General features: G+C 69.9%; 49 protein-coding genes (2 of these 49 only partly in view). 27 read left to right on the plus strand and 22 right to left on the minus strand.

What is annotated here, in order from left to right; translation table 11 throughout:
- The 6 genes from pelA to ACIPQB_RS15105 form a co-directional block, all read right to left on the minus strand.
- Positions 1–1,210, minus strand: partial view of a pectate lyase gene (gene pelA / locus ACIPQB_RS15080; protein WP_446486062.1) — the 5' portion only. Its footprint begins 59 nt before the window's first position; only the first 1,210 of its 1,269 coding nucleotides appear in the window; its start codon is at positions 1,208–1,210; its stop codon lies beyond the left edge, outside the window.
- Positions 1,207–4,359, minus strand: coding sequence for a sugar-binding domain-containing protein (locus tag ACIPQB_RS15085; RefSeq protein WP_446486063.1), 3,153 nt, complete (start codon positions 4,357–4,359; stop codon positions 1,207–1,209). The genes pelA and ACIPQB_RS15085 overlap by 4 nt, the downstream gene beginning before the upstream one ends.
- The gene (locus ACIPQB_RS15090) at positions 4,356–5,318 is read right to left on the minus strand and encodes a pectinesterase family protein (protein WP_446486064.1); all 963 of its coding nucleotides are present in this window, start codon (positions 5,316–5,318) and stop codon (positions 4,356–4,358) included. Before ACIPQB_RS15090 ends, ACIPQB_RS15085 begins: the two co-directional genes overlap by 4 nt.
- A gap of 2 nt (positions 5,319–5,320) precedes the next feature.
- On the minus strand, positions 5,321–7,681 hold the full coding sequence (locus ACIPQB_RS15095) for a glycoside hydrolase family 95 protein (RefSeq protein ID WP_446486065.1): 2,361 nt from the start codon (positions 7,679–7,681) through the stop codon (positions 5,321–5,323).
- 18 nt (positions 7,682–7,699) lie between these two features.
- Positions 7,700–8,593: a rhamnogalacturonan acetylesterase gene (locus ACIPQB_RS15100; protein ID WP_446486066.1), complete on the minus strand. Its 894-nt coding sequence runs from the start codon at positions 8,591–8,593 to the stop codon at positions 7,700–7,702.
- A gap of 110 nt (positions 8,594–8,703) precedes the next feature.
- On the minus strand, positions 8,704–12,102 hold the full coding sequence (locus ACIPQB_RS15105; RefSeq protein ID WP_446486067.1) for a TonB-dependent receptor: 3,399 nt from the start codon (positions 12,100–12,102) through the stop codon (positions 8,704–8,706).
- A gap of 309 nt (positions 12,103–12,411) precedes the next feature.
- On the opposite strand from ACIPQB_RS15105, the gene ACIPQB_RS15110 reads away from it, so the two are divergent.
- The 3 genes from ACIPQB_RS15110 to ACIPQB_RS15120 are packed head-to-tail and all read left to right on the plus strand — an operon-like array spanning position 12,412 to position 17,114.
- On the plus strand, positions 12,412–13,041 hold the full coding sequence (locus tag ACIPQB_RS15110; RefSeq protein ID WP_446486068.1) for an RNA polymerase sigma factor: 630 nt from the start codon (positions 12,412–12,414) through the stop codon (positions 13,039–13,041).
- The gene (locus ACIPQB_RS15115; RefSeq protein ID WP_446486069.1) at positions 13,019–14,023 is read left to right on the plus strand and encodes a FecR family protein; all 1,005 of its coding nucleotides are present in this window, start codon (positions 13,019–13,021) and stop codon (positions 14,021–14,023) included. Before ACIPQB_RS15110 ends, ACIPQB_RS15115 begins: the two co-directional genes overlap by 23 nt.
- Positions 14,013–17,114 carry a TonB-dependent receptor gene (locus ACIPQB_RS15120; protein ID WP_446486070.1) on the plus strand — a complete coding sequence of 1,034 codons (3,102 nt, stop codon included), beginning with the start codon at positions 14,013–14,015 and terminating at the stop codon, positions 17,112–17,114. The genes ACIPQB_RS15115 and ACIPQB_RS15120 overlap by 11 nt, the downstream gene beginning before the upstream one ends.
- 91 nt (positions 17,115–17,205) lie before the next feature.
- On the opposite strand, the gene ACIPQB_RS15125 is transcribed toward ACIPQB_RS15120, so the two are convergent.
- The 4 genes from ACIPQB_RS15125 to ACIPQB_RS15140 form a co-directional block, all read right to left on the minus strand.
- Positions 17,206–18,729 (minus strand): FAD-dependent monooxygenase, encoded by a 1,524-nt coding sequence (locus ACIPQB_RS15125; protein ID WP_446486071.1) that lies wholly within the window; start codon positions 18,727–18,729, stop codon positions 17,206–17,208.
- 279 nt (positions 18,730–19,008) lie between these two features.
- Entirely contained in the window at positions 19,009–19,398 is a 390-nt protein-coding gene (locus ACIPQB_RS15130) for a MerC domain-containing protein (protein ID WP_446486072.1), read from the minus strand.
- A 227-nt stretch (positions 19,399–19,625) separates the two neighbouring features.
- On the minus strand, positions 19,626–21,311 hold the full coding sequence (gene acpA / locus ACIPQB_RS15135; protein ID WP_446486073.1) for an acid phosphatase: 1,686 nt from the start codon (positions 21,309–21,311) through the stop codon (positions 19,626–19,628).
- Positions 21,312–21,347: 36 nt separating this feature from the next.
- Complete coding sequence (locus tag ACIPQB_RS15140; RefSeq protein WP_446486074.1) at positions 21,348–23,582, minus strand: M1 family metallopeptidase; 2,235 nt, start codon at positions 23,580–23,582, stop codon at positions 21,348–21,350.
- Between the two features lie 463 nt (positions 23,583–24,045).
- On the opposite strand from ACIPQB_RS15140, the gene ACIPQB_RS15145 reads away from it, so the two are divergent.
- From ACIPQB_RS15145 to ACIPQB_RS15175, 7 genes are all read left to right on the plus strand, one after another.
- Positions 24,046–24,576 carry a DUF4402 domain-containing protein gene (locus ACIPQB_RS15145; protein ID WP_446486075.1) on the plus strand — a complete coding sequence of 177 codons (531 nt, stop codon included), beginning with the start codon at positions 24,046–24,048 and terminating at the stop codon, positions 24,574–24,576.
- A gap of 202 nt (positions 24,577–24,778) precedes the next feature.
- Positions 24,779–25,639 carry a hypothetical protein gene (locus ACIPQB_RS15150; protein WP_446486076.1) on the plus strand — a complete coding sequence of 287 codons (861 nt, stop codon included), beginning with the start codon at positions 24,779–24,781 and terminating at the stop codon, positions 25,637–25,639.
- Positions 25,636–28,374 carry a hypothetical protein gene (locus tag ACIPQB_RS15155; RefSeq protein WP_446486077.1) on the plus strand — a complete coding sequence of 913 codons (2,739 nt, stop codon included), beginning with the start codon at positions 25,636–25,638 and terminating at the stop codon, positions 28,372–28,374. The genes ACIPQB_RS15150 and ACIPQB_RS15155 overlap by 4 nt, the downstream gene beginning before the upstream one ends.
- A 251-nt stretch (positions 28,375–28,625) precedes the next feature.
- Positions 28,626–29,027 (plus strand): hypothetical protein, encoded by a 402-nt coding sequence (locus ACIPQB_RS15160; protein ID WP_446486078.1) that lies wholly within the window; start codon positions 28,626–28,628, stop codon positions 29,025–29,027.
- The gene (locus ACIPQB_RS15165; RefSeq protein WP_446486079.1) at positions 29,027–29,572 is read left to right on the plus strand and encodes a DUF4402 domain-containing protein; all 546 of its coding nucleotides are present in this window, start codon (positions 29,027–29,029) and stop codon (positions 29,570–29,572) included. The genes ACIPQB_RS15160 and ACIPQB_RS15165 overlap by 1 nt, the downstream gene beginning before the upstream one ends.
- A gap of 93 nt (positions 29,573–29,665) precedes the next feature.
- On the plus strand, positions 29,666–30,121 hold the full coding sequence (locus tag ACIPQB_RS15170; protein ID WP_446486080.1) for a DUF2231 domain-containing protein: 456 nt from the start codon (positions 29,666–29,668) through the stop codon (positions 30,119–30,121).
- On the plus strand, positions 30,118–31,428 hold the full coding sequence (locus tag ACIPQB_RS15175; RefSeq protein WP_446486081.1) for a PQQ-dependent sugar dehydrogenase: 1,311 nt from the start codon (positions 30,118–30,120) through the stop codon (positions 31,426–31,428). The genes ACIPQB_RS15170 and ACIPQB_RS15175 overlap by 4 nt, the downstream gene beginning before the upstream one ends.
- 10 nt (positions 31,429–31,438) lie before the next feature.
- Here the strand turns inward: ACIPQB_RS15175 and ACIPQB_RS15180 are convergent, their stop codons facing one another.
- Both ACIPQB_RS15180 and thiS read right to left on the minus strand, forming a co-directional pair.
- Entirely contained in the window at positions 31,439–32,263 is an 825-nt protein-coding gene (locus tag ACIPQB_RS15180) for a thiazole synthase (protein ID WP_446486082.1), read from the minus strand.
- Between the two features lie 46 nt (positions 32,264–32,309).
- Positions 32,310–32,510, minus strand: a complete 201-nt coding sequence (gene thiS / locus ACIPQB_RS15185; RefSeq protein WP_446486083.1) for a sulfur carrier protein ThiS — start codon at positions 32,508–32,510, stop codon at positions 32,310–32,312.
- Positions 32,511–32,589: 79 nt separating this feature from the next.
- Here thiS and ACIPQB_RS15190 point away from each other — a divergent pair, with 79 nt between their 5' ends.
- The 4 genes from ACIPQB_RS15190 (at position 32,590) to aat (ending at position 35,756) form a co-directional block, all read left to right on the plus strand.
- Positions 32,590–33,033 (plus strand): type II 3-dehydroquinate dehydratase, encoded by a 444-nt coding sequence (locus tag ACIPQB_RS15190; RefSeq protein ID WP_446486084.1) that lies wholly within the window; start codon positions 32,590–32,592, stop codon positions 33,031–33,033.
- 40 nt (positions 33,034–33,073) lie between these two features.
- Complete coding sequence (gene accB, locus ACIPQB_RS15195; protein ID WP_446486085.1) at positions 33,074–33,571, plus strand: acetyl-CoA carboxylase biotin carboxyl carrier protein; 498 nt, start codon at positions 33,074–33,076, stop codon at positions 33,569–33,571.
- A gap of 5 nt (positions 33,572–33,576) precedes the next feature.
- Positions 33,577–34,920, plus strand: a complete 1,344-nt coding sequence (gene accC, locus ACIPQB_RS15200) for an acetyl-CoA carboxylase biotin carboxylase subunit (protein WP_446486086.1) — start codon at positions 33,577–33,579, stop codon at positions 34,918–34,920.
- A 179-nt stretch (positions 34,921–35,099) separates the two neighbouring features.
- Complete coding sequence (aat, locus tag ACIPQB_RS15205; RefSeq protein WP_446486087.1) at positions 35,100–35,756, plus strand: leucyl/phenylalanyl-tRNA--protein transferase; 657 nt, start codon at positions 35,100–35,102, stop codon at positions 35,754–35,756.
- Here the strand turns inward: aat and ACIPQB_RS15210 are convergent.
- Together ACIPQB_RS15210 and ACIPQB_RS15215 are read right to left on the minus strand one after the other, a co-directional pair.
- Positions 35,693–36,325 (minus strand): DUF2155 domain-containing protein, encoded by a 633-nt coding sequence (locus ACIPQB_RS15210; RefSeq protein ID WP_446486088.1) that lies wholly within the window; start codon positions 36,323–36,325, stop codon positions 35,693–35,695. The two genes, aat and ACIPQB_RS15210, sit on opposite strands and share 64 nt — an antisense overlap.
- Before the next feature lies 1 nt (position 36,326).
- Positions 36,327–36,722, minus strand: a complete 396-nt coding sequence (locus ACIPQB_RS15215) for an NADH:ubiquinone oxidoreductase subunit NDUFA12 (protein WP_446486133.1) — start codon at positions 36,720–36,722, stop codon at positions 36,327–36,329.
- A 218-nt stretch (positions 36,723–36,940) separates the two neighbouring features.
- Here ACIPQB_RS15215 and ACIPQB_RS15220 point away from each other — a divergent pair, with 218 nt between their 5' ends.
- The 3 genes from ACIPQB_RS15220 to ACIPQB_RS15230 all read left to right on the plus strand — a co-directional run bounded on the left by ACIPQB_RS15220 (position 36,941) and on the right by ACIPQB_RS15230 (position 41,333).
- A complete protein-coding gene (locus ACIPQB_RS15220) occupies positions 36,941–39,715 on the plus strand; it encodes a TSCPD domain-containing protein (protein ID WP_446486089.1) in 2,775 nt (924 codons plus the stop codon).
- 70 nt (positions 39,716–39,785) lie between these two features.
- The gene (locus ACIPQB_RS15225) at positions 39,786–40,289 is read left to right on the plus strand and encodes a pentapeptide repeat-containing protein (protein WP_446486090.1); all 504 of its coding nucleotides are present in this window, start codon (positions 39,786–39,788) and stop codon (positions 40,287–40,289) included.
- Positions 40,290–40,388: 99 nt separating this feature from the next.
- Positions 40,389–41,333 carry a pentapeptide repeat-containing protein gene (locus ACIPQB_RS15230; protein WP_446486091.1) on the plus strand — a complete coding sequence of 315 codons (945 nt, stop codon included), beginning with the start codon at positions 40,389–40,391 and terminating at the stop codon, positions 41,331–41,333.
- A gap of 68 nt (positions 41,334–41,401) precedes the next feature.
- Here the strand turns inward: ACIPQB_RS15230 and aspS are convergent, their stop codons facing one another.
- On the minus strand, positions 41,402–43,207 hold the full coding sequence (gene aspS, locus ACIPQB_RS15235) for an aspartate--tRNA ligase (protein WP_446486092.1): 1,806 nt from the start codon (positions 43,205–43,207) through the stop codon (positions 41,402–41,404).
- 115 nt (positions 43,208–43,322) lie between these two features.
- On the minus strand, positions 43,323–43,667 hold the full coding sequence (locus ACIPQB_RS15240) for a copper-binding protein (protein ID WP_446486093.1): 345 nt from the start codon (positions 43,665–43,667) through the stop codon (positions 43,323–43,325).
- Positions 43,668–43,969: 302 nt separating this feature from the next.
- Between ACIPQB_RS15240 and mdoH the strand changes: the two genes are divergently transcribed.
- From mdoH to ACIPQB_RS15255, 3 genes are all read left to right on the plus strand, one after another.
- On the plus strand, positions 43,970–45,970 hold the full coding sequence (gene mdoH / locus ACIPQB_RS15245; protein ID WP_446486094.1) for a glucans biosynthesis glucosyltransferase MdoH: 2,001 nt from the start codon (positions 43,970–43,972) through the stop codon (positions 45,968–45,970).
- 92 nt (positions 45,971–46,062) lie between these two features.
- Positions 46,063–46,965: a cobalamin biosynthesis protein CbiG gene (locus ACIPQB_RS15250; RefSeq protein ID WP_446486095.1), complete on the plus strand. Its 903-nt coding sequence runs from the start codon at positions 46,063–46,065 to the stop codon at positions 46,963–46,965.
- Between the two features lie 351 nt (positions 46,966–47,316).
- Positions 47,317–47,883 (plus strand): hypothetical protein, encoded by a 567-nt coding sequence (locus ACIPQB_RS15255; RefSeq protein ID WP_446486096.1) that lies wholly within the window; start codon positions 47,317–47,319, stop codon positions 47,881–47,883.
- Positions 47,884–47,916: 33 nt separating this feature from the next.
- Here ACIPQB_RS15255 and ACIPQB_RS15260 read toward each other — a convergent pair whose 3' ends face one another.
- The gene (locus tag ACIPQB_RS15260; RefSeq protein WP_446486097.1) at positions 47,917–49,293 is read right to left on the minus strand and encodes an MATE family efflux transporter; all 1,377 of its coding nucleotides are present in this window, start codon (positions 49,291–49,293) and stop codon (positions 47,917–47,919) included.
- Positions 49,294–49,426: 133 nt separating this feature from the next.
- On the opposite strand from ACIPQB_RS15260, the gene ACIPQB_RS15265 reads away from it, so the two are divergent.
- A complete protein-coding gene (locus ACIPQB_RS15265) occupies positions 49,427–50,437 on the plus strand; it encodes an SDR family oxidoreductase (protein WP_446486098.1) in 1,011 nt (336 codons plus the stop codon).
- 13 nt (positions 50,438–50,450) lie between these two features.
- On the opposite strand, the gene ACIPQB_RS15270 is transcribed toward ACIPQB_RS15265, so the two are convergent.
- Positions 50,451–50,951 carry a hypothetical protein gene (locus ACIPQB_RS15270; protein ID WP_446486099.1) on the minus strand — a complete coding sequence of 167 codons (501 nt, stop codon included), beginning with the start codon at positions 50,949–50,951 and terminating at the stop codon, positions 50,451–50,453.
- Positions 50,952–51,080: 129 nt separating this feature from the next.
- On the opposite strand from ACIPQB_RS15270, the gene ACIPQB_RS15275 reads away from it, so the two are divergent.
- From ACIPQB_RS15275 to ACIPQB_RS15290, 4 genes are read left to right on the plus strand one after another with little or no spacing between them, the layout of a single operon-like run.
- Positions 51,081–51,437 carry a DUF6152 family protein gene (locus ACIPQB_RS15275; protein ID WP_446486100.1) on the plus strand — a complete coding sequence of 119 codons (357 nt, stop codon included), beginning with the start codon at positions 51,081–51,083 and terminating at the stop codon, positions 51,435–51,437.
- A complete protein-coding gene (locus ACIPQB_RS15280) occupies positions 51,438–51,911 on the plus strand; it encodes a DUF6644 family protein (protein ID WP_446486101.1) in 474 nt (157 codons plus the stop codon). It abuts the gene before it with no gap.
- Positions 51,912–51,938: 27 nt separating this feature from the next.
- Positions 51,939–52,334 (plus strand): VOC family protein, encoded by a 396-nt coding sequence (locus ACIPQB_RS15285; protein ID WP_446486102.1) that lies wholly within the window; start codon positions 51,939–51,941, stop codon positions 52,332–52,334.
- A gap of 3 nt (positions 52,335–52,337) precedes the next feature.
- On the plus strand, positions 52,338–53,369 hold the full coding sequence (locus tag ACIPQB_RS15290) for a ThuA domain-containing protein (protein WP_446486103.1): 1,032 nt from the start codon (positions 52,338–52,340) through the stop codon (positions 53,367–53,369).
- Position 53,370: 1 nt separating this feature from the next.
- On the opposite strand, the gene ACIPQB_RS15295 is transcribed toward ACIPQB_RS15290, so the two are convergent.
- Both ACIPQB_RS15295 and ACIPQB_RS15300 read right to left on the minus strand, forming a co-directional pair.
- Positions 53,371–53,931, minus strand: coding sequence for a DUF2239 family protein (locus ACIPQB_RS15295; protein ID WP_446486104.1), 561 nt, complete (start codon positions 53,929–53,931; stop codon positions 53,371–53,373).
- Positions 53,928–54,278: a GIY-YIG nuclease family protein gene (locus ACIPQB_RS15300; RefSeq protein ID WP_446486105.1), complete on the minus strand. Its 351-nt coding sequence runs from the start codon at positions 54,276–54,278 to the stop codon at positions 53,928–53,930. The genes ACIPQB_RS15295 and ACIPQB_RS15300 overlap by 4 nt, the downstream gene beginning before the upstream one ends.
- 113 nt (positions 54,279–54,391) lie before the next feature.
- Between ACIPQB_RS15300 and ACIPQB_RS15305 the strand changes: the two genes are divergently transcribed.
- Both ACIPQB_RS15305 and ACIPQB_RS15310 read left to right on the plus strand, forming a co-directional pair.
- Positions 54,392–54,718 (plus strand): hypothetical protein, encoded by a 327-nt coding sequence (locus ACIPQB_RS15305; protein WP_446486106.1) that lies wholly within the window; start codon positions 54,392–54,394, stop codon positions 54,716–54,718.
- A 4-nt stretch (positions 54,719–54,722) separates the two neighbouring features.
- Entirely contained in the window at positions 54,723–55,049 is a 327-nt protein-coding gene (locus tag ACIPQB_RS15310) for a hypothetical protein (protein ID WP_446486107.1), read from the plus strand.
- A gap of 5 nt (positions 55,050–55,054) precedes the next feature.
- Here the strand turns inward: ACIPQB_RS15310 and ACIPQB_RS15315 are convergent, their stop codons facing one another.
- Positions 55,055–55,501, minus strand: coding sequence for an NUDIX domain-containing protein (locus ACIPQB_RS15315; RefSeq protein ID WP_446486108.1), 447 nt, complete (start codon positions 55,499–55,501; stop codon positions 55,055–55,057).
- A 4-nt stretch (positions 55,502–55,505) separates the two neighbouring features.
- Positions 55,506–56,381, minus strand: partial view of a S1/P1 Nuclease gene (locus ACIPQB_RS15320; protein ID WP_446486109.1) — the 3' portion only. Its footprint extends 168 nt past the window's final position; 876 of the gene's 1,044 nt are visible here — the last part of the coding sequence; the start codon falls outside the window, past its right edge; it ends in the stop codon at positions 55,506–55,508.

Here is a 56,381-nt window from a genome sequence, read left to right on the forward strand (position 1 = left end):
CCTTGATCCCGGAGGTGTTGAACCAGGCATAGCCGTTCCGGCGTTCCAGGCTGATCTCGTTGACGTCGTCGTGAATGCTGAGGTCGCGATCGCCGAAGATCGGCCGGCCGGTCGCCACATCGTAGTAGCGCGACCACAAGGGTCCCGCGCCGGGCGCGTCGACCAGCCGCCGTCCCAGCGTCGGGTCGGCCTTGGTCCAGGCCTTGTCGTGGATCGCCGCCTTGGCGAACCAGGCCGCGCCGCCCGCGATGGCGCGCGACACCCGCGGCGAGGGGTTGGGCAGGCTCATCAGATAGATCAGGATCTCGGCGCTCTCGGCGCTGGCCAGGGCCGCCGGCTCGAAGTTGCGCGCCCCGACCGCCGCCAGGGTCGTGGCGTCATGCTGCTGCGACCAGGCGGCGGGCTCGCCATCGACGCTGATCTGGCTGGCCAGGATGCAATCGAGGGCCCGCGCCCAGGCCTGGGCGGCCCGCCGCCGCTGATCGGCGGTGACGAAGGCGTAGTCGCCCTGGCCCTCGGCCGCCAGGCCGACGAGCCGCGTGGCCGCCAGCATGGCGCCGTCATTATAGGTCACCGCGTCATGATAGCCGCCCTGCAGCGGCCAGACCTGGGGCCAGCCGCCATTGGGAAATTGGCTGGCCAGCAGATAATCCAGGCCGCGCGCGAAGCTTTGACGGTAGACCTGGCCCGATGATCCGTCCGGCGCCTGGGCGATCACTCGGGCCAGGAAGCGCATTTCCGTCACCGTCGCGTCGTTGTCCAGGGTGCCCATGAAGGCGGCGTCCTCGGTGAAGGCCTGGCCGCGAACCCGAACCGGCCCGGTGCGCGCCGCGTTCTTGCCCCAGCCGCCGGCCGGGGTCTGGAAGCTGACGATGACGTCGGCGATGCGCCGCGCCTCGGCCGAGGCGTACCAGGCCCGATCCCGGTCCAGCGGCATGGAGGCCGCCCCCGTGCCCTGCTTGCCCTTGGGCGGCAAGGCCGGCGCGGGACCCGCGCCCTGTTCGGCCGCGAGGCCGGCGACATCGGCGTCGTGGGCCGCCCGCGAGCGGGCCAAATAGGCTCGCCAGGCGGGCTGGACCGCGACAGGCAGGGCCGCGATCCGGCTCGCCGTCAGGGGTTCGGCCGGCACGGTGCGGCCCACGACGGCGCCCGTCGCGGGGCCGGCCAGGGCCAGGGCCAGTCCAAGAACGACCATCCAGCGGTGGGTCATGCTCTTCCCTCTCCTCTCATCGATCCGGTCGCCAGCCAGTCTACGGCGTTGGCCAGCCAGCGTTGTTGCAAGGGCCTGGCCATGTCAGGCAAACGGTGCACCAGCACGCGCCGCCCGCCCTGCCGGGCGATGAAGCTGGCCGCACCGTTGCGGCGGTCATGGTCGCGACTATAGGCGGCGATCACCTCAACCCCGGCGCCGTCCACCAACAGGCCGTTGGAGGCTTGCCCCTCCACCTGGTGCAGGATCCCCATTCCCATGTCGGCCGGGAGGCCGGCGAAGGTCGGATGGCTGCGGACATAGTTCCAGTTGCCCATCCACGGCGCGCGCAGCCCGCCGACCTGGCCGCCATAGGTGAAGAAGTCCAGGCGCGACAGCTGCCGGGCGACGCCCTCGGCCAGGCCGTCTTCCTGGACCATGGCCAGCAGGGGAACCCCGGCCGACACCGCCGCCAGAACCTCGGGCGGCAGTTCGCCCAGGACCGCCACAGGCTTGTCGCCCTTCTTGGGCTGGGCCTCCAGCCCGGTCTGCTCGCCGACCTGGCGGCGGGCGATCTCGTCGGTCTTCAGGCCCGAGGCGATGATGCCGTCGTAGCGGACGCCCGGCTTGAAATCCTCGAACACCGCGCCCGGCACGCCGGCCAGTTGGATGCGCAGGCTGCGGGCGATTCCCGAGACGCCGATGCGGCGGGTCTGGGCCGGCTTGCCCGCCGGACCCGTCACCCAGATCTCGCGGTCCGACACCACCTCGCCCAGGGTGACCCGGATGCGGTTCAGGCCCGCGCGCGCCAGCGGCGGCGTGCGCACCGCCTGGGCCACGAGGTAGCTGAAAGTGTCCGGCGACTGCGCCGGGACCGCCCAGCGGCCCAGGGTCTCGACCGCGCCGTCCGGGCCGACCAGGGCCAGGACCATCTCGCCAGTCACCGGCTTGCCGGTGTCGTTCAGCAGCCAAAGATCCAGCTCGGCGCTGTCGTCCACGGCATAGGCCCGGGCCCGGGCCTTGGCGATGACCAGAACCGGCCGCAAGCTCTGGCTCATCAGGTCCGGATCGGCCTTGAAACCGCGCAGATTGTCGACGATCCCCGAATGGTTCTCGATCGCCGTGCTCTCCCAGCCCGAGACGCAGGCGATATCGACGGCGTCGCCGATGCGGATGTTCTCCAGGTACTCGCGCCAGGCCTCGTAGGCCTTGCGGCCCACCGACAGGAACAGGCGTTCGCTGGTCGGAAAGGCCTTGTCGAAGCCCCAACGCTGCAGATAGCCGTTGGTCGCCGCGACGATGGCCCTGTGGTCGTCCAGGTCGTAGCTCTTGCCGCCCCCGGCCAGGATCTCGACCACCATGGCCGCATGGTTGTCGGCCACCGCGCAGCCCTCCATCTCGCCGAGCTCGACGATGAACGGCTTGCCGGTCTGGCGGTGGATGTAGTCGTCCGGCCCCTTGTAGAAGCGGTCGTACCACTGGTCGCCGGCGCCCTGATGGTTGTTCCACCAGCCGCCCCATTCGTCCTTGTCCGAGCGCCAGTAGCGGTCGTCATAGGGCAGGTACATGGCTTGGGAGGCGCCGCGCGCCACGAAGCCGTCGTTCAGCACCACCACCCGGCTGGGATCGAACTGGTGTATGACCTCCAGCACGGCCTGGACATCGGGATTGGCCAGATTCGCGCCCAATTCGTTCTGCAGGGTGTACTGCACCAGGGACGGGTGCGAGCGGAAGGCTCGGACCATCGCCTTGCACTTCTCGACCAGGAAGTCGCGGCTGAAGGCGTCGGCCTGCGACGGAGACTCGCCAGGCTTGAGATCGCGGCCGATGGCGTGGCGGCCGCCGCCGGGCTCCATCGCCCGCAGCAATCCCATCTCGTCCATGGCCGAGAACACCTCGGGCTTGCCGACATTGCGGTGGAAGTGCAGCGTGTTGAGGCCCAGGCTCCGCGCCGCCGCCACCTCGCGCCGCGCCAGTTGCGGCGTCGGCCACAGGCCGTTGAAGCCCCAATAGCCCCAGGAGATCGCCGAATAGAGCCGCACCCGCCGCCCGTTCAGGCGCAGCAGGGCGTCGGTCCTCAGGCCCTCGGGCGCAAACCAGCGGAAGCCGAAGCGCACCGCGCGCGTATCGACCGCGTCCCACCCCTGGGCCCAGCGGAAGACCAGCTGATAGAGGTCTGGCGTATCGAGGTCCCAGAGCCGCGCGTCCGGCGCATGGACCGTGAACCGGGCGCGCAGGCGATGGGCGTCCAGCTGCTCCAGCGCCTCCAGCCGCGCATCGGCGGCGACCGGCTGGCCGGTCTTATCGTCGACCAGGGCGACCGAGGCCTTGGTCTTCAAGCGCTCCAGGTCCTTCGCGGCCACCGGCTGGTCCAGCACGATCTCCATCAGCGCCGTCACCTTGCGCGGGTCGGGCGTGTTGAGCGCCCAGGCGTCGTCAATGCGGGCGTCGATCGGGTGGAGGCTGAGCCTCAGGCCGCGATCCAGCCCGCCAAAGCCGTGCGAGGCGAACAGCTTGGCCTGGCCCCACATCATGGTCGTGGAGTCGCGCCAGTCGAACCGGCCGCCGGGATTGGTGATGCGGATCGCCAGGCGATTGGCCTGGCCCGGCCGCATGGCGGCGGTCAGGTCGCAGTCGATCGGCAGCTCCGACATGATCGAATAGCCGACCAGTTGCTCGTTGAGGAACACCTCCGCCCGCAGCCGCGCCCCGCGCAGGTTCAGCATCACCCGCCGGCCCTTGGCCTCGGCGGGAATGTCGATCGTCCTGGTCCACCACGAGACGCCGCGATAGGCGCCGTTGCGGGGCACGTCGTCGTCCTCGGCATAGCGATATTCGTCGGCGGTGTAGGGCCTCGAACCCAGCTTGCCCCAGAAGTGCTGCTCGACCGTGGTCGGCAGGGTCACGATCACGGCGTCCGCCGAGGTCAGGACGCCCCAGCCGCCGGTCGGCGGGTTGACCGGCAGCCTGGACAGGTCGAAGCGGCCCGGCAGGTGGATGACGTCGTCGGTCCACGGTGCGGCGGTGTCGAGCCAGAGCCGCCAGCCGTCGTCGGCGATCGCCAGACTGGCGGGCTGGTCCAGGCGCGCGGCCTGGCCGGCGGCCGGCGCCAGGCCGGCGGCGGTGACGCCTGCAACGGTCGACAGGAACCCGCGGCGATCCAGGCTCATGGCCACCACCCGTCGGCGCCTCTGAGGAAGACCTCGCGCGACCAGGCCTTAGCCTGCGCCGCCGTCAGCTGACGGCTATGGGGATCGCGGGCCTGCGGATTGGCGCCCGCCCCTGTCGAGGCGAACTCGGCGAAGGTCGCCGTGGACAGGGTGTCGGTCTTGCCGGGCGTCCACTCGCGCCAGCCGGCCGGCTCCAGGGCCGCGTCGATCCGCGTGCGCAGGAACACGACCGTGGCGTAGGGCCGCCAGGCGCGGCCGAGCCAGACGTGCTCGGCGCCGGGATCGGCGGTGATCCTGCAGCGGTCGAAGACATAGGCGCTGTCCTGGTCGGGGCTGGCCTTGCTCTGGGCGGTCAGCATCGCCTCGCCATGGGCGATGGCGTGGACTTCGCAGCGATCGAAGAAGGCCTTGGCGTTGCCGAAGATGAAATCGATGTGGCCCTCGACATAGCAGTCGCGGAAGTACTGCCGGCTGGGCCGTTCCTTCTTGCTGGCAGCATAGAGCGTGTCCTGGGTGCCCAGCAGGCGCACGCGTTCGAGCACGGCGCGATCAGCGGTGATCGCCAAGGCCACGGCCTGGGACGGACGCGGGTCCTTCAGGTGATAGTCGTTCTGGATGGTCAGGTTGCGCGCGATGAAGCCGTCGCCCGACACCTTGACCGAGGCCGACTTGAAGGTGCCGCCGGCGGTGATCGCCCCATCGCTCCAGACCAGAACGACATCGCCCGGCGCCCTACCCTTGCCGATCAGGCGCACCCCGGGCTTTTGGATGTCGATCTTCTCGCGGTATTCGCCCGGCGCGATCTCGATGGCGCCGCCGTTCGCCGGCAGGGCGTCGACGGCGGCCTGGACCGTGGCGAAGGGCGCGCCCGCATGGGCGACCCTCAAGGCGGCGGCCCGCGCGTCCACGCCCGTGGTCAGGACCGCCAGGCCCAGGACCAGGCCGATCGTTCTGATCATGGTCACGCTCTCCGCAGCCCGCCGTCGCGCGCCGTCAGACGAACGCGCTGGCCCTTCTTGATGTCGAGATCGATCGCCGCGACGCCGTAGCGCACATGGTGGCGACCGTCGGCGGCGGCGGTCAACGTCGCCGTTTCCAGCCTGCCCCGCGCCCAGGTGACATCGACCCCGACCGCGCCGCGCGCCTTCAGGCCGGTGAGCCGGCCGGTGGGCCAGGCCGATGGCAGGGCCGGCAGCAGCACGATCTGGCCGTTGCGGCTTTGCAGGATCATCTCGGTCATGCCCGAGGTTCCGCCGAAATTGCCGTCGATCTGGAACGGCGGGTGGGCGTCGAACATGTTGGGATAGGTGCGCTCGGGGCCCAGCAGCAGCGACAGGATCTTGTGGGCGCGATCGCCGTCGCCCAGGCGCGACCACAGGTTCAGCCGCCAGGCGACGGCCCAGCCCGTCGAGATGTCGCCCCGGGTGTTCAGAGACACCTTGGCCGCCTGGGCCAGGGCCGGGGTGGTGTCGATGGCGATCTGGTCGCTGGGGAAGACGCCGTAGAGGTGGGAGACGTGCCGATGATGGATGTCGTTGGCGTCGGCGTCCCAGTCGTCCTGCCACTCCTGCAGCTGGCCGTCCTTGCCGATCCTGTAGGGCGCCAGGCGTTCGCGCGCGGCGGCCAGTTGCGCGCTGAGTTCGCCATCCACGCCCAGGATGGCGCAGGCCTGGATGCAGTGGCTGAACAGGTCGCGGATGATCGCCTGGTCCATGGTCGGGCCGGCGACCAGGGACGAGCCATGGCCGTGATTGTTCTCCGGCGAAATCGAGGGATTGGTGACCAGCTTGCCCGACTTGGGATCAACCACCAGGACGTCCAGAAAGAACAGGGCGGCGCCGCGCATCAGCGGATAGACCTCGGTCAGATAGGCGCGGTCGCGGCCATAGTCGTAATGGTCCCATAGATGCTTGCACAGCCAGGCCCCGCCCGTCGGCCAGACCCCGAACTTGGCGCCGTCGATCGGCGCGGAGGCGCGCCACAGATCGGTGTTGTGATGGACCACCCAGCCGCGGGCGCCATACATCACCTGGGCCGTGCGCGCCCCCGTGACCGACAGGTCGCGCACCATGGCGATCAGCGGCGCGACGCACTCGGCCAGGCCTGTCGGTTCGGCGGGCCAGTAGTTCATCTCGGTATTGATGTTGATCGTATATTTGCCGCCCCACGGCGGAAAGGTCTTGTCGTTCCAGATCCCCTGCAGGTTGGCTGGCTGGCCGCCGGGCCGCGAACAGGCGATCAGCAGATAGCGGCCGTACTGGTAGTAGAGGGCCGCCAGAGCCGGGTCGTCGCGCGTCTGCGAGGCCTTGATGCGTTCATCGGTCGGCTCCAGGGCGGCGCGCGTGGTCCCGAAGTCGACCTCGACCCGCCGAAAGAGCGCGCGATGGTCGGCCTGGTGATCGGCGAGCAAGGCCCGCCAGGGCTTGACCCCGACCTTGGCCAGCACTGCGCGGTTGATCGCCGCCGGGTCGCCGCCCGCGTCGTCGAAGCGGCGGTAGCTGGTGGCCGCGGCGATCAACAGGACGATCTCGTCGGCCCCCGCGACCGACAGCCCGCCCTGGCGCGCCGTCAGGGTTCCGCCCTTGCGGATCACCTGGACGCGGCACTCGAAGGCCAGGGCCGCGGCGACGCCGTTCTGGGCTTCGTTGGTCCCGGCCAGCACCAGGGTGTCGCCGCCCTCCACGCGTGAAGCCGGCTTGGACTTGAGCGGGCTGGCGAAGGAAAGATCCACCGAGACGGCCTTGGCCTTGTCGGCGCTCAGCCGGACGGCGATCACCCGGTCGGGATAGCTGCCCAGCACCTCGCGGCGGTGGCGCACGCCTCCCGCCGCAAAGCGCGTCGTGGCGATTGCACCGTCCAGATCCAGCTCGCGGACATAGTCGACGGGCGCGCCGTCCAGGCCCGGAAACACCAGGTTGAGGTCGCCGATCGTCTGATAGGACATCTGGCGCTTTGGAGCGCCCATGAACCGCGCGTCGGCTACCTCGGTGGCCTTGGCGTAGTCGCCGGCGTCGATCAGAGCCCGGATCTCAGGCAAGGCCTTGAGGGCTTCGGGATTGGCCGGATCATAGGGGCCGCCGGCCCAAAGCGTGTCCTCGTTCAGCGCCAGGCGCTCGGCGGCCACCCCGCCGAACACCATCGCGCCCATCCGCCCCGAGCCGATCGGCAGGGCCTCGACCCACGCCTGGGCGGGCTGGCGATACCAAAGGCGGGTCGGCGAGGCCTTGGGCGCGGCGGCGCGCGCCAAGCCGGACCCGCCGGTGGAAGCGCCCGCCGCCAGGGCCACGGCGCGGGCCAGGGTCGTTCTGCGTGTCAAAGCCATGGCAGGGCCTCTTGGAGATCAAGGGATCAGGAAGCGGCGCAAGGCCGGAACGGCCTTGGCCAGATCGGCCGTGACCAAGGCCGAGAAATAGTCGGCTCCCGCCTCGCCCAGGTGGGTGTAGTCGAACGACAGCTTGGCCTGGCCCATGGGCTCGACCGCCGCATTGTTCTGGATCGCGGCCTGACCGGATGTCGGCGAAGCCCCGCCTGGCGCGGCCGGCGCAGCCGGAGCGGCCTTGGCGGCGATGGTCGTGCCGGTGCGCGCGGCGGCCAGCACCTCTGCGGACGGCGGGCGCTGGGCGAACCGCGTGGCCTGCGCCGCGCCCATGGCCTGGACGGCCGCGAAGCTGTCGGCGTGCAGGTCGACCAGCGGCGCGCCGGTTTCGGCGGCCACCTTGCGGACCGCTTCGGCCCAGGGACCCAGGTCGTCGATCAGCACACCGTCCTTGAACTGCCGGCGGGTCAGCGGGGTGACCAGCACCGGTTTGCCGCCGGCCGCGCGCGCCTCCTCGACATAGCGCCTGAGATTGGCGGGAAACTCCGTAGCCAGGTCGGTCGAACGACCCGGCTTGCCTGGCTGGTCGTTATGGCCAAACTGGATCAGCACATAGGTGTCGTTGAAGCCGCCTGAGGCGATCTCCTTGAGAGCCAGATCCCACGACCCCTCGGTGCGGTAGTTGCCGCTGCTGCGACCGCCGCGCGCCAGATTGATGCAGGCGGCGAACGAGGTGACGTGCTTGCCGCAAAAGCTGGGGCCCCAGCCCCCCTGGACCGCGGTCGTGGAGTCGCCGACCAGGACGATCTTGACGGCGTTGAAGTGCACGGCGGACTCGGCGGCGGCGGGGGGGCCTACGGCGGCCAGCAGGGCGGCCGCGGCCAGGCCGGCGATCTGGCCCAAGGCGATCAGGCGCATGGAACTCCACCTTGAAAAACGAGGGATCACACGAACGGGCGAACAAGGGGGTGGGCGACGCCGGGGGGACAAACCCCGACGCCGCCCGGTGCTCCTCGGGAGGAGGCGCCTCAGAAGCTCATCCGCAGGCCGACGAAGAGCTGTCGGCCTGTCGAGCTGTATTGGGTGACCACCGGGTCGTCCGCATAGGCGAAGCGATTGGAGGTCTGGTTGGTTAGGTTCAGCGCCTCGATCGACAGCGCCATGCTGGCGTTGAACTTGTAGCTGAACGAGGCGTCGACATTGGTCGTGGCGTTGGAGCCCACGAAGTCGTTGACCAGCGGGGAGTCGCACACGCCCGGATCGCATGATCCCGAGGCGATCGGATACTGGGTGTAGTATTTGGCCCGATAGGCGGTGGAGACCCGGGCCGACCACTTGCCGGTGTCGTAGAAGACCGTGAAGTTGAAGGCGTCGGGCGAGGCGCCGGTGAACGGACCCTTGGCCACGATCCGCGGTCGCGCCGCCACGGTCGCGGTCGCCAGCGAGCCTGGATCGATGATGTAGTTCATCTGCGATTTCAGGTGGGTGTAGTTGGCCTGGACGCCGAACTTGTCCAGCCAGCCGGGCAAGAAGGTCAGGTTCTGCTGGTAGTTCAGCTCGATGCCGCGGATGTAACCGCCGGGCGCATCTCGGAACTGGCGGATGTCGTAGGGTTGGGTGTTGATGTAGATCAGGGCGGCTTGCTGGGAGGCCGAGGGCGAGCCGGTGGCCGGGATCTGGGTGGCCCGCAGCTGATCGATCGCCTCGGGCGTCAGGATGGTGGACAGCAGGCCCGAGCTGACCACCGTCTGCGGGAAGCTGCTGATCTCCTTGTCGAACACCGCCGCCGAGAACAGCGCCCCGGGCGCGAAGTACCATTCGAAGCTCAGGTCGTAGTTGGTGGCCCGGAACGGCTGGAGCTTGGGGTTGCCCAGGGTGATCGTGCCGCCCGTGGTCGCGCCGGCCGTGGTCGGGGTGCTGAAGGCGGTGACGCTGGGCGCCAGATTGCCCAGCAGCGGCCGGGCCATGACCTTGGCCGCGCCGATCCGCACCAACATGTTGTCGGCCACCTCGTAGGCGGCGTTCATCGAGGGCAGGACGTCCTTGTAGTGGTTGTCGGCCGACACCGGGCGGGCGGTGTTGGTCAGGCCGTTGGACTCCAGGTCGGTGACGGCGTAGCGCGTGCCCAGGTTGCCGCGCAGATCGCGGCCGAAGACCTGGGCGTTATAGTCGAACTGCACATAGCCGCCGGTATCGACCTCTTCGACGCCGTAGGTGTTGGACGGACTGGCCAGGGCCGAGGTCCGCCAGTCGCCCCACTTGTTGACGCAGTTGCAGTCAAAGCCGAGCAGGTCGATGAACTTCCGATTGTCTGGGGCGATGAAGCTGGTGAGGGTCCCGGCCGGCAGGTCGAGGTTCTTGCCGAACTGGATCAGCCGGCTGGTGGCCGCCACCGAGCTGTTGCTCTCCTTGAAGCTGGGATTGAGCGTCTCGCCGACGGTGCGCTGGAACTGGGCGGTGAAGAACGAATATTTGCGACGGCTGAGGCCGACCTTGACGGTCAGGCTGTCGTCGACCTCGTAGGACAGGTCCACCTTGCCGCCGTCATAACGGTTGTCGGCCACGCGGCGGTAGATGCGGATCGCCGAGTAGTTCTTGACGAAGTCCCAGTTGGCGGGATTGGCCGCGTCGAAGCCGAAGTCGAGCAGCGGCATGTCGCCATCGCCCCGAGCGTCGTAGATGAAGTCATTGTTGCCGGCCACGCCCTGGCCGGAGTCCAGGCGGTTGTACTCGGTCAACAAGCCGGTGCTCTTGTTCACCGAGCGTGAGCGGCCATAGAGGAACGAACCCTTCAGGCGGTCGCTGAAGTCATGGGCGATGTTGATCGAGCCCTGCTGGAAAAAGGTAGTGTAATACTGCTGGTCGTCGGCAGTGCGCATATCGACATTGCCCAGCTTCAGATAGTCGGCGTTGGCGCCGTCCGGGCTGAGGGCCGCGTCGATCAGCCGAACGCTCGGCCGGCCGATCATCCCGTCGCGCAGGCCCAGGCCGTAGGGGTTGCTCGCCGAGATCGGAATGTAACCCACTGAGTTGGGGTTGTTGTAGTAGTCGTAGGGCTCGAGGTTGTTGGGGTTGTAGCTATAGGCCATCCCCGGCGCGAGCGCGCCGCCGTTGACCTGCTCGCCGCAGTCGATGGCGTCCTGGATCGCGGTCGCCGCCCGCGCGGTGCAGGTGTTGTAGAGCGCGCGCTTGTTGGCCGTGCTCGTGGCGGCGCTGGCGGCGTTGTAGGTGGCGTTGGTGTTGTTGCGGTTGAGACCCACGGCGCTGACGCCGAAGTTCTCGGAGTTGTTGTAGAAGCGCGAATAGACGCCATCGATCGCCACCGTGGTGCGGCGATCGGGCGAGCGCCACTGCACCGAACCGGTCAGGCCCAAGCGGTCCTGCTCCAGCTGCTGCTGGTTGAGGGTCGGCAGGGCCGGGATGCGCACCAGCGAGCCGGGCGCGCCGGTCGTCAGGTTGCGCCCCTGAGGATTGTTGATCAGGGCGTAGGCCGCAGGGTTCGAACCGACCAGGGCCGCGCAGGCCGCCGGATTGGTGACGTTCTGCGTGACGATGGCGTTGCAGGCCGTGCCGATCGGGGCGGCGAAGCCTTGGCGCTGCAGGCCCGCGGTCTGGGTCGGGGTGGTGGCGAAGGTTGCGCCGCGATAGGCGTAGTCCGACTGGCCCGGCGAGCGGCCATAGCTGTCGATGGTGCTGTTGCGCTTGTTATAGGCGAACGAGCCCAGGGCCCCGAACTCCCCCCAATTGGTGTCCCAGCGATTGGACAGCAGGCCCGCGGCGCGCGGGTTCTGGTGCTTGCCGGCCTCGTAATAGGCGTCCTGCAGGGACAGGCCCACGCGCAGGCCCTTGAAGTCCAGGGGCCGGCCGGTGATCAGGTCGACGGTCGCGCCCAGCGAGCCTTCGTCGGTCTCGGCCGAAGCGGTCTTCTGGACGCGCAGCGAGCTGAAGAGCTCGGAGGCGAAGGTGTTGAAGTCAAAGCCCCGGCCGCGGTTGGGGCTGGTGCCGGAGTCGTTGGAGCCGGCGGTCGACAGGGCTTCGAGACCGTTGAGGCGTACACGGGTGAAGTCGCTGCCTAGGCCGCGGACGGTGATGGTGCGCCCCTCGCCGTTGTCGCGGTCGATCGACACGCCGGGCAGGCGCTGCAGGGATTCGGCCAGGTTGGCGTCGGGGAAGTCGGCGATGTCCTCGGCGTTGATGGCGTCGACCATCACGTTGGAGCGCCGCTTGAGATTGAGGGCGCTCTGGATCGAGGCGCGGTAGCCGGTGACGACGACTTCCTCGACCTGGCTGGCGTCGGCGGCGAGCGGGCTGGTCGCCTGCGCGTGGGCCGTCCCGGCCGAAAAGCTGGCGGCCAGGGCCGCAATCAGCGCCAGGCGCGAGGATTGCCGCAACAGCACGCAGGCGGGCGATTGAGTGGCGTTGAACATGGACATTTCCTCCCCGTCTCGTCCCGGCGGCTCGAGTCCGCCTTGTCGTCCCCGGTTAAATTGATACCGGTGTCATAAGCATAGACATGACGATTGCGGCGAGAAAAGAGGAAAAGTTAGCGGTATCACTCGCAATTTGAGATAATTTTGTCTCGCAAAACCAGCGCCTCGTAACGACGTTTCCGGCGGTCCGAAGCGCACAAATTCGATCCCTCCCCGGTCTTTTTTTTCGCATCCAGTTGATCGCGATCCCAATCGCTCGCACCCTCCGGTCGCTAAGAAACACGACCGACGTGGCGGGGAGCACCGGTGTCAGAGGCCAAGACGCCCAAGCTTCGAATCGTCCCGGACGACCACCGTCCGGCGCCGCCACGACCGCCCCCCTGGGGCGAGCGCGCCGCCTATTCGGCGATCTATGCGCGCGAGTGGCGCGACGTCTGCGCGTTCCTGCGGGCCCGGTTCGGTCCTGGTCCGCCCGATCCGGAGGATGTCGCCCAGCAGGCCTTCTTCAAGCTGGGCCAGCTGCAGGACATCGAACAGATCAGGAGCCCGCGCGGCTTCGTGTTCCGGGTGGCGATCAACCTGATGCTGGACGCCCGCCGCAGCCAGACGCGCGCCAACCGGACCCTGGACGCCTCCGCGCCGCTGCTGGCCGACGCGGGCCAGGACGAACCGGACCTGGAGCGTTCGCTGATCGCCAAGCAGCAGATGGCCCTGCTGGAGACGGTGATGACCGGCTTGCCCGAGCGCCATCGCCTCTACATGCTCGCCAACCGCCTGGAAGGGCAAAGCTTCGTGGCGATCGCCGAACGGTACGGCGTCTCCCCGTCCCTGGTGCGCAAGACGGTCGAGGAAGCCCTGGCCGTCTGCCAGCGCGCCCTGATCCATGGAACCGCCGATTATCGAGGACTGTCGCGTGAACGAACCCGTCGATCCTGACTCGGCCGTCGGCCGGACCGCCCGCGCCTGGGCCCTGGCGGTCGCCGGCGAGGACTTCCCGCCCGAACGTTCGGCGCAGCTGCGCGCCTGGCTGGACGCCGATCCCGCGCATCTGGACGCCTATGAGCACGCCGAAGCCACGCTGGACCTGCTCTCGCGCCTGCCCCTCTCCGTTCCGGTCGCCGCCCCGGGCGACGCCGCCCGCGCGGCTCACCCGCCTGTCCGGCTGCGCAAAGCTCCCGGCTGGCGCGTGGTCGGCCCAGGTCTGGCCGCCCTGGCCGCCTGCCTGGTCGCGGCGGTGATGCTGACCGCCCCGCCCGCCCCGTTCGAGACCGCGCCGGGCCAGACGCGCCAGATTGCGCTGAGGGACGGCAGCCATGTCAGCCTGGCGCCGGGCTCACGGCTGCGCGTCACCTCCCGCCTGGGCTCCCGGGCCTTGACGCTGGACCGTGGCGAGGCGTTTTTCGTGGTCGCCCACCGGAACGGCCGCCCCTTCACGGTCCAGGCCGGCGAGACGCGCGTCCAGGTGGTCGGCACGCGGTTCAATGTCCGCAAGGGCCAGTCGGTGCAGGTCCAGGTCGAACAGGGCGTGGTCCAGGTCCTGGCCGCCGGGACCGGCGGCGGGCGCCAGGTCACGCTGCGCGCGGGCCAGACGGCCCAGGCGCAGGGCGGGGTCCTGAGGGCCGGGGTCCTGGCGCGACCCGACCAGGCCGGCGGCTGGCGGCAGGGACGGCTGGCCTATGAGGACGTCGCCCTGTCAGAGGTCGTAGCCGATCTCAATCGCTATCGCGCGCGCCCCTTGAGCCTTGCCGCGGCGCCGCTCGGCCGCCTGAAGGTCACCGCCGCCTTCGACGTCGCCCAGGCCGACCGGTTCGTGGCGCAGCTGCCCCAAATCCTGCCCGTGCGCGTGTCGGCTGACGGCCATGGCGGCCAGGTGTTGGTCGCCGCCACGGCCCGGACGTCGGAGCCCCATGCTCCGTAGCCGGTCGGCCGGCCAGGCCCTGGCCGCGCTTGGCCTGGTCTTGGCGCCGGCCCTCGCCCATGCCGCGCCGACCGCCTCTCCCGCCATCGATCTTCCCGCCCAGTCCTTGGCCAACGCCCTGCTGTCGCTGTCGCGCCAGACCGGCGTCGTCATCCTGGCGCCCGGCGCCCTGGTGCGGGGCCGCGCCGCCCCCGCCGTGCACGGCCGCATGGCGCCGGCTCAGGCCGTGCGTCGTCTGCTGGCCGGCTCGGGCCTGGACCTGGCGGTCAGCGCCGACGGGGTGATCAGCATTCGGCCGGGCGCGGCGGCCTTCACCCCCGCGCCCAATCCCGCGACGCCCGCGACCTCGCCCGCCCTGGCCGAACCCGACGCCATCAGCCCGGTGCAGGTGATCGCCCACGACGCCCAAAGCCAAGCCCTGTGGCTCAAGCGCCTATCGGTCGAGAGCAGCGACATCCTGCTGGGCGAGGACCTTCACGGGGCGCCGGGCGCGAGCCTGGGCGGGGCGATGCAGCTGTTGCCCGGGACGGCAGTCAGCAACGACGGCGGCGAGGGCCGCCAGGTCAGCGTGCGCGGAGTCGCCAGCGAGTTCACGCGGGTGCGCATCAACGGCATGGAGACCTTGGCCACTTTCGGCGGCGCCAACGCCGGCGGCGGCACAAATCGCGGCCGGGCCTTCGACTTCAATGTCTTCGCCGCCGACCTCTTCAAGCAGATCCGGCTGCAAAAGACCGCCTCGGCCGATATCGACGAAGGCTCGCTGGGGGCGACGGTCGATCTGCAGACCCGCTCGCCCTTCGATGGTCCGCGCGTGCGGCTGCAGCTGAGCGCCGAGGCGGCCTACAATACCGGCCGCGGCAAGGGCAGTCCCCGGCTCACCGCGATCCTTCAGCGGCGCACCCACGACGATCGCTGGGGAATCCTGCTGTCGGCCGCCTATGCCGAGCGTGCGGTCTCCGATGTCGGCGCCAACGCCGGCCAATGGCAGACGGGCGACAACGTCTATCCCGGATTCGGCGCTAGCGCGCCGGGCGCGCCCGGCCTGGCGCAGCTGAACGCCGCCTTGCATCCACGCATTCCGCGGCTGGAGGTCTTCCAGAACGATCAGCGGCGGCTGGGGCTGACGGGCAGCCTGCAATGGCGTCCGTCCGACCGAACCCAGGCGGCCTTGGACGTCCTCTATTCGGAGCTGTCCTCGCAACGCCGCGAGGATCTTCTGGAAACCTTCACGTTGCGTACGGCGGGCGCTTGCGCCACCCCGCTCAACGGCGATTGCGGCCTGGCCGCCACCCGGGTGCGCCAGGCGACGATCATCAATCCACGGGCCGACCTGCCGGTGCTGATCGCCGGAGTCTTCGACAATGTCGACGTGCGCGCGGAATCCCGCCTGGACCAGTTGAAGACGATCTTTCGCCAGACGACGCTGTCGGTCGCCCATCAGGTCTCCGATCGCCTGCGCCTGAGGGCCCTGGCCGGCTACAGCCGCTCGGACTTCAGCAATCCCATGCAGCAGACCGTGCAGATGGACCAGTATGACGTCCAAGGCTTCACCTACGATTTTCGCGATCGCAAACATCCCCTCATCGGCTTTGGCTCGGCCGACCTGGCGAACGCCCCGCCGTGGACCCTGGCCGAACTGCGCTCCGAACCCAACTGGGTGGACAACAGCTTCAAGACCGCGGGCCTGGACCTTGACTGGACCTTGTCGCCGGCCCTGACCCTGTCGGGCGGGCTGCAGCACAAGGTCTATCGCACCCATGCCGCGGCATGGTCGCGGACCGACGGCTCGATCACCAACCTCAACGCCGACATCCCCGCCGCGTTCGCGGCGATCTCGCCCAGCGCTTGCATGCGGCGCGTCGGCTCGAGCGCCCTGTCAACGGCGGCGGGCACGCCCGAGGCTTGGCTGGGGCCGGACGTGTCCAAGGCTTTCGCGCTGTTCCAGGCCGCCTGCGCGGCGTCCGGCTGCGACGCCCTGACCCTGGGGCCTCAGCCCCTCTTGGGTCTCAACTACACGGTCGATGAGCAGGACACCGCCGGCTATCTGCAACTGGCGTTCAGCGCCGTCGCGCCCTGGTCGCCGCGCGGCGACATCGGCCTGCGCTACGCCCGAACCCGCCAGACCTCGCGCGGCTTCACCCTGCAGGCCGACGCCCCAGGGCTGATCGCCGCCAGCCGCGCCGCGCGCCGCTACGAGGATCTGCTGCCTTCGCTCAACTTGTTGGTCGAGCCGCGCCCGAACCTGTTGCTGCGGCTGTCGGCTGCGCGGGTGATGGCCCGGCCGGACCTTCGCAGCCTGCGCCCGGGGATCAGCGTCTCGGTCGGCGGCCTGCGCTCGGCGTCGGAAGGCGATCCCGGCCTGCCTCCCGCCCGCGCCGACACCCTGGATGCGGCGGCCGAGTGGTACTTCGCCCCCGGTGCGGCCCTGTCGGTCGCCCTCTTCCATAAATCGATCCGCTCCAGCGCCCAGACCACGGCCACCAGCCCCACGGTGTTCTCGGACAACCCATTCGGCCTGCCCGACGGCGTGGCGGCGGCCGCCTGCGGTCGGCTGCCAGGCTGCGCGCCGAACCTGCCGATCTGGCAGTTCGTGCAGCGAACCGACGCGGGCGGCGGAAAGCTCGACGGCGTGGAGCTGGCCCTTCAGGCCCCGCTTGAGGCGCTGAGTCCCGCACTGCGGGGCTGGACCCTGCGAGCGGCCCTGACCCGCACCCGCGCGCGCATGCGCTACTGGAGTCTCGACGGCGCGCCGCTGATCGCCCACGAAAACCTGGGCTCGCCCCGCACGGTCTCGATGGTGTCGGCAACCTATCAAAGAGCGAGCCTGGACCTGCGCGCCACGCTTTCACGGCGGGGACGCTACCTGACGGCCATCCCCGCCCCGACCGGCGGCGACGCCGACGGGGTCAATGCGGCCACGAGCCTTGACGCCTCGGCCCGCTATCGCCTGGCCCCGAACTGGTGGATGACGGCCGCCGGCTCCAACCTGCTCGACACCGCCCAGCGGCAGTTCTCCGACCGGACCGAACTTCCCAACTATCAGCACCACACCGGCCGCGAATTCCGGCTCGGGCTGGAGATGCGGTTCTAAGGCCAAGTCGAAGGTTCGCATTGAAATGGCGGCCTCGAGGTCTCCTCGCCCGGCTTCCAGGACGCCGACGAACTGGCCCACGCCTCACGGCTCACGGCTCGCCCATCCATCGCAAGGCGGCCTGAGACAGGCCCGCCTCATCGCCAACGGTCTGACTGGCCCAGGCGACGACGCCGTCCGGACGGACAAGCACGGCGCTTAGGCCCAGCCGATCCCGCGGCTCGCCGGCGACGTAGGACATCCGCCCTTGCCAGCGGTTCGCGATCGAGCGAAGCGGCGCGCCTGGGGCGAAGTCGAGCAGCAGGGCCTTCCCGTCGCGCAAACGTTCGCCCGTCCTGGGGCGATCCGAGAAAACGAAGTCAGGAACGCTGCGACCGACCAGCGGATGGCCCGCGCCGAGATCGTAGCGCTGTGACACGTTCCAGACCTTTTCGGCGAAATAGGTGGCGCCGTCGCCAGTGGCGATAAGGTCGCGGATGATAGCCGCCAGCGCACGGGTGCTCGGAGTGGGCCGCATCAGCGCGACCTGGGCGCGCGACCAGTCGAGGATGCGGGCGCCCTCCGGGTGGCGTTCGGCGGCATAGCTGTCGAGCAACGCCACGGGCGCCGTACCTCGGATGGCTGCGGCGAGCTTCCAGCCCAGGTTCATGGCGTCGCCAAGGCCCAGATTTAGCCCTTGGCCGCCGAGCGGCGAGTGGATATGCGCTGCGTCGCCCGCCAGCAGCACGCGCCCCCGGCGGTATTCCGACGCCTGGAAGGCGCGGTCGGTCCAGGTGGTCGCGAGGTCGAGAGCCTTCAGGTCAAGGTCGACGCCGGAAACCCGGCGCAGCACCGTTTGAACATGGTCCAGCGTCAATGGCTGGGTCCGGTGCGCGACGCCGCCGTCGAAATCGACCAGGGCGATCACGCCGGGCCGTGCGTAAGTGTACACGCCGGTAGCGGTGTAGGTTCGTCCCAGGACGAGCGCATCCGGATCGGCCAGCTCGGCCTTGATCGAATAGCCCGTGAACTCCGGGTCGGAGCCGACGAAGCCAAAGCCGCCGGCCTTGCGAACCACGCTGCGACCGCCGTCGCATCCGACCAGCCAGCGCGCGTGAAGGCTCTCGCCGCCGGCCTGGACGGTGACCCCATCGTCCGACTGCTCGAAGCCCTTGACCCCTGAGCCGCGCCGGATCTCGGCGCCCAGGGCGGTCGCCCGCTCGGCCAGGACGGCTTCAAGAGATTGCATCTCTACGGCTAGGTTGGCGCCTGCCGGGCTCGGTAGCTGATACGGCCAGCGCGCGGCGTCGACCTGCTCGTGGAAAAACTGGATGCCGGCGAAATGACCGACCGGACGGCGGGGCGTCTGCATCCAGTGAGCGCCGACAGACGGGTTGGAGCCTTGCGTCGCCTCGACGGCGTTCAAGAGGTCGCGACGGTCGAGGGCTTCGAGAGTCGGCGCCGACAGGCCCCGCATGCCGAACGGCGGTCCCTTCAACGGGGAGCGGGGATCTGCGGCCTGTTTGAGGACCACGACGGAAACGCCGGCAAGTCTGAGCTCACAGGCGAGAAAGAGCCCGACCGGGCCGGCGCCGGCGACGACGACGTCATGGGTGTAGGGATGGTGGATAGACATAGGCGCTCCTGGGTCGATGATGTTCGACCGGAGCGTTCCTCAAGCTGGAGACCGCGCGGACGAACGACGGGCGCTGGCAAAAGCGTCCAAAGTTCGTCGCGGAGATCCCAGGCGCGAAGCCAAAGACCAGAGCTTTCGTTACCGAAAGGACTTGGGCTGACCAGACCAAATCTGCCTTTTCCGACGCAGGCTTCATAGTGGAATAGCCATCGCGATTCAATCGCCGCCATGCGGCCCGTCAGCGCCCAAAACCTGCCGCCGCCACGGCCGACCTTCAGGTCATGGACAGGCGTGGTGAGCGCGGTGGCGCCGCCGCCAATTGAGGATGTGGGCCGTGGCCAGGATGACGCCGCCGACCACCGTCAGCGGACGCTCCCACTCGGCCGATGGGACCTCAAGAGCGCCGGCCAGCATCAGGCCTAGGCCCAACGCCGCCAGGGCGACGAGCGCCCAGGCATGAGGTCGAAGCGTCCGCCAGTCCACGAGCGCCGTCAGCGCGATCGGCGCTGCGGCGCAGATGAACGCCACATGCACCCATTCGGCGCGGGCCCACACGCCAAGGAACGGCAGGACCAAGGCCAGCACCGGCAACCCCAGGCAATGGACGAGGCAGAGGGCCGACAGGCTGATCGCCGAGGCGTCCATGGCGCGCGCCAGGGTCATTTTCATCGCGGGCCTTCCTTTCAACTGAAAATCATCGCCGCCGGGCCTTCGATGCGGGTGCGGTTCAGGGCCGCCCACGTCGCCAGCAGCCGGCAATAGACTTGCCTGTGCGCCTCGATCGCGATCCAGGCGCCAAACGTCGCCGCCTCCCGTTGAATGTTATATTATAACACTCGTAACCGGTCACGACGGCGACGGCAAGCCTCGATGTCAGGCCTTCAGATCGAGGACGGTCATAGGGCCAGGGCGGCCGTCAGGTCGCCCGGCGCGACGCCGCCCGCGGCGACCATGGCCTGGTCGCGGGCGACGACGCCTGGCAGCGGCTCGAGGCCGAAGCGGCGGTTGAGGAACCGCTGGATCGAGCCGGTGTCATAGAGGGTGTGGTCGACATGGCCCTTCCGGGCGTGGGGCGAGACGATCACGGTGGGAACGCGCGTGCCCGGTCCCCAGCGGTCGCCCCTGGGCGGCGCCACATGGTCCCACCAGCCGCCATTCTCGTCGAAGGTGACGATGACCAGCATCTTGTCCCACTGCGGTCCGTTTTTCAGGGCGTCGATCGCACGAGCAATGTGGCGGTCGCCCGCATCGACGTCCGAATAGCCCGCATGCATGTTGAGGTCGCCCTGCGGCTTGTAGAAGGTCACCGCCGGCAGCCGCCCGGCCGCGGCGTCGGCCAGGAACCGGTTGGTGCGCGGACTGTCGCCCAGGCCGGCGTCGCGCAGTCGCTTGGCCCGCTCGGCCGTGCCCGGCGCGAAGCTCCTGAAGTAGTTCAGCGGCTGGTGATGGGCCTGGAAGTTCGGCTTGGCGGGAAACAGGACCTCCTCGTCCTGGCCGCCGGCCAGGGCCGCGCTCCACGCGCCGGCGTACCAGGCCCAGTCGACGCCCTTGGCGCTCAGCCGGTCGCCGATCGTGGCGTGGACCTGCGGCACGAGGGTCGTCGGCTGGGACGGGTCGGCCAGGTCCGGATCGGTCTTGTCCTGGCTCCAACTGGGCGCATAGGCCGGGGCCATGGTGTTGACCGCCCAGAAGTCGGGGGTCAGCGTGCTGGGGCCAAAGCGCGGCCGCCCGTCCAGGGCGCTGGCGGGCGAGTCGACTAGGGGCTTAAGCCGCGCGCCCTTGGGATCGTCGCCCTCGACCTGGGCGATGACGGCCCCGGCCGGGCTGGCGGCGGCGTCCGGATAGAACGGCGGCTGGGCGGCGACCAGGTACTGGTGGTTCAGGAACGAGCCGCCGAACGCGCCCATGAAGAAGTTGTCGCAAAGCGTATATTGCTCGGCCAGCCGCCACAGGCGCAGGTTCACCGCTGCGTCGCCATAATGCCCCATGACCATCGCGCCGCTGTCGCCCCAGGCGACGAACTGGTCGTTGCGCCCGCCGTTGATCTGCATCTGGTTCTGGTAGAAGGCATGCAGCAGGTCGCGGGTGACCACCCCGTGCGGCAGGGGATCGCCCGCCTGGGTCTTCAGGGCGAACGGCGCGTTGGCCTGCGGCGGCAGGTCCGCCTCGGCGATGTGGTAGCGCCCGTGCTCGACCACCTGCTCGTGCGGGACCAGTCCGCCCCAGATCGGCGGCAGGCGGTCCAGCACCCGGCCGTCCCGATCACGTTGCCGCGCCCTTTCCGGCGGCAGGCCGGCCAGCGGCTCGCGCAGTCCCGGGAAGCCGGCGAACAGGTTGTTGAAGCTGCGGTTCTCGGCATAGATCACCACGACCGTGTCGATGACGCTGGCCAGGCGACGATCGATCTGGCGGGCCGAGGGGCGCTCCGGTCCGAAGACGGCGGCGTTGGCGTCCTTCACGCCAAGGGCCGCGCCGGCGACGCCGGCCAGGGCCACCGCCCCGAACAGGCGGCGACGGGATGGATCGGCGGGCCTGGACGCTCCGGCGCCCGCGCGATCGGGATCGCCGGGTTTGTCAGCCATGGGACTCTCCTGGTGTGCGGCGAGGACGCGCGGCGCTCAGCCCGCAGGCGCGCCTCGCACGCTGTTGTTGGTTCGGTCGCGATCGGGGATGCGGTGATCCGGGTCGATCACCGCCTCGATTGCGGGCGAGGCGGCGTCGATCGCGAACACGTGAGATCCCGACTGCATCCAGGTCTCGACCGGGATGCGGATGTCCCGCCGGCTTCCGTCCTGGAAGGTCACCCGCAGGGTGGCGGGCAACACCAGCTGGCCGCGGTTCTCGACGGTGACCCGCGCGCCCTTGGCCGGGTCGCTGTCCTGGACGAGGTCGCTCACGCCCATGTCGAGCGTCCAGTTGTTCATGTACCAGCCGCGCCAGAACCAGCTCAGGTCCTCGCCGCCGGCGCTCTCCATGGCCCGGAAAAAGTCGCTGGGCTTGGGGTGCTTGAACGCCCAGTCCGCGATGAACTTGCGGAAGGCCGGATCAAAGCGGTCCGGACCCAGGATGTCCTCGCGCAGCAGGGTCAGGCCGAACGCCGATTTGAAATAGGTGATCGGGTGGCGGTACTTTTCCTTGATGGTGTCGGCGCGCGACAGGATCGGCGGCGCGGCGGCGTCCTCCAGGACGGCGGCGATCTGGTCGGCCGGCGCCCCCCCGCCCGGCGCATATTCGGAATCGCGCTTGGGCCCGTAGACGCCGTTCTGGAAGGCGTCGGACTCGTAGACGTCGATGAAGGTGTTGAAGCCCTCGTCCATCCAGGCGTCGCGCCGCTCGTCGAAGCCGACGATCATCGGAAACCAAGTGTGGCCGATCTCGTGCGCCGAAATCCAAAACAGGGTCTTGCCGGCGTCGTCGACCCCGTCGAACACGATGCCCGGATACTCCATGCCGGTGGCCGGACCGGCCACGTTGATGGCGTTCGGATAGGGATAGGGATACCAGCGCGCCGAGAACTGCTCGACGGCGTGCTTGACGTATTCGGTCGAGCGGCTCCAGGCCCCCTCGCTGACGCTTTCGGGCGGATAGACCGACTGGGCCAGGGCGGTCTTGCCGCCCGGCAGGTTGATGCGGGCGGCGTCCCAGACGAAGCCGCGCGAGGCGGTGAAGGCCACGTCCCGGGTGTCGCTCATATGGAAGCGCCAGGTCCTGGTCGCCTTGGCCGGACCGGTCGCGGCGACCTCCTGCGGCGTGCGGATCACCACGGTCTTGTCGCTGGCGGCGGCCTGGGCCAGGCGTTGCTGCTGGGCGGCGCTCAGCACGTCCTTGGGATTGGTCAGGGCGCCGGAGCCCGCGACGATCATGTCGTCCGGCACGGTGACGGCGTAGTCGATGTCGCCGTATTCCAGGTAGAACTCGTTGGCCAGGTACGGCAGCGTGTCCCAGCCGCGCAGGTCGTCATAGACGGCCATGCGCGGATACCACTGGGCGATGTCGAAGATCTCGCCGGCGCTCGACGATCCCCAGGCGGTGCGGCCGCCGAACAGGCCGGGCACGGTGTAGTGGTAGCGGACCTTCAGCTTCAGCTGGCCGCCCGATTTCAGCGCCTTGGGCAGGGTGACGCGCATGCGGGTGTCGTCGACCAGGAACGGGACCGCGCCGACGCCCTCGATCTCGACCGCCTCGATCGCATAGCCGTCGGTGAAGGCGTCACGCGGTTCGCCGCCCTGCGAGGCGGCGCGGGAATCGGAGCGATAGATGTTCTGGTCCAATTGCAGCCACAGCATGTCCAGCGTGTCGGGGCTGCGATTGGCGTAGGTGATGGTCTCCTGGGCCGACAGGGTCTTGGCGGCCGGATCCAGCTTGGCGTCGATGCTGTAGTCGACCCTGTTCTGCCAATAGGCCGCGCCCGGCGCGCCGCCGGCGCTGCGCTGGGCGCTCGGCGGCGACGGGAGGCCCAGCGGCGCGAAGGTCTTGAGCGGAACATAGTCGTTAGCTCCCGGCGAGGGGGCCGCGACCTGGGCGTGGGCGAGCGGCGCAGCCGCCAGACTCGCGGCCAGGGCCAGGATGGAGACCCGGCTCAACGCTTGGCTCCCGACTTGGCTGAGCCGGCCATCCGCCTGGGCCGCGCCCGCGCCGAAGGCCAGCAGGCGGGCGGCGCCGGTCAGCAGGTTGCGCATCTTGGAAGTCCCCATGGCGGACGGCTCAGCCGCCCTGATCGAGGCGGAAGAACAGGCCCTTCTCGCCATCGTGGTCAAGGTCATGCGGCCCGAAAGGGTGATCATCCCGTCGGTCAGCTTGACGCCCCGGCGGCTGATCACCTCGACGACCTCGTTGGGCTCGCGGAAAGTCACGCTAAGGCGTTATGATATAACATACTACAATAGAACAAGCGGAAATTCGGAAACAACGACAAGAGCGTCGAAAGCGCGCTAGCGGCGGCGATGCGCGCTCTGGATGCCGAACTCGCTCACCCGGACCTGCTGACCAGGAATGACCGACGCACTTGGCAGCGCCCGTTCTCGCCAGCGCCCGCCCAGCAACAGACTGGCGCATCAGATTCCCGCACCAGGAGAATATCGCCTAATAGGAGAGATATCGAAGGATATGATTAACGTAGAAATAGTTAAAATGTAGCATTCAAGAGCCAACCTAGAGCGGCTAATTCGGAAATATACTGAATTATCGCGCCGAAATACCCACCTTTGGGTATTTAACAACAAGTTAATACGGGTAAATCATGAAATCCTCGGCGCGGGGTGCGGCGGGGTGGGCGAGGATTTTCCACGTTTGCAGGACCAGACTACGGAGACACAGATGAAGATGCTTGTCGGCGCCACCGCGGCGCTCGCCTTGACGGTGCTGGCCGTCCCGGCCTTTGCTCAGAGCACGGCTTCGGCGTCGGGCTCCGGCACGGCCACCATCATCCGCGGCCTTTCGGTGACCAACAACGCCAACCTGGCCTTCGGCACCATCGTGCGGCCGTCGGCTGGCGGCAATTCGGTGGGCGTCAGCACGGCCGGAGCCCGCTCGGTCACCGGCGGCGGCGATGCGGTCGCCCTGGGCTCGACCAGCGCCTCGGCCGCCCAGTTCACCGTGGCCGGTGAAGGCGGCCAGTCGATCTCTGTCGGCGTGCCGGCGTCCTTCAGCATGCTCAATGGCTCCGACAGCCTGCTGGTCACCACCAGCAACGACCTGGTCGGCTCGGCCAGCGCCCAGCTGCTGAGCGGATCGCTGGGCGGTTCGGGCTCGCTGGTCGTCAAGGTCGGCGGCTCCTTCCCGGTGACGACCACCACCGCCACGGGGACCTATACCGGCAGCTTCACGGTCAGCGCCAACTACAATTAACCTTCTGGAAACGTCGCACCGGAACTCGCGGTTTCAGGAAAGCCGCGAGTTTCCGTCTGCCCTTAACGTCAAGGTGAGACAATTCGCGCTGTTGCGCATCGTTGTGATTTCGCGAACGCTTCAGCCAAGAACCAAAATGACTTGAAACGGGGGGATGATGTTTTCGCGAAGACTGTTCGGTCTGGCCGCGATTTCGATGGCCATGGCGATAGCCGCCGGCGCACCATCCCTCGCGACGGCCCAGGTCGGGGCCGACCTCAGCATTTCCCCCAAGCGCGTGACCTTCGATGAGGCCGGTCGCAGCGCCACCGTCTACATCTTCAATCGCGGTTCCCAGGCGGCGACCTACAGCCTGGGCCTCGTCGATCGGGTCATGACCCCCGACGGCCAGATCCGCACGGTTGCGGAAGCCGCCGGCGCGCCGGACGGCGTTGCGGCCGGCGCCCGGCTGAAATCGGCGGCGGCGCTGCTGACCTTCGCCCCGCGGCGGGTCACCCTGAAGCCGGGGGAAAGCCAGACCGTCCGCATCCGGGTGCTGCGGCCCGCCGACCTGGCGGTCGGCGAATATCGCAGCCATCTGACCGTCACCGACGTGCCGCCCGAAACCGCCGGTCTCACCGCCGAGGAGGCGGCCGCTCCCGGGGCGGGCGAACTGGCCGTCCGGGTGGTCGCCCTGTTCAGCGTCAGCATTCCGGTCATCGTCCGCCAGGGGCCGGCGGACGTCCAGGCCGGGATCGACGCCGTCCGGTTCTCGGTCAAGGATTCGCCCGCTTCGGGCGCGGCCGGAGCGAAACGCACCGGCGTGCTGTCGGTCGACCTTGTCCGCCAGGGCGCCAGCTCGCTGTTCGGCGACGTCGAGATCCGCGCCGTCAAGGCCGGCAAGCCCGGCGAGGTCATTGGCGGGGCCAAGGGGGTCGCCGTCTATGGCGAGATCGACCGCCGCACCCTCGCCCTGCCCCTGACCCGAGTCCCGGCCAGCGGCGAGACCCTCAACATCGTCCTGCGCGACGACGACACCCGCGCGGGGACGGCCCTGGCCACGGCTGACTTCACGGTCCCATGAACCGCTGCGCTCCCGTGATCGTGGCGACGGCGCTGCTGGCGGCCGGCGGCGGCCGGGCCGCGACCCCGGCGCCGGCCGTGGTCGCCCCGGAGGCCGTCCCGCCCGGCGCAGAGCAGGCGCCGATCGTCGACCGGCCGCCGCTGTTCTCCCCCGACGACCTGCTGTTGTTCGAGGTGCATGTCGCCGACGAGACCCTCAGCGACGGTCTGGGCGCCTATTCTTCGCGGGCCGGGATATTCGTGCCGCTGGGCGAGCTGTCGCGGCTGCTGGACCTGGCCATCGTGGTCGATCCCTCGCGGCGACGAGCCGAGGGTTGGGTGGCCTCGGAGGACAACCGGTTCCGCCTCGACCTCGACAGCCGCCAGGCGCGGGCCGGCGGCCGGGATTTCAGCCTGGCCCCGACCGACGTCGCCTTCCAGGGCGACGAGATCTATGTCCGTCTCGACCTGCTGCAGCAGATCCTGCCGCTCGACGCCAAGGCCGACCTGGCCGACCTGACCCTGACCCTGACGCCGCGCATCGCGCTGCCGTTTCAGGACCGCCTGGCCCGCGAGCGTCGCCGCCTCGGGCCGGCCGGCGGTGCAGGCCAGGAGGCGGTCACCACCCTGGTCACCCCCTACGAGGCCTTCACCGCCCCGTCGATCGACCTCAATCTTTCCACCGGGGCCGGCAATCACCAGCCGCGCCGCACCGGCGTCTACGAGGTTCGGGCGGCCGGCGACCTCGCCTGGACCGGGCTGCAGGTCTTCGCCGGCTCCGACAGCGACTGGCGGCTCAACACCCTGCGTCTGCTGCTGACCCGCAAGGATCCCGACGGCAAGACCGCCGGGCCGTTCGGCGCCACCCTGGCCAGCGCCGGCGACACCTTCTCGCCGGCCCTGGCCCTGGGCGCGCGCAGCGTCGGCGGCCGCGGCGTGGCGATCACCTCCGCGCCGCTGGAGCAGCTCAACGTGTTCGACCGCGTCGACCTGCGCGGCGAACTGCCGCTGGGCTACCAGGTCGAGCTCTATGTCAACGAGGTGCTGCGCGCGGCGCAGTCGCAGCCGATCCAGGGCCGCTACGAGTTCCTCCAGGTCAGCCTGACCTACGGCCAGAACGTCGTGCGGCTGGTGTTCTACGGCCCGCACGGCGAGCGGCGCGAGGAGGTGCGGCGGGTCAATGTCGGCGGCGGCCAGTTGGCCAAAGGCCAGACCGTCTACAGATTCGGCGCCGTCCAGGAAGGCGCGCCGCTGTTCGACGTCGATGGCGCCGGCTTGGCGGGGGCGGTCGCCGGCCAGGGCCAGTGGCGGATCGCCGGCAGCCTGGCCCACGGGATCAGCGCCGCCACCACCCTGACGGCGGGCGTCTCGCAATATACGCCCCGGCCGGACGACACGCGGCGGGTCGCGACCCTGGGCGTGGCGACCTCGCTGGCCGGCTACGCGCTGCAACTGGACGCGGCCGGAGACGGCGGCGGCGGCGGGGCGGCGGCGGTCGGACTGGCCGGTCGCGCGGGCGACGTCTCGCTGGTCGTCCGCCACAGCGAATATGCCGGCGGCTTCATCGACGAGGTGCAGCCCGCCGCCCTGGGCGCCGCGATCGCCCTGCGCCGCAACACCAGCCTCTATGCCGACCTGGTGGCGCGGCTGGGCAAGGCCGACCTGCCGCTGTCCCTGCGGCTGGGCCGCGACCAGTTCGTCGACGGCGAACGGCGGGTCCAGGCCAGCGCCCGCCTGAGCCAGGTGCTGGGACGTTACCTGATCTCCTCGGCCTGGGACTATCAGCAGGTGTCCGGCGGCGCGAGCGCCGGCGCCGAGATGTTCACCGGCGCGCTCGACGCCTCGGTCCTGACCGGCGGAGCCTGGCAGGTGCGCGGCGGCCTGGCCTATGAACTGGCGCCGAGCGCCCGGCTGAAGGCCGCCGTGATCTCGGCCGACCGCCAGATCGCCGAGCGCAGCGCCCTGCACCTGAGCCTGGGCCACGCCTTCGAAGGCGGCCAGACCTCGCTCCAGGCCGCCCAGACCTGGCGCCTGCGGCCGATGGATCTGTCCCTGGCCGCCAGCTACACCACCGGAACCAACGACTTCCGCATCGGGCTGCAGATCAATCTGGGCCTGACCTTCGATCCCCTGCGCGGACGCTACCGGGCCCTGGGCCCGGGCGCCGCCTCGGGCGGGGCGGTGGCGGTCGAGTCGTTCATCGACACCAATGGCGACGGCCGCCGCCAGGCCGGGGAACAGGCCCTGCCCGGGGTCTCGATCCTCGGCGGCCGGCGGCCGGCGGTCACCGACGCCTCGGGCGAGGCGGTGGCCAGCGGCCTGGGCGACGGCGCCTGGGCCCAGGTCCAGATCGACGCCGATTCCGTCGACGATCCCTATCTGGCCATGCCGCCCCGCACCCTGCGGCTGACTCCGCGCCCCGGCCGGGTGGCGGTCGCGGCCTTTCCGCTGACCGTGACCGGCGAGGTCGAGCTGCATGTGCTGTTCCAGCGCCCCGGCCAGGCGGCGCGCGGGCTGTCGGCGGTCCAGGTCCAGCTGGTCGACGCGACCGGCCGGATCGCGGCCGAAGGACGCAGCGAATATGACGGGACCCTGGTCCTGGAAGGCCTGAGACCCGGCCCCTACGCCGTCCGCCTGGAGCCCGACCAGGCCCGGCGCCTCAGACTGGCCATGGCCGCGCCGGCCGGCCTGACGGTTCCGGCCACCGGCGGCTTCGCCGGCCGGGCGACGATCAACCTTGAACTAGGCGCCCCATGACCCGTTTTCCCGCCGCGACAAGAAAGCCCAGTCCAAGCCATTCCCGCCGCAATCCCGGCCAATACCCAGTGTTGGGGATTGAAGGACGGCTGTGTTTTCCGCAACTATTTCCCATGGCTGGGGCATTGCCAAAAACTTTACTGGGGCTTGGATTGGCGTTGATCTTCAGCGCCGGCGCGGCTCGGGCTGAAACGCTTTCGGTATCGGCGCCCGCAGCGCTGGGCGTGGGCAAGATCGTCGCGGATTCTTCGGTGTCCCGTTTCCATGTCGACGCCGCGACTGGGGCGGTCACCCGCGTCAGCGGCACGGCCATCCGGCTGACCGCCACCAACGCCGCCGTGCCGACGGTGACGATCACCTGCACTCAGTCGTCCGGCAACTGCAAGAAGACCTATACGGTGACGATCACCAACGGAACGACCACCTCCGGCCGCTCGACCAGCATTCCGACCTTCAACGTCTCCGACCTGGCGACCCAGGCCGGCGTGACCTTCTCGCCCGCGGCGCCCAGCCCGGCTTCGCCCCTGGTGTTCTCGATCGTCAGCACCAACAACAATTTCACCGCCACCTTCAAGCTGGCCTTTGATGCAACCTTCAATTCCAGCGCCACGACCGGTTCGACGGCCTGGAGCTACAGCGTGGCGGTGAACTGATGCGCGCGTCTTTTTCCCGTCCGGCCGCCTGGCGGGTCTGCGGCGCGATCGCCGCGGCGACCCTGATGGCCACCGCCGCCTACGCCGCCGAGCGCACCGTCGCCGGGACCGCGACGATCATCCGGACCATGAGCGTCTCGACCACCGCCCAGATGTCGTTCGGCCGGCTGCAGTACAACGGCGCCGGCCCGGCGACCGCTTCGGTCGTGGTGCGGGCCGCCCCGCCGATGGCGCGAGGCTCGACCGACGTCCAGCTGCTGCCCAATGGCGGCGAGACCCCGGCCATCCGGGTGATCACCGGCGAGCCGGGCCGGATCTACCGGGTGACGCCGCCGGGCTCGGCGACGGCCGCGCCGGGCGGACTGACGGTCACCGGCTTCACCCTGTGGTCGGCCAACAGCGGCGACATCACCGCCAGCCGGCTCGGCCAACTCGACGCCCAAGGCAAGGACACCATCCGCATCGGCGCGAGCCTGATGGTTCCCAAGGGCACCAAGAACGACACCTTCACCGCCAACACGCCGGTGACCATCACCTACGACTAGCTGACCGCGAGGTTCATCGTTCGACAATCACGGCGGAACCGTTCAGCGTCGTCCGGATTACGGGGTGACGCGCGGACATCCAAGACGGCGATCATGGCCAATCCCCGCTCCACCGCCAGCCTGTTCGGCCATCCCTTCCATGTGATGCTCGTGCCGATCCCCGTGACCTGCTTCGCGGGCACGCTGTTCACCGACATCGCCTACTGGAAGACGGCCAACATGCAGTGGGCCAACATGTCGGCCTGGCTGCTGACGGCCGGCCTGGTGGTCGCGGTCTTCGCCGTGCTGGCCGGGATCATCGACTTCCTGGGCGAGCGGCGCATCCGCGCGCTGAGATCGGCCTGGATCCACGCGATCGGCAACGCCCTGGCGCTGGTCCTGTCGATCTTCAACGCCTTCGTGCACAGCCGCGACGCCTATACGTCGGTGGTCCCCACCGGCCTGGTCCTGTCGGCCCTGGTGGTGCTGATCCTGCTGGTCACCGGCTGGAACGGCTGGACGATGGTCCATCGCCACCGGGTCGGCGTCCGTTCAGAGGGCGACCCATGAAGGCGCCACACCTCAGCCTCTGCGGCGCGGTCATTTTGAGCCTGGCCGCCTGCGGTCCCAAGCCGATCGATCCGCATCGCCAGATCGGGGCCGATCCCTTCCTGCCGCCAATTCACCAGTACCTTCTGCCGCCCATGCGGGTGCCGAAGATCACGCCCTGGGGCGAGGCTGCGCCCACCGCGGCGCCGGGCCTGACGATCAAGGCGCTCGCCCGCGACCTGAAGAATCCGCGCTCGCTCTACGTGCTGCCGAACGGCGACGTGCTGGTGGTGGAATCCGACGGTCCCAAGTCGCCGCCTCCGGCCCGCCCGAAAGAGTTCATCATGGACCTGATCGAGAAGCAGGCCCACTCCTCGACCAAGGCCGGAAACCGCATCGTGCTGCTGCGCGACGCCGACGGCGACGGCGTCCCCGAACTCCGGACGGTGTTCATCGACCACCTGAACTCGCCGTTCGGCGTGACCCTGGTCGGCGGCGACCTCTATGTCGCCAACACCGACGCGGTGCTGCGCTTCCCCTATCAGCCCGGCCAGACCCGGATCACCGCGCCCGGAGTCAAGCTCTGCGACCTGCCGGGCGGGCCGATCAACCACCACTGGACCAAGAGCCTGACCGCCAGCCCGGACGGGACCAAGCTCTATGCCGGCGTCGGCTCCAACAGCAACATCACCGAAAACGGCCTGCAGGCCGAGGTCGGTCGCGCCGCGATCTGGGAAATCGACCGGGCCACCGGCGCCCAGCGCCTGTTCGCCACCGGCCTGCGCAACCCCAACGGCCTGCAGTTCGAGCCGACGACCCAGGCGCTGTGGACCGTCGTCAACGAGCGCGACGAACTCGGCCCCGACCTCGTGCCCGACTATCTGACCTCGGTGAAGGACGGCGGCTTCTATGGCTGGCCCTACAGCTATTTCGGCCAGCACCTCGATCCGCGCGTCCACCCCCAGCGGCCGGACCTGGTCAAGACGGCGATCAGGCCCGACTACGCCCTGTCCTCGCACGTCGCGCCGCTGGGCCTGGTGTTCTACACCGGGACCAGCCTGCCGGCCGCCTATCGCGGCGGGGCCTTCGTCGGCGAGCACGGCAGCTGGAACCGCGGCGAATTGAACGGCTATCGGGTCGTCTATGTCCCGTTCGCCAACGGCCGCCCCTCGGGCATGGCCAGGGACGTGGTCACCGATTTCCTGGCCCCGGACGGCAAGGCCGTGCGCGGCCGCCCGGTCGGCCTGGCGGTCGACGGCCGCGGGGCGCTGCTGATCGCCGACGACGCCGGCGGCGTGGTCTGGCGGGTGACGGGCGCGGGCGGCTGACCGTCGGCTGTCAGATCAGCCCCGCCAGCGGCGAGCTGGGATCGGCGTAGAGCCGCTTCTGCATGCGGCCGGCCAGATAGGCCTCGCGGCCGGCGATCACCGCGTGCTTCATGGCCCGGGCCATGCGGATCGGGTCCTTGGCCTCGGCGATGGCGGTGTTCATCAGGATGGCGTCGCAGCCCAGCTCCATGCCGATCGCCGCGTCCGAGGCGGTGCCGACCCCGGCGTCGACCAGCACCGGCACCTTGGCGTTCTCGACGATGATCCGCAGATTGACCCGGTTCTGGATGCCCAGGCCCGAGCCGATCGGCGCTCCCAGCGGCATGATCGCCACCGCCCCGGCCTCTTCCAGCTTGCGGGCGTAGACCGGGTCGTCCGAGCAGTAGACCATCACCTGGAAGCCCTCGGCGACCAGCAGCTTCAGCGAGCGCAGGGTCTCTTCCATGTCCGGATAGAGGGTCTTGGGGTCGGACAGCACCTCCAGCTTGACCAGGTCCCAGCCGCCGGCCTCGCGAGCCAGGCGCAGGGTGCGCACGGCGTCCTCGCCGGTGAAGCAGCCGGCGGTGTTGGGCAGGTAGGTGAATTCGGTCGGCTTGACGTAGTCGACCAGCAGCGGCTGGGTCGGGTCGGTCAGGTTCACCCGCCGCACCGCCACGGTGACGATCTGCGCCCCGGCCGCGCGGGCCGCTGCGGCGTTGGTGGCGTAGTCCTTGTACTTGCCGGTGCCGACGATCAGCCGCGAGGTGAAAGTGCGGCCGGCGACGGTCCAGCTGTCGTCGGACGCAAGGTCGGCGGACACGGGAGCGGCGGATTCGGGGGGGACGTGCGCGTTCATGGGCTGGGTTTACGCCTGCGCCGGCGCGGTTTCAAACGCCCAGGCGCTATCCGCCGCCGATGAAGGTCACGATCTCGATGCGGTCGCCGTCGGCCAGGGCCGTGTCGGCATAGGTCGAGCGCGGGGCGATCTCGAGATTGCGCTCGACCGCCACCTTGCGGGCGTCCAGGCCCAGGGACGCGACCAGGTCGGCCAGGGTGCCGACCCCGTCGAACACCCGTTCCTCGCCGTTCAATAAAAGCCTCATCTCACCTCCGAAGCGAGCCCTGCTTGTGACGCGGGGGAACCGGCTATACAAGACCTCCCGGAATCGACGGCGGAGCCGAATGGTAAAACCGATCCATGTGCTGAGCGGACCCAACCTCAACCTGTTGGGAACGCGTGAGCCCGAGATCTATGGCAAGGACACGCTCGACGATGTCCGTACGCGCTGCGAGGCGCGGGCGGCCGCTCGGGGCCTTTCTATCGTCTTCAGGCAGAGCAATCACGAGGGCGAGCTGATCGACTGGGTGCACGAAGCCCGGCTGGAGGCCTGCGCCCTGGTGATCAATCCCGCCGGATACGGCCACACCTCGATCGCCCTGCTCGACGCCCTGAAGGCCTTGAACATCCCGGTCATCGAGTGTCACCTGTCCAACCCGGCGGCGCGGGAAGACTTCCGCCGCCACACCTATGTATCGCTCGCGGCGACCGGGATCGTCTCCGGCTTCGGCGCGGCGAGCTATGAACTGGCGATCGAGGCCGCAGCCGGCCTGGTCGGCGCCAACTAGCCGGCGACCCCGGCTCCAGAAGACAGCAAGGTAAGCTTCCATGTCCACTCCCAAGGCCCCCGCCGATCCGGTCGAGACTCCGTCGATCGACGCCCGCCTGGTCCGCAAGCTGGCCGACATCCTGAAGGACACCGGCCTGTCGGAGATCGAGGTCGAGCACGCGGGCCTGAAGATCCGCGTCGCCCGCGAGCTGACGGTGGCCGCCGCCACCCAATACGTTCAGGCCCCGGCCGCCCCGGCCTATGCGCCCGCCCCGGCTCCCGCCGCCGCCCCGGCCGCCGAGGCCGCAGCGCCCGCCCGCGCCGGCGAGGCGGTCAAGTCGCCGATGGTCGGCACCGTCTATCTGTCGCCCCAGCCCGGCGCCGACGCCTTCATCAAGGTGGGCGACAACGTCACCGCCGGCCAGACCCTGCTGATCGTCGAAGCCATGAAGACCATGAACCCTATCTCGGCCCCCAAGGCCGGCAAGGTCGTCGAGATCCTGGTGGCAGACGCCCAGCCCGTCGAGTTCGGCGAGCCGCTCGTCATCGTCGAGTAATCGGCATGTTCGACAAGATCCTCATCGCCAACCGAGGCGAGATCGCGCTTCGGGTTCACCGCGCCTGCAAGGAAATGGGCATCGCCACCGTGGCGGTCCATTCCGAGGCCGACGCCAATTCCATGTGGGTGCGGCTGGCCGACGAAAGCGTCTGCATCGGCCCGGCCTCGGCCGCCAAGTCCTATCTGAACATCCCCTCGATCATCGCCGCCGCCGAGATCACCGGCGCCCAGGCGATCCATCCCGGCTACGGCTTCCTGTCGGAAAACGCCCGCTTCGCCGAGATCGTCGGGGCCCACGGCTACACCTTCATCGGGCCCAAGCCGGAACACATCCGGATGATGGGCGACAAGATCACCGCCAAGCAGGCGGTCAAGGACGCCGGCATTCCGGTGGTCCCCGGCTCGGACGGCGGCGTCTCGACCGAGGAAGAGGCCTTCGCGGCCGCCGAGCAGATCGGCTTCCCGGTGCTGATCAAGGCCGCCTCCGGCGGCGGCGGTCGCGGCATGAAGGTCGCCCAGACCCGCGAGGACCTGGCCGAAGCCGTCTCCACCGCCCGCTCCGAAGCCCGCGCGGCGTTCGGCGACGACACCGTCTATATGGAGCGCTATCTCCAGAAGCCGCGCCACATCGAACTGCAGGTGATCGCCGACAGCCACGGCAATGTCGTGCATCTGGGCGAGCGGGACTGCTCGCTGCAGCGCCGCCACCAGAAGGTGCTGGAAGAGGCCCCCTCGCCCGCCCTGGGCGCGGCCGACCGCGCCAAGATCGGCAAGATCGTCGTCGATGCGGTCAAGGCCATCGGCTATCTCGGCGTCGGCACCATCGAGTTCTTGTGGGAGAACGGCGAGTTCTTCTTCATCGAGATGAACACCCGCCTGCAGGTCGAGCACCCGGTCACCGAGGCCATCACCGGCATCGACCTGGTGCGCGAGCAGATCCGCATCGCCGCCGGCCTGCCGCTGTCCTTCACCCAGGACGAGGTGGTGTTCGAGGGCCACGCCATCGAGTGCCGAATCAACGCCGAGAACGCCCGCACCTTCACGCCCTCGCCGGGCACCATCACCGACTTCCACGCCCCTGGCGGCCTGGGGGTGCGGCTGGATTCGGCGATCTACACCGGCTACGCGATCCCGCCCTATTACGACAGCCTGATCGGCAAGCTGATCGTCCATGGCCGCGACCGCGCCGAATGCATCGCCCGCCTGCGGCGCTGCCTCGGCGAGATGGTGGTCGGCGGCATCGAGACGACGATCCCGCTGTTCCAGGACCTGCTGGTGCAACCCGACATCCTGGCCGGCGATTACGACATTCACTGGCTGGAGCGCTGGATCAAGGCGCAGGGCTGAGGCCGAATCTCGTTTCGCCGATTACCCCTCACCCGTTTCCCCGGCGAAGGCCGGGGCCCAGATCGTAGGGCTTGGTGTTTCAGGACAATCGTCCGAAACCACGGCTGGACCTGGGTCCCGGCCTTCGCCGGGAAGACGGTAGGGTGTTGGCGACAAGGTGAAATGAGCTGACGCGCGACATGGATGACGACGCCTTCACGGTCGATGATCTCATCGCCTGCTACGAACGCGGCGTCTTTCCCATGGCCGACGCCCGCCATGACGACAGCATCTTCCTGATCGACCCGGAACGCCGGGGCGTGCTGCCGCTGGACGGCGTGCACGTCCCGCGCCGCCTGGCCCGCACGGTGCGGGCCGAGCCGTTCGAGGTGCGCATCGACAGCGCCTTCGACGCCGTGGTCGAGGCCTGCGCGGCGGCGCGGCCGGGGCGTCCGGAGACCTGGATCAACAGGCCGATCCAGCGGCTCTACGGCCAGCTGTTCGCCCGCGGCCTGGCCCACAGCGTCGAGTGCTGGGCCGGCGAGGAACTGGTCGGCGGCCTCTACGGGGTGGCGTTCGGCGCGGCCTTCTTCGGCGAGAGCATGTTCTCCACCCGCCGCGACGCCAGCAAGGTGGCGCTGATCCACCTGGTCGGCCGCCTCGTCGCCGGCGACTACCGATTGCTCGACACCCAGTTCATCACCGAGCACCTGGAGCAGTTCGGGACGATCGAGATCCCCCGGGCCGACTATCGCCGCCGCCTGGGACGGGCCTGGACCGCCCAGGCCGACTTCTATCGGCTGGCGGCCGGCGCCTCGGGGGCCGAGGTCTTGCAGGCGATCAGCCAGGCGTCATAGACCGGGTGCTCCAACGGGTTCAGGCCCGGTGAATTGGCGTACATCCAGCCCTTGTAGATCTGCCGCCCGGGCGGGGCGACGCGGCCCGGCAGGGCCTTGGGCTGGGTGTCGACCGTGACATAGGCCACCTGGTCGGGAGCGTCCTCGTCCGGGGTGGTGGTCTCGCAGGCGCGGACGGTGAACACCAGGGTCTTATAGCGGATCGGCTGGCCGACCGGGGCCTCGAACCGCATGGTCTCGGTGGTCACCTTGTCGAGCGCCTGGATGATCGCCACCGAGGCGCGGGCGCGCTTGGCCGGCTCCTCGGGCTTGGCCGGGGGCGCGTCGGCGGGCTTGGGCGTCTCGGACTGCGGCGCCGGGGTCGGAGCCGGCGCGATCTGGACCGGGACCGGCGCCGGCGTGGCGGTCGAGGGCGCGACGGGCGCGGACGGCGCCGCCGGGGCGGCGGGCGGAAGCTGGGCGGGCGGCGGCTGTTGCGGGGCGTTCTGCAGCGCCCAGGCCCCGCCGCCGGCCAGCGACGCCGCCACGGCCAGCAGGGCGACGCCGGTCAGGGCCCGCGCGGTCGTCATCCTATTCCGGCGACCAGGGCTTGTAATCGCTGGTGGCGATCGCACGTTGGCCGCCGCGGGTCAGCGAACCCTTCGGGCGCCAGGCGTGGATGGTGCCGGTCAAGTTCGGGATGTGGTCCTTTTCCCAGGCGCGGCGCTTCAGCGGCACCGTGGTCGGCGGCTCGTCGAAGGTGTAGTGCAGCCAGCCGCTCCATTCGGCCGGCACCTTCGAGGCCTCGGCGTAGCCGTCATAGATCACCCAGCGGCGCTTGTGCGCGTCATAGCTGTCACTGGCGTCACGCGCCTCGTAATAGCGGTTGCCGTAGTCGTCCTGGCCCACGAACACGCCACGACGGCTGATGTGGAAGCGCTGACCCAGGGTCGCGCCGTTCCACCACGTGAAGATCGCTTTCAGCACCGCGTCAGCACCCAATCTCGCAAAGCTCCCCGCAGCGCGGAAGGCGTTGCGGGGCGGCCGGACTATAGGTCGCCGCCCCGCCAGCGTCCAGCATCGGCGCAGCGGCGCGAACTTCAACATCTTGTGGATCAGAGGGCGTTCACACCCCACATCTATTGAAGGGCCGCCAGCCGCGCTCTAAGGTGACGCATTCTTGGCGCCCAGACGCGGAATCGCCCATGCGCATTCAGTCCCGACATCCCGGTCCCGCCCCCAAGATCGCGCCGCGCGTGCTGGAGCGCAGCGATTCGGTCGTCGAGGTCCTGGCCCCCGCCGACTGGACCGACGCCCGGGTCGAGGCCTGGCTGGACTGGGCGCCTGAAGCGCCGACCGACGGCGGGTTCGACGCCGACGCGCCGCTGGGTGGCGGCCCCGCCCGCTACGCCGAGCGCCTGGCCCGGGCCGGGCTGGACGACGGGCTGTTTGGCGACGCCGCTGACGCCGCGGCGTTCGCCGACGCCCTGCTGGCCTCCATGCTGTCCGGGATCGCCGCCCCGGCCGGCGCCCGCCCCGCCCCGCTGCGCCTGCCCGACATCGGCGAGATCGAGTTCCGCCGCGAGGCGCAAGGCCGCTTGGCCGTCGAACGCTCGGCCAGGCTGGCCGCCAAGGCCGCCGCCCGCCTGGACGCGGCCCTGGCCCAGGTCGGCGACGCGGTCCAGCGCTGCCATGGCGACGCCAAGGCCTGTTCCGATCCGCGCAAGAACAGCGCCCTGGGCCGCGCCGCCCGCAAGGCCCGCGACCTGGGCGCCGACGACCGCATGATCCTCGACGCGATCGCCCTGGCCGGCGCGTCACGCACGGCCCTGATCGATCCCGAGGCCCGCGGCCCCGCCCCGCTCGTCGCCTCGGCCGCGCGCCAAGGCGTCGCCGCCGTCGACGAGGCCGCCAGCTTCGCCGCCCAGGTCGGCTGGGAGACCAGCGCCCTGACCCTGGCCCTGTCGCCGGAGGACGCCGAGGCCCTGGCCCGCGGCGCGGCGGTCCGCGCCGCCATCGACGTCACCGCCTTCCAGCACGACGACGCCTTCGACTCCGCCGGCTTCAACCAGATGGTCGGCCTGTGGACCACGGCGCTGGAGATCGAGCGCGGCGAGCGCCCGGCCGAGCTGGGCCTGGCCGGAGTCGGCGACTGGTTGCTGGCCCAGGGCCTGTCGGCCGCCGGCGACGCCGGCCGTGACGCCGCCGCCGCCCTTTGGGCCCTGGCGGTCGGGGCGGCCCTGTCGGCCAGCGCCGAGGCCGCCGCCGTGCTCGGCGTGGATCCGGTCTTCGCCCAGGAGCGCCAGGTCCTGCTGCGCGGCCTGGCCGAGCGCCGGGTGCGCGCCGCGGCCCTGCGCTCGCCCCTGGCCGCCGAGGCCGCCGCCGCCCTGGCCGTCGCCCACGGCCTGGCCCGCAAGCACGGCCTGCGCTCGGCCCGGCTGGTCGCCGCCTTCGCCGACCCCGAGGCCGCCCTGCGCCTGGGCGGCAAGGCCCTGGGCCCGGCCGCCGCCGCAGCGCCCGTCGCCGCCGCCCAGACCGCCGACGGCCTGGTCATCCCCACCTTCAGCGCCGCCGCCCACGCCTTGCTGTCGCGGGTCGAGGCCGATGTCGACGCCGCCCGCCGCCACGCCATGGGCCACGGCTCGCTGGCCGAGGCGCCGGCCGTCGACCACATGGTCCTGCAGGCCCGCGGCTTCACCGCCCACGAGATCGAGCAGGCCGAGGACGCCCTGCGCCAGGCCGACGGCCTGCGCGCCGCCTTCGCCCCGGCGGTGATCGGCGCCGGCTTCCTCAGCGACGTGCTGGGCGTCCCCACCGAGGCCCTGGCCGACCCGAACTTCGACACCCTGGCCTTCGCCGGTTTCTCGCCGGTCGAGATCGAGGCGGCCGAGCGCCACGCCCTGGGCGCGCGGCGGCTGGCGGACTGCGAGGCCCTGGACGCCGACGTCCGCGCCCTGTTCGCCGCCATCGAGGCCCCGGTCCTGGCCGACCGCCTGGCGATGATCGCCGCGGTCGAGACCTTCACCTGCCTAGCCGCCCCGGCGGTGCTGGACCTGCCGTTCGACGCCCGCCCCGCCGACGCCGCCCGGCTGCAGGCCGCCGCGGCCCGGGCCGGGGTCCGCGCCCTACGCCTGAACCGCACCGCGCCGCCGCCCGGCTTCGCCCTGGCCCTGCCCGAGGCCGAGGCCGAAGCCCCCCGCCCGGCCGCCGTCGAACCCCGGCCCGCCCCAGTCCAGGAACGGATCGTCGAGCGCGTGGTGGAACGGGTCGTCGAGCGCGGCGGCCGGTCCCGCCGCAAGCTGCCCGACCGCCGCAAGGGCTATATCCAGAAGGCGGCGGTGGGCGGCCACAAGGTCTATCTGCACACCGGCGAATACGAGGACGGCGAGGTCGGCGAGATCTTCATCGACATGCACAAGGAAGGCGCCGCCTTCCGCAGCCTGATGAACAATTTCGCCATCGCCATCTCGATCGGCCTGCAATACGGCGTGCCGCTGGACGAGTTCGTCGACGCCTATGTGTTCACCAAGTTCGAGCCGGCCGGGCCGGTGACCGGCAACGACTCGATCCGCTCGGCGACCTCGATCCTCGACTACATCTTCCGCGAGCTGGGCGTGTCCTATCTGGGCCGCGACGACCTGGCCAACGCCGATCCGGGCGAATTCAACGCCGACGGCCTGGGCCGCGGCGAGGGCGTCGACGACGGCGGGGCCGAGCCCGAGCCCCTGCCGGCCAGCAAGTTCATCTCCAAGGGCTTCTCGCGCGGCGCGGCCCCCGACAACCTGGTGTTCCTGCCGTTCGGCGGCCGCCGCGACGAGGCCCGCGCGCCCGACGCCGCCGGCCGTCCGGGCGGCGAGGTCTGCCCGGCCTGCGGCGACCTGGCCCTCAGCCGCATGGGCTCGCTGGTGGTTTGCGACAGCTGCGGGACCCAGACCCCGGCGGCGGCGGCCGACTCCGGACGAGGGGATGCGGCCAGCTGAACCGTTTGCCTGGCCTTAAACTTGCGGTGGCATGGTCGACCGAGATTTCAGCCGAAAGACGCGTGCCAGAATGAAACCGCCCTTCCCGCTTCTCGCCGCCTCCCTGGCGACCGTCCTGCTGGCCCTGGCCGTGCCGGCCGTCGCCCAGAACGCCGGCCAGATCGCCAGCGTCCGGGCCGGCGCCAACTGCCCGCGCTGCAACCTGTTCCAGGCCGACCTGTCGGGCCTGACCCTGCGCGGCAGGAACCTGGCCGGCGCCCGCCTGCGCCAGGCCGACCTCAGCCTGGCGGTGATGAACCGCGCCAGCTTCGCCGGCGCCGACCTGCGCGACGTCAACTTCTATGGCGGGGTGTTCGGCGGGGCCAGCTTCGCCGGGGCCAACCTGACCAACGCCACCCTGGTCGGGGCCTATCTGGAAGGGGCCAATTTCCGCGGCGCGACCCTGGCGGGAGTCAATTTGTCGGGGGCCGAGATGGATCGGGCGACGGGCCTGACCCAGGCCCAGCTGAACCACGCCTGCGGCGACGGCTCGACCCAGCTGCCGCGCGGTCTTTCCGTGCCCGCCTGCCGTTAAACTTCCGTCATTACCGCGATTTAAGTGGCGTTGGCCGGCTCGCGGGCCCAAATCGTAACCTACACGGTCGCTTATTCCCGACCGGCCTGGAGGTTTTCGATGTCCCGCCTTGGGATCACTTTCGCCGCCCTGACCCTGGCCCTGTCGGCGCTCGCCCAGCAGGCCCAGGCCGCGACCGAGGACAAGGACGTGGCGCGGATGATTTCGCTGGGCGGCGCCTGCGTCAGCTGCGAACTGTCGGGCCGCAAGCTGACCGGCGCCCGCTTCACCGGCGCTAACTACGCCAAGGCCAATCTGATCGGCGCCGACCTGCGCGGAGCCAGCTTCTTCGGCGCCAACTTCACCGGCGCCGACCTGTCGCGGGCCGACCTGCGCGGGGCCGAGATGCGCGGGGCCGGCTTCGCCCACGCCATCTTCACCGACGCCAAGCTGTCGGGCCTGGAGAGCAGTGGGGCCAACTTCACCGGCGCCGACCTCGCCCGGGTCGACCTGTCGTCGTCCGAACTGCATGGCGCCGGCATGACGGGCGCCAATCTCGAAAAGGCCAACCTGTCGAGCAGCGAGCTGACCGGGGCCAACCTCCAAGGCGTCAACGCTCGCTTCGCCAATTTCCAGTCGGCGGAGCTGAACGGCAGCAATATGAGCGGCGGCAATTTCGAGCGGGCCAATTTCCGCGACGCGGAGTTCACCGGGGCGATCCTGCGCGGCGCGATCTTCGGCGGCGCTGATTTCCAGGGCGCCGACCTGTCGGGAGCCAGCCTCGCCGGGGTCGACCTGTCCAACGTCCGCGGCCTGGACCAGGACCAGCTGGACGAGGCCTGCGGCGACGCCTCCACCCGTACGCCGCGCGGCCTGAGCGTCCGCAACTGCTCGGGCGACCGTCGCATCCGCATCAGCGGCGACTTCTGGCGCGCCCAGGCCGAGGCCGCCCGCGCCCAGGTCGAAGCCCACCGCGGCGAGATCGAGGCCGCCGCCGCCCTGGCCGCCCAGCCCAGGCCCCCGCGCCCGCCCAGCCCGCCCAAGCCGGCCCGGCCGCCGCAATAGCGGGCCGACGGGTCTGAATGAAAAAGCCCTCCGATCCCGCTGGACCGGAGGGCTTTTTGCTGGCCGTCCTAGACCTTGATCGGCGGGGCCGAGCGGATGTGCAGCTCTTTGTACTGCCGCTCCTGGGCCTCGGCCGGGGCGTTCATCAAGAGGTCCTGGCCCTGCTGGTTCAGCGGGAAGGCGATGACCTCGCGGATGGCGACCTGCTCGGCCAGCAGCATGACGATGCGGTCGATTCCCGGGGCCAGGCCGCCGTGCGGCGGAGCGCCGAAGCGGAAGGCGTTGAGCATGCCGCCGAACTGGTCCTCGACGACCTCGGGCCCGTAGCCGGCGATCTCGAAGGCCTTGAGCATGATTTCCGGCTTGTGGTTCCGGATCGCGCCCGAGCACAGCTCGTAGCCGTTGCAGACGATGTCGTACTGGTAGGCCAGGATCGACAGCGGGTCCTGGGTCTCCAGCGCCGCCAGCTCGCCCTGCGGCATCGAGAACGGATTGTGCGAGAAGTCGACGCGCTTTTCGTCCTCGTTCCACTCGAACATCGGGAAGTCGACGATCCAGCAGAAGCGGAACTGGTCCTCGTCGACCAGCTTCAGTTCGGTCCCGACCCGGGTGCGGGCTAGGCCGGCGAACTTGGCGAACACGGCGGGGTCGCCGGCCACGAAGAAGGCGGCGTCGCCGGTCTTCAGGCCCAGCTGGGCGGCGATGGCCGAGGCCTTCTCCTCGCCGATGTTCTTGGCGATCGGACCGGCCGCGCCCTCTTCATTGCCGTGCTCGTCGGCGGCGCGCCAGAAGATGTAGCCCAGGCCCGGCTGGCCCTCGCCCTGCGCCCAGCTGTTCATGCGGTCGCAGAAGGCGCGGTTGCCGCCGGTCGGGGCCGGGATGGCCCAGATGGCGTTCTTGGCGTCAGCGGCGAGAATCTTGGCGAACAGGCCGAAGCCGCCGTCGCGGAAGTGTTCCGAGACGTCCTGCATCTCGATCGGGTTGCGAAGGTCGGGCTTGTCGGAGCCGTACTTCTGCATCGCTTCCTTGTAGGGAATGCGCTGGAACGGATAGGCGCTGACCCGCTTGCCGTTGGCGAACTCCTCGAACACCCCGTGCATCACCGGCTCGATGGCCGCGAACACGTCCTCCTGGGTGACGAAGCTCATCTCGACGTCGAGCTGGTAGAATTCCAGGCTGCGGTCGGCGCGCAGGTCCTCGTCGCGGAAGCAGGGGGCGATCTGGAAGTAGCGGTCGAAGCCCGAGACCATCAGCAGCTGCTTGAACTGCTGCGGGGCCTGGGGCAGCGCGTAGAACTTGCCCGGATGCAGGCGCGAGGGCACCAGGAAGTCGCGCGCGCCCTCCGGCGACGAGGCCGTCAGGATCGGGGTCTGGAATTCGTTGAACCCTTGCGCGAACATCCGGCTGCGGATCGACTGGATGACCTTGCTGCGCAGGACGATGTTCTTGTGCAGGGTCTCGCGGCGCAGGTCGAGATAGCGGTGCTTGAGGCGGATCTCCTCGGGATAGTCCGGCTCGCCGAACACCGGCAGGGGCAGCTCGGCGGCCTCGCTGAGCACCTCGACGGCGGCGACGCGGATCTCGATCTCGCCGGTCGGCAGGTTGGGGTTCACGGCGCCGGCGTCGCGGGCCACCACTTCGCCGTCGATCCGGATCACGCTCTCGGCCCGCAGCCGCTCGACGATCGCGAAGCCGGGGGTCTCGGGGTGCAGGACCAGCTGGGTCAGGCCGTAATGGTCGCGCAGGTCGACGAAGACCAGGCCGCCATGGTCGCGCTTGCGGTGGATCCAGCCCGACAGCCGCACCGCAGCGCCGGTGTCGGAGGCGCGCAGGGCGCCGCAGGTGTGGGTGCGGTAGGCGTGCATCGTCGTCATGAAAGAGTCTTCAAAAGCCGGGGAAACGCGGTGATTTGCAAGGCGCGGAAAGGCGCATGGGGGGGCGGCGATGTCAAGGATTCTGGGGCGCCGCGGCCCTTACGGACGCCCTTCCCTACCGCGCCGTCAGGGCCGTGAGTTCGTGCTCGCCGCCGAGGTCGCGGAACTTGAACGCCACCCGGGCGCCGGAGGTCAGCGGCGCTTCGGCCAGGACGTCGGCGGAGGCGTGGAACACCGTCCGTCCCGGGACGAGTTTGGCGCTGCTCGCGCCGTCGTGATCGAGCGTGAGAGTCTGGCCGTCGATCGCGGCGATCACCCCGGTCGAATCATATTCCGGACCCGCGGGAAGCGTCGCCGGAGCCGCTGCTGGCGCGGATGCGGGCGCCTTGCCGGCCGGGCCAGGACCGCAGGCGACGAGCGCTGAAGCTAGAAAAATCACGGAAATGAGTTGTATTTTCATGGACTTGCCGTTCTTTTCGCTCGAAGCGGTCGCGCCGAACCCGTCCCTTCTACAAGGTTTTTTCTCGCGTGTGCGAAATGGGCGGCGATTGTGGTAGCGATTTTGTGATCGAAGTTTTACTCTAATGACACCGGCGGCTCTCCGCGCCGGTTGTCGACGACCGTGAAACCTGCAGCAGAACGCGCCGATCCTAGCGGATCCGATGCGTCCCGTGGAGCCGGTTTTACGCCGATCGACGCCTGCGGGGAAACCCGGCCGCCTCGGACAGCCCGAAGCGCGGACAGCCCGAGACGATGGACCAGATGAGCGAACGCGGCGCCTTCTTCGACCTGACCTCCTCGCGGAGCGTCGCCTTTGACACGGTGATCTCTCCCCGGGACCGGGTCGAGATCCCGGCCGAGGCCCCCCTGGCCATGCCGGTCCAGCCCCTGGCCTTCTGGCAGGGCGGCGCCCGCTCGGTCAGGACCGGCGACACCGCCCTGACCCTGCGCCGCTGGATCGTGTTCGTGGCCACTGCGGTCATGGCCTTCGCCGGCTGGAAGGCGACCTACGACACCATCGCCCTGGGCGGCGTCACCCGGCTGGAAGCGGTGTGCATCACCCTGCTGGCCCCGCTGTTCCTGGCCCTGGCCCTGTGGTTCTGCACAGCTGTGGTCGGCTTCGTGGTGCTGCTGGGCAAGCCCAGGGACCCGCTGGGCATCGACGAGGCCCTGCCGATGCCGCGGCCCAAGGCCCGCACGGCGATCCTGATGCCGGTCCACAACGAGGACGCCGCCGAGGTGTTCGCTCGCCTGCGGGCCATGGACGCCTCGTTGGCCGAGACCGGCGCCAGCCGCGCCTTCGACATCTTCATCCTCAGCGACACCCGCGACCCCGCCGTGGCCCTGGCCGAGCAGGCCTGCTTCGCCCGCTTCCGCCGCGAGGCCAATAGCCACGTCTTCTATCGCAAGCGCAGCCACAACACCGGCCGCAAGGCCGGCAACATCGCCGACTGGGTGGCCCGCTGGGGCGGCGACTACGAGCACATGCTGGTGCTCGACGCCGACAGCCTGATGACCGGCGAGGCCATGGTCCGCCTGGCCGACGCCATGGAGCGCCATCCGCGCGTGGGCCTGATCCAGACCATGCCGATGATCATCAACGGCCAGACGATCTTCGCCCGCACCCTGCAGTTCGCCACCCGCCTTTACGGTAGAGTTGCGTGGACGGGCCTGGCCTGGTGGTCGGGCAGCGAGAGCAGCTTCTGGGGCCACAACGCCATCGTCCGCACCCGCGCCTTCGCCGAGACCTGCGGCCTGCCTTCGCTGAACGGCCCCAAGCCGTTCGGCGGCGAGGTGATGAGCCACGACGCCCTGGAGAGCGCCCTGCTGCGCCGCGGCGGCTGGGCCGTGCACCTGGCTCCCTATCTGGGCGGCTCCTACGAGGAGAGCCCCTCCAACCTGCTGGACTTCGCCACCCGCGACCGCCGCTGGTGCCGGGGCAACGTCCAGCACGTGCCGCTGATCGGCCTGCCCGGCCTGCACTGGATGAGCCGGCTGCACCTGGCGATCGGCGTGCTCAGCTACGTGCTCTCGCCGCTGTGGTTCGTGGCCCTGTCGTCGGGGATCGTCTCGCGCATGCTGATGCCCGAGCTGAAGAAGGCCGCCTTCACCATGGCCGACCTGCAGGCCGCCGCCCACGCCCTGATCGACTGGCGCGAGATCCAGGCCACGGCCTGGGCGATGATCATCACCTTCATCCTGCTGTTCGGCCCCAAGATTCTCGGCTCGATCCTGGTGTTCTCGCGCAGGCACGAGATCAAGGGCTTCGGCGGCCGCCGCCGGATTCTGGCCGGATTGGGCGTGGAGATGTTGCTCTCGGCCCTGGTCGCCCCGATGCTGATGTTCACCCAGACCCGGGCCTTGGTCGAGATTCTGGCCGGCAAGGTCGGCGGTTGGGCCACCCAGCGCCGCGACGCCGACAAGGTCACCGTCAAGGAAGCCTCGGCCGCCATGGGCTGGATCAGCGCCGCGGGCCTCGCCCTGGCGGTGACGTTCTGGTTCACCCCCGACCTGCTGACGGCCACCGCGCCGATCCTGGCCGGCCTGATCCTGGCCGTGCCCCTGACCATGCTGGGGGCCCATAAGGCCGCCGGCCTGAAGCTGAAGGCCAACGGCCTGTTCATGACCCCGGAGGAGCGCCGCCCGCCGGCCATCGTCCGCGCCGCCCTGGGCCCGGCCTGCGAGCCGCCGGTCCGCTGGTTCAGCGGCCAGCGTCAGGCGGCGATGATCGCCGAGCAAACGGCCGAACAAAGCGCCGCCTGAGTCTTCCGCGCCTCACGGTCGTTTAGGATATGGCCGCTGGCGCCCGACCGGAGTAGAAGCGCGCTTCGTCCCTTCCTAACGGAGCGTCCGCCGTGTCGCGCCTCTTCAGCGCCTATGTGATCGTCGACTGGAGCGCGGCGGCCAAGCCGACCACGGGGGCGGATTCCGTCTGGATCGGGGTGATGAAGCGCGACGTGCGCTTCCGCCTGACCTTCGAGAGCTTCAACCCGCCGACGCGCTCGGAGGCCGAGACCAAGCTGGCGGCGATCCTCGACGACCTGAAGAAGCGCGGCGAGCGGGCCCTGGTCGGCTTCGACTTTCCCCTGGGCCTGCCGCGCGGCGTCGCCGCGGCCCTGGCCCTGAAAGGCGAACACCCCTGGCGCGCGGTCTGGGACCAGCTGGCCAAGATGGTCAAGGACAAGGCCGACAACACCAACAACCGCTTCGGCGTCGGCTCGGAGCTGAACCGGCGGCTGACCGGCGGGCCGTTCCCCTTCTGGGGCTGCCCGCCCAAGGACGCCCTGACCACCCTGCAGCCCAAGAAGACCCGCGAGCACGGCCCCGGCGACCTGCCGGAGTTCCGCCATACGGATCTGGCTGCGAAAGGCGCGGCCTCGATCTGGAAGCTCTATTATAACGGCTCGGTCGGCGGCCAGGCGATCGTCGGCATTCCGGCCGCCCGCCGGCTGAAGGACGCCCGCGGCGACGCCGCCCGGGTCTGGCCGTTCGAGACCGGCTTCAAGGCCCTGACCGAGGCCGACCTCGAAGGCGTGCAGGTGGTGATCGCCGAGGTCTATCCCTCGCTGGTCAAGGCCACGCCGGCCGCCGGCGAGGTCAAGGACGCCGCCCAGGTGCGAGTCCTGGCCGAGCACTTCGCCAAGCTCGACGAGGCCGGCAAGCTGGCGGCGCTGTTCGGGCCGTCCAAGGACGCCCCGGCCGACCTGGTGGTCGACGCGGAGACTGAAGAGGGCTGGATCCTCGGGGCTGGAATCTGATCCTTCCCCCTGGAGGTGTTCCCGGGGCGACGGATGAGGGTCGCGCCGTCCTGTCCGTCGCTCGCGATGGATCCGTCCATCACCCCCTCATCCGCCTCCCTTTGCGGCGGCATGGAGCCGTCTTTGGAAACGGCTCCGATCAGACCATATCGCCAAAGGTGGCGATGTCAGCCCGATCAGCTCAGCAGCTACCTTCGACGCGTGGCGGGCGTAGCAAAGGCCTCGCGGAAACGCCACTCGACCGCCGAGTCGAAGTTGAGGCTGACTGCGAGCTTACCCATAGCTAAGCTCGTCTTCAGACATGAAGGAGAATATCGCGTGACCAGGTTTGACCGTGGGATGGCGATTGCCATGGCCTACGTGTTCGTCTTCCCCTTGGCGGTTACTCTGGTGCTTAACCGCGACCACTGGCCGGATTTCATGTCGTGGTTAAACTCCGGCACAGGCGCGGCCTGGGCTCAGGGCTTCTTCAGCGTCATCGCCATTGGTTCTTCGGCAGCGATCGCCATCCACGTCGATCAACGTGCCGCAAGAAGGCTGCGTATTGACCGAGAAGCCGCGACTCTCATTCGCTACCAAGCAGGAAGAAAAGCGATTGCTGACGTCGCAGACCTTTTTGCAAACGCCCACCGAGAGTTTGAGGCTGCAACCGACGGGGCAAGGTTCGATCCTGCCGACTCTCTTCGATGGGCATCGAACACGCTCGACGTGTTGGAATATTATCTTACCCGAGACCTCACGGCACCGGCCATCGTCTACGCGCTTGCCGGCGCGCGTCGGATCGTTCGCGCGTTGCGCGACGAGCTTCTTAACTACGACGAGTCCGGAAGATCGTGGGCTAGGTCCGGAGAAGCTATAGATTTCGGTCGCACTCAGATCAGATCGTTGATCTCTGATCTGGACAATGGACTGCTCTAGGCCGCTATTGCGTTGCTGCCCTTCGGGAAGCGCTCACCGCCCCTGCACATCCAGCATCCGGTAGCGGCCCAGCAGGAACGCCGCCGCCACGAAGCTGGTGACGATCACCGACCAGACGATGCCGTTGACGCCGAGCTTCATCGGCAGGGCCAGCCACCAGGCCAGGGGGCCCATGATCAGGGCGTAGCTGATCATGTGGGTGGTGGTGGGGATCCACACCTCGCCGCGGGCCCGCAACGCCTGGGCGCAGACCACCTGGACGGCGTCGGGGATCAGGAACAGGCAGCTCAGCGCCAGGGCCGGCGCGATCAGGGTCAAGGCGGTCGGATCGGTGGTGTAGGCCCCCGCCACTAGGTGACGCAGGGGATAGAGCAGCACCGAGACCAGCAGCGAGAACGCCGCGGTCACCCCGAAGGCGACCCAGCCGGCCCGGCTCATGCCCCGGGAGTCGCGCGCGCCGTAGGCCCGGCCGACCTGCACCGCCGTGGCGGTCGACAGGCCCAGCGGCACCATGAAGATCACCGCCACGACGTTGAGCACCACCGCCCAGGCGGCCACCGAATAGCCGCCCAGCCAACCGGCCACCAGGCTCATGCCGGCGAACGCCCCCGACTCGAACAGGTTGGAGCCGCCCGCCCCGTAGCCGATCCGGCGCTGCTCGCGCGCGGCGGCCAGGTCGGGGGCCGGCCTGTCGAGCACGCCCATGGCCTTGGCGTCCTTCAGGCGCACGATGACCACCGCCAGCATCGCCGCAAAGGCCGCCCGCGCCACGAAGGTCGACCAGGCCGCGCCCACCGCGCCCAGGGCCGGCAGGCCGAACGTCCCCGGCACCAGCAGCAGGTTGACCGCCAGGTTGATCAGGTTGGCGATCCACATGGCCACGGTCACCCGGCCCGGCCGCCCCAGGCCCTCAAGCCAGAAGCTCAGCGTCACGCTCAGAGCGAACAGCGGCAGGGACAGGGAAAAGACGATCAGCGGCGCCGTGGCCCCGTCGGCCAGGGCCCTGTCCAGGCCGGCGTGGTGCATCAGCGGCGGCCCGGCGACGGCCAGCAACGCCGCGCCGCCGACGCCCAGCCACAGGGCGTAGACCAGGCCGCGCCGCAGCACCGCGCCGGTCTCGTGGGGCTTGCCCGCCCCGGTGGCCCGCGAGGCCATCACCTGCACCCCGACCAGCAGGCCGACTGTCATGGTGACGAACACCGAGGTCGGGGCCCAGGCCATGGCGTGGAAGCCCAGCTGCCGGGCCGAATAGTGGCCGACGACGATGGCGTCGGTCAGGCCCATGACCATGATGCCCAGGCGCGACAGCACCACCGGCCCCGCCAGGCGGAGCAGTTCGATCAGATCGGAGACAATGACGCCGTCCGGTCCCCCCGAGCGGGGAGTCGGCGCGGCCGCGTCGCGCGGCATGACAGGGCCTTTCAAAGAAGGCCGGGAAAGTGACCGATGGCCGCGGCTTCGGCAACCCCCGGTTTGGCTTGGAACATCTCCGCGCCTGACCGGTTTCGCCGTCTCCATCCGCAGGTCCGCGAAGGAGACCGCCGTGTCCGACATCGAAACCCCGGAATTCGAACCCGCCGCCGGCCGCGCCGCCCAGGCCGAGCGCGACATCCAGGCCCCGCTGGACGCCAAGGAGGAGCGCTCGTTCAAGGCCAAGGGCGAGGGCAAGCTCAGCCCGGCCATGCAGGCCGGCGCTCGTCCCTACCCGGCCCCGCCTTTCCCCGAACAGCACCAAGCCAAGCCCGGGCTCGAAGCGGCCCTCGAGCCGGCGCCGATGTACGACGCCCCGTTCTACAAGGGCTCGGGCAAGCTGGAGGGCAAGGTGGCGCTGATCACCGGCGCCGACAGCGGCATCGGCCGGGCCGTAGCCGTGCTGTTCGCCCGCGAAGGCGCCGACGTGGCCATCGGCTATCTGGACGAGGAGAAGGACGCCAACCTGACCCGCATGGCGGTCGAACAGGAGGGCCGCCGCGCCATCCTGCTGCCCGGCGACGTCGCCGATCCCGCCTATGCCCGCGCCGCCGTCGAGCGGACGGTCAAGGAGCTGGGCAAGCTGGACATCCTGGTCAACAACGCCGCCTTCCAGGAGCACGTCACGGCCTTCGAGGACCTGACGCCCGAGCACTTCGACCGCACGCTGAAGACCAATCTCTACGGCTATTTCCACATGGCCCAGGCGGCGGTGAAGGTGATCCCGCCGGGCGGGGCGATCATCAACACCGGCTCGGTGACCGGCATGCTCGGCAATAAAGACCTGCTGGACTATTCCCTGACCAAGGGCGGCATCCACGCCTTCACCCGCTCGCTGGCCACCCACCTGGTCGACAAGGGCATAAGAGTGAACGCCGTGGCCCCTGGCCCGGTCTGGACGCCGCTGAACCCGGCCGACAAGCTGGCGCCGCAGGTGGCCCAGTTCGGCGGCCAGACCCCGATGAAGCGCCCGGCCCAGCCCGAGGAGATCGCCCCGGCCTATGTGTTCCTGGCCTCGCCCCAGACCGCCAGCTACATCACCGGCGAGGTGCTGCCGATCATCGGCGGCTATAGCGGCGGGTGACGCGGCCCGACGCTCAGTGCGGCCAGGCCTGGGTCAGCACCTTGGCCTTGCCGTTCTTCCAGCTGACCTCGAGCGCCGGGGTCTTGGGCTGGCCGGCGGCGAACAGTTCGTAGATCACCTGGCCGTCGTTCTGGGTGCTCTCGATCACCCGGACCGGCGCGACCTTGGGCGCGACCTTGACGGCGGCGTCGCGGACGGGCTGCGGGGCCGAGACCCAGGCGATGTCGCGCTGGGTCTCGACGATCTCCCAGCCGCCGTTCTTCTCCAGCAGGTCGAACTCGATCTCGGCCCCGTCCGGCAGCACGCCCTCGACGTCGAAATAGCGACGGGTCTCGCGCTCCTTCAGTTCGGCCGCCTTGATCACCAGGCCCGGCGCGGCGGCCTTGACGGCGGCGGTCACGGCGGGCGGCAGGTCGGCGGCGGCGACCGGGGTCACCTTGGTCTCGGGCCCGGCGCCGAGGGCCGCGGCGGCGGCCAGGACCAGGGCGGGGGTCAGCATCAGAGGGATCGGCATGACGGCATCTCCGGGCCCCGACCGGAAAGACACCGGTATCATCTCGGCCCCGCAAGCCGAAACCGTTGAACCGTCCGGCCGTTCCCGTAAGTTCCGCCCGTCGGGCGTGGGCGATGCAGAGGAGCCCTGATGATGTCCCCCAAGAGCTTGATCGCGGCGGCCGCGGCGGTCGTTCTCCTTCCCGGCGCCGCCCTGGCCCACCATGGCTGGAGCAGCTACGACGCCACCAAGACCGTCAAGGTCACCGCGCCGCTGAGCGACATCGCCTGGCGCAACCCGCACGGCGAGGCCAAGCTCGACTATGCCGGCAAGACCTGGACCGTGGTCCTGGCCCCGGTCGCCCGCATGGAGGCCCGCGGCCTGACCCAGGCGATGATCGCCGGCGGCAAGCCGGTGACTTTGGAGGGCTATCCGCGCAAGGACGGCGTGGCCGAGATGCGCATCGAGCGGATCACCGTCGACGGCAAGACGGTCGAGCTGCGCTAGGTGGAGGCCCTGGCCGCCGCCCTGGAGGCCTCGCCCCTGGGCGCGTGGGCGCGCGGCTCGGGCCTGGCCTACCCTGTCGCCAGCCTCGTCCATCTGCTGGGACTGGTGCTGCTGGTCGGCGGGATCGGCCTGCTCGACCTGCGGCTGGCCGGGCTGTTCAGGAGCCTGCCGATCGGAGCCCTTTCGCGGGCGCTGACGCCGCTGTCGATCGCCGGCCTGGTCCTGCTCGGCCTGGCCGGCGCGGTGATGTTCGCCGCCGACGCCACGGCCCTGCTGGCCTCGCCCGTCTTTCGCTGGAAGGCGGCCCTGATCGCCCTGGCCCTGGTCAACGCCGTCGCCTTCCGCGGGCTGTGGCGCGGCCGGATCGGCGGCTGGGATCGGAATCCGCCCCTGGCCGGCCGGCTGATGGCGGCGGGGTCGCTCACCCTGTGGTTGGCCATAGCGGGCCTAGGCCGCTGGATCGCCTACAGCTAGAGTCCGGGCCGGTTTCAGTGAGTCCCCATGGCCCAGCACCTCGCCCTCCTGTCGCTGCTCGTCAAAGACTATGACGAGGCCGTGGCCTTCTATGTCGGCAAGCTGGGCTTCGCGCTGGTCGAGGACAGCGAACTGGGCGGCGGCAAGCGCTGGGTGGTGGTCTCGCCCGGCCCCGGCGGCTCGCGCTTCCTGCTGGCCAAGGCCTCGGACGCGCGCCAGGCGGCCCTAGTCGGCGAGCAAGGCGGCGGCCGGGTATGGCTGTTCCTGCACACCGACGACTTCGCCGCCGACCACGCCCGGATGACCGCGGCCGGCGTGCGGTTCCTGGAGGCGCCGCGCCACGAGGTCTATGGCAGCGTGGCGGTGTTCGAGGATCTCTACGGCAATCGCTGGGACCTGCTGCAACCCAAGACCAAGGCCTGATCCATGCGCCGCATCCTCGCCCTGCTGGCCGCCGCCCTACTGGCGCTGGTCGCCCTGCCCGCCGCCGCCAGGCCGCTGCGGGTGCTCTATCTGGACCAGTCGGTCGGCTGGAAGCACGCGCCGGTGGCCCGGCCGACCGGCGGCGGCCTGGCTCAGTCGGAAACGGCGGTGATCGCCATCGGCAAGACCAGCGGCGTCTTCGAGGCCGAGGTCACCCAGGACGCCCGCGAGATCACCCCCGAGCGGCTGGCCAAGGTCGACGTGCTGGTGTTCTACACCACCGGCGCCCTGCCGATCTCGCCCGAGGCCTGGGCGGCGGTGCAGGCGCGGGTAGCGGCCGGCAAGCTGGGTTTCATCGGCCTGCACAGCGCCACCGACACCGGCTGGCCCTATGACGGCCCCGGCGAGCCCTATACCCGCTTCATCAACGGCCGATTCGCCGGCCATCCGTGGACGCAAGGCACGCCGATCCGGGTCGAGACCCTGGATCCGGACTTTCCAGTGATGTCGATGTGGCCGGTCGGCTTCGACTATGCCGAGGAGATCTACCAGCATGCGGATTTCGACCCGGCCCGGGTGCGGGTGCTGCAGACCCTGGATTTCGCCGGCACGCCGCTGAAGCGGCCCTACGCGGTGCCGATCGCCTGGGTCCGCCAGGTCGGCAAGGGCCGGCTGTTCTTCAGCAACCTGGGCCACACGCCCTCGACCTGGGAAGACCTGCGCTTTCGCCACCAGTTGGTTGAGGCGGTGAAATGGACGGCCGGCCGCACGGCCGGCTCGGCGACGCCCGACCCGTTCCGCCAGGCGATGTGGCAGTTCAAGGCCCTGCTCGACTATGAACCGGTCGCCGGGCGCGACGACAGGGCGATCCTGGGCCGGCTCGCCAAGATGGACCCGGCCTGGCAGGAGGCCACGGCCGCCCGCATCGCCGGCCTGCGCGCCCTCTATCCCGCCAAGCCCGGCGACGACCGCGCCCCGTTCGACGCTGCCTACAAGGCCCTGCTGGCCGAGGTGGCAGCGCGGGGCGGGAAGTAGGTCAGCCGGTCTCGAACGCCTCGGCCGCCAGCCTTCGCAGGTGGTCGGCGATGTCGGCCGGCCATTCGGCGATCGCCGCGGCGAAGCCCTCGGCGTTGCCGGCGAACAGCGCCCGGCTGGCGGCCTCGAAGCCCGGGCGGTCGCCGGCCAGGGCGTGGGCGAAGCGATAGGCGGCCTCGCGGGCGGCGCGGCGGCGATCGGGCCCCTCGGCCTGGCGGCGGGCCGCCTCGACCAGCTTGCGCAGCGCCACCGACGCCCCACCCGGCTGGGCGGCCAGCCATTCCCAGTGACGCGGCAGCAGGGTCACCTCGCGGGCCGTGACCCCCAGCTTCGGCCGGCCTCGGCCGCGCGGCGCAGCCTGTTCTGGAACCTCGCCCAGCCGTCGGGCGATGTCCCAGGGACCGCCGCGCAGGTCGAAGTCGACCTGACGGCCCTCGGGGTCGAAGATCAGCAGGATCGCATCAGGCGCCTCGGCCAGCCGGGCCTGGGCGGCGACCGCCGCCTCCAGCCGGCCGCCCAGGGCGATCCGCCGCTCGCCCTCGAACACCGCATAGCCGCTCATCGCCGCAGCCCCTCGGCGTCCAGGGCCGCTCGCCAGTGTTCGCGCCGCTCGACCAGCAGGGCGGCCCGGCCGATCGCCTCCAGCCCCTCGTCGTCGACCACCTCCAGCGCCTCGAAGCCGAAGGCCCCCGCCCCGTGCCGGGTCCAGGCGGCCTGCAGGCTGGCGCTGGGATGGCCGCCCATCCGCAGCGCGAACCAGACGCCGCTCTGGCGGGTGGACAGGTCCGGCGTGCCGCCGACCCAGACCTGGCCGGTCGGCTCGCAGTGGACCGCATAGATTCCGGCCTCGATCTTGCGGTCCTTGTAGTCGCGCATCAGCGCGCGGCGGTTGTGGGTGATCTTGTTCATGGACGCTTTTTACCCGGGCATTTTGCGGAGTCAATATTACCCGGGTCTATTTTGAGAGGTGCCCCACCCACCGCAAGCTGCTAGACAGCCCGCCGCAAAGCAGGAGGCCTGCCATGGTCCGCAATCTGAAGGGCAAGCTGGTCACGCCGCCGGCCGACCCGATCGCCCAGGCCGACCAGGCCTGGTTCGACGCCCATGAGGGCCGCGAGTTCCGGCTGCGCGACCCGGCCCCGCTGGAGTTCAAGGACCCGCTCGGCGATCCCGGCGACGGGTTCAGCTGGCGGGTGCTGGTGGCCCGGCTGGCCGACGGCGCGCGGCTGCGCCTGCCGGTGTCCCTGGCCTGGGACCTGCACAACGACCACGCCAAGGACTCGCACCTGGCCCTGCTGTTCGACCAGGTCGCGCCCGACCAGGCCAAGGCGATGCGGGTGAAGGGCTGAAGGCTTGAGTTACGCGCCCTCCCCTCAACCGCCATGGCCTGAACTCCCGGCGACGGACTTCGTCCGGGGCCGCCTCGCGACAGAGGCCGACGTCGAGCAGATGCGCGCCGTCTTCGCAGGCAACGTTCCCGGCGCCAAACCCCTTGAGATCGACATTCCCCAGTATGCGATCTTTCAGAACGAAAACGAGGGCGCGGCCGTGCGCGCGATCGTCGTCCAAGCCGAAACCGCCTTGGGGAGAGAGTTGGTCGGCTTGGTAGACCTGACTGGCCGCTCGCACATGCAGTTTCTGTCCGACGTGCAGCTTCTCGGAACCCGTCGACCGGCCTGAAGCCGCTAGCCCCGCCGCAGCCACGCCGCCACCGCCCAAGCATGGGCGTCATGGCGCAGCGCGACGACGGCGTCGCGCGGGTCCAGCCAAACCAGCGTATGGTCGTCCTCGACCTTCAGCTCGGACCGCCGGCCGGCGACCGTCACGACATAGATCCCACCGTAGTTGCGCACCGGCTGGCCGTCGGACTTCAGGAACGGCTGGCTGACCTCGACCACCCGGCGGCCGACCTCGACCACCAGGCCGGTCTCCTCGCCGAATTCGCGGACCAGGGCGGCGGTCTCGTCCTCGCCCGCATCGACCGCGCCGCCGGGCAGGTCGAAATAGGGCGGCTTGCCGGGCTTGCGCACCTGGGCCAGGGCGATGGTCCCGTCGGGTCCCTCGGCGATGCCGAAGGCGGCCCAGCGGGGGGTGTAGGTCAGGTCGCCATCGGGCGCGTCGAACGCCAACATCGGATCAGTCCTTGCCGTAAAGATCGTTCCAGGGATCGGCCGCGCCCGACAGCACCTGGTCGACGCTGACCTCGGGCCGGTAGCCGATCGTCCCCTTGGCGCTGGCCCGCCAGGCGTCGACCACCAGGTCGCGCAGCTCGGCCGCTCCGGCCGCCAGCCGTTGGTCGACGAAGACCTTGGCGCGCGGGTCGGCGGCGACCAGGCCGCCCTGCTTTTCCAGCTGGTACAGCGGCTCGACATAGCTGGCCGTGGTGGTCAGGTAGGTCACGGTCCGGGACTCGATCGAGCAGCCGCAGTCGCGATAGGCCGGGACCAGCGCCTTGACCTCGCCCTCGGCGGCCAGGGTCTTGACCAGCGGTCCCTCGAAGTTGCCGTGGGTGGCCCGGCTCTGGGTGTAGCCGTTCGGATTGGGATAGTCGCCCCAGCCGTTGTAGTGGACGCTGACGTGCAGCGGCTGGCTGCCGTCGCCGACATAGTGGGCCCAGACGCCCAGGTCGCGCAGCAGCAGCTCCTCGCGGCGCTTCAGGTCGGCGACGTAGTAGGCCCGCTTGGTGCGGTCCTTCTCGGTCCTGGAGACCGCCTTCAGGATGCGCCAGTAGGTGAAGTCCTTCACCAGCTGCTGATAGCCGTCGATGATCGAATAGGGCAGGTAGCCGGCCTTCCAGCTGTCCTGGCCGGCGGCGCGCAGGGCCGTCTCGTAATCCGCGCGGGTGGGCGGCAGGGTCTCGACCGCGAACTTCGGCCCGCCATACATCCGGCCCTCGTCATCGAGGTCGAGGAAGTGGGCGGCGTCGCGGTCGGTGTCGTGGAGCTTGCCCGAGCCCTTCCAGCGGTCCGGCTCGCGGGCGTATTCGCCGATCGCGGCCACCGCGTAGGGGGT

The sequence above is a fragment of the Caulobacter sp. LARHSG274 genome, assembly GCF_052871235.1.

Bases quoted from the DNA above. Each gene is read 5' to 3' on its own strand.
- ACIPQB_RS15305 (WP_446486106.1), top strand. From the start codon at position 54,392: ATGGTCCGCAATCTGAAGGGCAAGCTGGTCACGCCGCCGGCCGACCCG.
- accB (WP_446486085.1), top strand. From the start codon at position 33,074: ATGTCCACTCCCAAGGCCCCCGCCGATCCGGTCGAGACTCCGTCGATC.
- ACIPQB_RS15145 (WP_446486075.1), top strand. From the start codon at position 24,046: ATGAAGATGCTTGTCGGCGCCACCGCGGCGCTCGCCTTGACGGTGCTG.
- ACIPQB_RS15295 (WP_446486104.1), bottom strand. From the start codon at position 53,931: ATGAGCGGCTATGCGGTGTTCGAGGGCGAGCGGCGGATCGCCCTGGGC.
- ACIPQB_RS15300 (WP_446486105.1), bottom strand. From the start codon at position 54,278: ATGAACAAGATCACCCACAACCGCCGCGCGCTGATGCGCGACTACAAG.
- ACIPQB_RS15230 (WP_446486091.1), top strand. From the start codon at position 40,389: ATGTCCCGCCTTGGGATCACTTTCGCCGCCCTGACCCTGGCCCTGTCG.
- ACIPQB_RS15180 (WP_446486082.1), bottom strand. From the start codon at position 32,263: ATGAACGCGCACGTCCCCCCCGAATCCGCCGCTCCCGTGTCCGCCGAC.
- ACIPQB_RS15085 (WP_446486063.1), bottom strand. From the start codon at position 4,359: ATGAGCCTGGATCGCCGCGGGTTCCTGTCGACCGTTGCAGGCGTCACC.
- accC (WP_446486086.1), top strand. From the start codon at position 33,577: ATGTTCGACAAGATCCTCATCGCCAACCGAGGCGAGATCGCGCTTCGG.
- ACIPQB_RS15240 (WP_446486093.1), bottom strand. From the start codon at position 43,667: ATGAAAATACAACTCATTTCCGTGATTTTTCTAGCTTCAGCGCTCGTC.
- aspS (WP_446486092.1), bottom strand. From the start codon at position 43,207: ATGACGACGATGCACGCCTACCGCACCCACACCTGCGGCGCCCTGCGC.
- ACIPQB_RS15155 (WP_446486077.1), top strand. From the start codon at position 25,636: ATGAACCGCTGCGCTCCCGTGATCGTGGCGACGGCGCTGCTGGCGGCC.
- aat (WP_446486087.1), top strand. From the start codon at position 35,100: ATGGATGACGACGCCTTCACGGTCGATGATCTCATCGCCTGCTACGAA.
- ACIPQB_RS15175 (WP_446486081.1), top strand. From the start codon at position 30,118: ATGAAGGCGCCACACCTCAGCCTCTGCGGCGCGGTCATTTTGAGCCTG.
- ACIPQB_RS15275 (WP_446486100.1), top strand. From the start codon at position 51,081: ATGATGTCCCCCAAGAGCTTGATCGCGGCGGCCGCGGCGGTCGTTCTC.
- ACIPQB_RS15260 (WP_446486097.1), bottom strand. From the start codon at position 49,293: ATGCCGCGCGACGCGGCCGCGCCGACTCCCCGCTCGGGGGGACCGGAC.
- acpA (WP_446486073.1), bottom strand. From the start codon at position 21,311: ATGGCTGACAAACCCGGCGATCCCGATCGCGCGGGCGCCGGAGCGTCC.
- ACIPQB_RS15220 (WP_446486089.1), top strand. From the start codon at position 36,941: ATGCGCATTCAGTCCCGACATCCCGGTCCCGCCCCCAAGATCGCGCCG.
- ACIPQB_RS15285 (WP_446486102.1), top strand. From the start codon at position 51,939: ATGGCCCAGCACCTCGCCCTCCTGTCGCTGCTCGTCAAAGACTATGAC.
- ACIPQB_RS15255 (WP_446486096.1), top strand. From the start codon at position 47,317: ATGGCCTACGTGTTCGTCTTCCCCTTGGCGGTTACTCTGGTGCTTAAC.
- ACIPQB_RS15270 (WP_446486099.1), bottom strand. From the start codon at position 50,951: ATGCCGATCCCTCTGATGCTGACCCCCGCCCTGGTCCTGGCCGCCGCC.
- ACIPQB_RS15290 (WP_446486103.1), top strand. From the start codon at position 52,338: ATGCGCCGCATCCTCGCCCTGCTGGCCGCCGCCCTACTGGCGCTGGTC.
- ACIPQB_RS15190 (WP_446486084.1), top strand. From the start codon at position 32,590: ATGGTAAAACCGATCCATGTGCTGAGCGGACCCAACCTCAACCTGTTG.
- ACIPQB_RS15120 (WP_446486070.1), top strand. From the start codon at position 14,013: ATGCTCCGTAGCCGGTCGGCCGGCCAGGCCCTGGCCGCGCTTGGCCTG.
- thiS (WP_446486083.1), bottom strand. From the start codon at position 32,510: ATGAGGCTTTTATTGAACGGCGAGGAACGGGTGTTCGACGGGGTCGGC.
- ACIPQB_RS15090 (WP_446486064.1), bottom strand. From the start codon at position 5,318: ATGATCAGAACGATCGGCCTGGTCCTGGGCCTGGCGGTCCTGACCACG.
- ACIPQB_RS15125 (WP_446486071.1), bottom strand. From the start codon at position 18,729: ATGTCTATCCACCATCCCTACACCCATGACGTCGTCGTCGCCGGCGCC.
- ACIPQB_RS15150 (WP_446486076.1), top strand. From the start codon at position 24,779: ATGGCGATAGCCGCCGGCGCACCATCCCTCGCGACGGCCCAGGTCGGG.
- ACIPQB_RS15130 (WP_446486072.1), bottom strand. From the start codon at position 19,398: ATGAAAATGACCCTGGCGCGCGCCATGGACGCCTCGGCGATCAGCCTG.
- ACIPQB_RS15100 (WP_446486066.1), bottom strand. From the start codon at position 8,593: ATGCGCCTGATCGCCTTGGGCCAGATCGCCGGCCTGGCCGCGGCCGCC.
- ACIPQB_RS15210 (WP_446486088.1), bottom strand. From the start codon at position 36,325: ATGACGACCGCGCGGGCCCTGACCGGCGTCGCCCTGCTGGCCGTGGCG.
- ACIPQB_RS15095 (WP_446486065.1), bottom strand. From the start codon at position 7,681: ATGGCTTTGACACGCAGAACGACCCTGGCCCGCGCCGTGGCCCTGGCG.
- ACIPQB_RS15225 (WP_446486090.1), top strand. From the start codon at position 39,786: ATGAAACCGCCCTTCCCGCTTCTCGCCGCCTCCCTGGCGACCGTCCTG.
- ACIPQB_RS15170 (WP_446486080.1), top strand. From the start codon at position 29,666: ATGGCCAATCCCCGCTCCACCGCCAGCCTGTTCGGCCATCCCTTCCAT.
- ACIPQB_RS15315 (WP_446486108.1), bottom strand. From the start codon at position 55,501: ATGTTGGCGTTCGACGCGCCCGATGGCGACCTGACCTACACCCCCCGC.
- ACIPQB_RS15165 (WP_446486079.1), top strand. From the start codon at position 29,027: ATGCGCGCGTCTTTTTCCCGTCCGGCCGCCTGGCGGGTCTGCGGCGCG.
- ACIPQB_RS15105 (WP_446486067.1), bottom strand. From the start codon at position 12,102: ATGTTCAACGCCACTCAATCGCCCGCCTGCGTGCTGTTGCGGCAATCC.
- mdoH (WP_446486094.1), top strand. From the start codon at position 43,970: ATGAGCGAACGCGGCGCCTTCTTCGACCTGACCTCCTCGCGGAGCGTC.